Here is a 50,378-nt window from a genome sequence, read left to right on the forward strand (position 1 = left end):
AGCGCTACACCACTACCTGGGACTTGACCCGTCCACCCCCCATGGCGGGGGCTGGGCGCATCGCCCTTGGCGTTCTCGTCTTGGCGATCGTCCTAGCGATGGGTGTCTGGTGGGCGGGATCTCGCGGCTACGTTCCTCCGATGTGGGAGGGCGGCTGGGGGTGCAGCGACGTGGGCTACCCGAGCCCTCCGCCCTCGTTCGACGAACTGGTCAAAGAGCACGAAGAGAGCCCCTACTGCGCCCGGCGTGTACGCGGCGAGGAGTGGTTCTGACGGTTCCGACGGCAGACCCAACCGGGCGGGACAACCCGAGGGCGATCCAGGTCTGGCCGACGTTGGGCCTCACGGCCGTAGAACGCTCAGACCTTGTGCAGCCTGCGCGCTGCTTCCGCGATGGAACCGCTCAGCGACGGGTAGACCGTGAAGGCCTGCGCGAGCTTGTCGGCGGTCAGCGACTCGGCGACGGCGAGCGACACGACGTGGATGAGCTCGGAGGCGCGCGGGCCGACGACCACTCCCCCGACGATGATGCCGGTGCCGGGACGGATGAAGAGCTTGACGAAGCCGTCGCGCACGCCCTGCATCTTGGCGCGGGCGTTGCCTGCGAGCGGCAGCATGACGACGTCGGCCTTGATCTCGCCCGCGTCGACGGCCTGTTGCGACCAGCCGACGGTCGCGATCTCGGGGGCGGTGAAGACGTTGGAGGAGACCTTCTTCAGGTCGAGCGGGGCCACGGCGTCGCCGAGGAAGTGCCACATGGCGATCCGGCCCTGCATCGCGGCCACCGAGGCGAGCATCAGGACACCGGTGCAGTCGCCAGCGGCGTACACCCCGCGAGCAGACGTGCGCGAGACGCGGTCGACCTTGATGAAGCCGCCCTCGTCGGTCGCGACGCCGGCCTCCTCGAGGCCGAGGTCGGCGGTGTTGGGGACCGAGCCGAGCGCGAGGATGCAGTGCGACCCGGTGACCTCGCGGCCGTCGGTGAGGCGCACGGTCACGACGTCGCCCTCGCGCGTCACCGACTCCATGCGCGAGCGGCCCAGCACCTCCATGCCGCGGCGGATCGACACCTCTTCGAGCACGGCGCTGGCGTCGGCGTCCTCACCGGGCAGCACCCTGTCGCGCGAGCTGACCAGGGTGACCGGGATGCCGAGTGCGAGATAGGCGCTGGCGAACTCGAGGCCGGTGACGCCCGAGCCGACGACGATGAGCCGCTCCGGCACCTCGGTCAGGTCGTAGACCTGCTCCCAGGTGAGGATGCGCTCGCCGTCGGGCTGGGCGCTCGGGAGCGTGCGCGGGGCTGCTCCGGTGGAGACGAGGATCGAGTCGGCCTGGAGGGTCTCGTCGCCGACCGTGACGGTGAGGTCGGGGCCCAGCCGACCGCGGCCCTTGACGACCCGCACCCCGTCGCGCTCGAGCCGCGCGGCGATGTCGGCCGACTGGTCGCTCGCGAGCTGCTTGACCCGGGTGTTGACCTTGGCGAGGTCGACGCGGATCGTGGCGGCGGTGTCGCCCTCGTGGTCGGTGAAGTCGATGCCGAGCTCGGCCGAGTTGGTCACCTCGGCCATCAGCTCGGCCGTCGCGATCAGGGTCTTGCTGGGCACGCAGTCGGTGAGCACGGCCGAGCCACCCACGCCGTCGGAGTCGACGACGGTGACGTCGGCCCCCAGCTGCGCAGCGACGTGTGCCGCTTCGTAGCCGCCGGGACCGCCGCCGATGATGACGACGCGGTTGGAGGAGGTGGGCATCAGAAGTTGATCATGTGGCCGGTGATGCCGTGGACGGCTTCCTTGACGGCCTCGGAGAGCGTCGGGTGGGCGAACACGTTGCGCGAGACCTCGTCGGCGGTGAGGTCCCACTGCTGCGCCAGGGTCAGCACCGGCAGCAGCTCGGTGACGCCGGGGCCGATCATGTGGGCACCGATGATCTCGTTGTGCTCCGCGTCGGCGACGACCTTGACGAAGCCGACGGCCTCGCCGAGTCCCATCGCCTTGCCGTTGGCGGTGAAGGGGAAGGTCGCCGTCTTGACGTCGTAGCCCTTCTCCTTCGCCTGCGCCTCGGTGTAGCCGAACGAGCCGATCTGCGGCATGCAGTAGGTCGCCCGCGGGATCATGTCGTAGTTGATCGGCATCGTCTCGGCGCCGCTGATCGTCTCGGCGGCGACGATGCCCATGGCCTCGGCGACGTGGGCGAGCATCATCTTGCCGGTGCAGTCACCGATGGCGTAGACGTTCTGGACGTTGGTGCGCATGAAGTCGTCGACCTCGATCGCACCCCGCTCCGAGACGGCAACGCCGATGGCCTCCAGGCCGAAGCCCTGGACGCGCGGGGCGAAGCCGAAGGCGGCCAGGAACTTGCCTGCCTCGAGCACCTGCTCGTCGCCACCCGCGGCGGGGGCGACCGTGACGCGCACGCCGGAGCCGGTGTCCTCGACGTTCTTCACCGCGGTGCTGGTCAGCACCTTCACGCCGAGCTTCTTGTAGTGCTTGGCGAGCTCCTTGGACACGTCGGCGTCCTCGGTCGGCACCATCCGGTCGAGGAACTCGACGATGGTGACGTCGACGCCGAAGTTGGCCATGACGTAGGCGAACTCGACGCCGATCGCGCCGGAGCCGCCGATGATGATCGACTCGGGCAGCTGGTCGGAGAGGATCTGCTCCTCGTAGGTCACGACGTTGTCCGACAGCGTCACGCCGGGGACGAGGCGGACGGTCGCGCCGGCGGCGATGATCAGGTTGTCGAAGGTGTACGGCGTGGTGCTGCCGTCCTTCGTCTTCACGTCGACCGACGTGGGGCTGGTGATGGTGCCCCAGCCGTCGACCTCGGTGATCTTGTTCTTCTTCATCAGGAAGTGGACGCCCTTGACGATGCCGGCGCTCACGTCGCGCGAGCGCTTGTGCGTGGGGCCGAAGGCCATCGTCGCGTCGCCCTCGATGCCGAACTTCGCCTTCTCGTGCTGGAGCGTGTGCGCCAGCTCGGCGTTCTTGAGCAGCGCCTTGGACGGGATGCAGCCGACGTTGAGGCAGACACCGCCCCAGTACTTCTCCTCCACGACGGCGACCTTCTGGCCGAGCTGTGAGGCGCGGATCGCGGCGACGTAGCCACCGGGGCCGGCGCCGAGGACAAGGGTGTCGAAATGCGTGTCGGTCACGGGTCACACCCTAGCCGTCGGCATCGACCTCGCTACCCTGTGCCCCGTGACGCTCTATGCCGCCTACGGGACCAATCTGGACCCGGGCCGCATGAGCGAGCGCTGCCCCCACTCGCCGCTGCGCAGCACGGGCTGGCTGACGGGCTGGCGGCTGACGTTCGGCGGCGAGGAGCACGGCTGGGACGGAGCCCTCGCGACCATCGTCGAGGACCCGATCGAGCAGGTCTACGTCGCGGTCTACGACGTCACCCCCGAGGACGAGACCGAGCTGGACCGCTGGGACTCCGCCGACACCGGCCTCTACCGCAAGACCCGGGTGCGGGTGTCCACGATGAGCGGCGAGCTCGTCGTGTGGGCCTACGTCCTGGACGCCTACGAGGGCGGGCTGCCCTCGGCCTCCTACCTCGGCATCCTCGCCGACGCCGCCGAGGCGGCCGACGCACCGGTCGACTACGTCGCCGCGCTCCGCCGCCGCTCCTGCCGCTCGACCGGCCTCTGACCCGGGGTCAGCGCCGGTCCAGCCAGGCGCCCAGCGCCACGTCGACGAGCCCGACGTGCGGCGCCTCGGGCACCGACGCGATCGGCACCCACTCGGCGTAGTCGGTCGAACCGCCCACCTCGAGCGTGCCGAGCGTGCCGCCGACGACCCTCGCGGTGAAGACGAGGCGGAGGTGCCGCACCCAACGGTCGGTGACGATCACGCGCTCCGCCGGAGCCTTGACGAAGGAGTCGACCGTCAGCAGCCCGGTGAGCTCGACGTCGAGACCCGTCTCCTCGCTCACCTCGCGGACGACGCCCTCGGCCGGTGTCTCCGGCAGGTCGACGCCGCCGCCGGGCAGCGACCACGCCGGCTCGCCGTGGCCCTCGCCGTTCCACCAGGAAAGCAGGATCCTGTCGTCCTCGACGATCACCGCGTACGCCGCCACGCGGGTGTCGTAGTCGTGGAACTCGAGGCCGGCAGGCATGTCATGTTCGTTCGTCAGCACGCCCATAGCCTGAACGGCGGACCCGTCGTTGACCAGCCATGCGCCGTACAGCCGTCACCGCCGTGGCCCTCGCCCTGCTCACCACCACCCTCGCCCTGACCGAGACCGACAGCCCGGCAGCAGCCGCGAGCAAGGGCCTGCGGGACGTGATGTTCGTCGGCAACAACTGGGCGGGGACGGCGACGATCGTCGACGCCCACACGCACAAGGTCCTCAGGACCGGGATCGACCTGGTCCCCGACCAGGAGCAGGAGCTCGCGGACATCCGGAGCAACCCCGCCCACCTCGCCCTCTACCTCGCCATCCAGCAGGGTCCGGGCGAGGGGCACGACCAGCTCGTCGACGACATGTTCTCCACCCGGGACGGCCGCTACCTCGCCGTCAGCCGCCCGAGCTTCGCCGACGTCGTGTGGGTCGACATCGCCAAGGCGATCGCCGGCGACCCCGACGCCATCGTGCGCGAGCAGCAGATGGACGGTCGGCGCACCGACCACATGGGCCTGTCCCCCAACGGCAAGCGACTGCTCGTCTCGGACTCCACCGAACGCCAGGTCATCGAGTACTCCATGGTCGACCAGACCTGGCGCAACGGTCGGACCATCAAGATGGGCGACCGGCTGCGCACCTTCGAGTCGGGCGAGACACCGCACGAGAACAACTACTCGGCTGACGGCAAGAAGGTCTTCCACGCCTCGATCGGCAAGGTCTACACACCCGGGGACGCGAGCACCGCCGGCCCGGTCAAGATCGGCCCCCTGCACGACGCGCTCAAGGGCGACCGCTGGTTCGAGATCGTCCGCAACGCCGACTTCAAGATCACGCGACGCTGGGACATGGGCAAGGAGCTCGCCGAGGCGGGCCACCCCGACATGAGCGCGGCGGTGCGCCCGATGGCGATCGCGCCGGGCGAGCGGTTCATCTACTTCCAGGTCTCCTACTTCCACGGGATCGTCGAGTTCGACACGGCTGCGAAGGACCTCAACGGCGCGGTGGACTACTCGACCGGCGCCCGTCCCGAGCCGCGGACCGGCGCCGTACGCCGCGTGATCCCGCTGCCCAACCGGGTGCCCGAGATGCCGCTCGAGCTCTACGTCAACGACTCCGCCCACCACGGCCTGGCGATCGACCACGCCGGCACCACGCTGTGTGCCGCGGGCACCATGGACGACTACGTCGCCCTGGTCGACCGCACCACCACCGACCACGTGATCTTCGACCGCGCGACCACCGGGCACGACTACCTCAAGCCCTACTGGACGACCGAGGGCCCCGACAACACCTGCTGGGTCTCCCTGAGCGGCAGCGACGCCGTCGCCGTCATCGACTTCGCCACCGGGAAGGAGCTCGCCTTCCTGCCCGTCGGCGACCACCCGCAGCGGGTCCGCGCCGGCGTCGTGACGGTCGACGCGCTGAGGAAGGGCTGATAGACAAGCCTGGTGCCGGACACGTCCGAGCGGGACGACGACCTTGGCGCCGGGCGGATCGCTGAGCGGCTGGCCGGCCGGCACCTCCTGCTCACCGGCGTCACCGGCTTCGTCGGCGAGGCGCTGCTCGAGCTGCTGCTGAGCGAGACGCCAGCCACCACGCTGACCCTGCTGGTCCGACCCAGGGGATCGACGTCCGGGGCCGACCGGGTCCGAGCGCTGTTGGGCAAGCCGATCTTCGCGCGGGCCGTCGACGACGCCGGCGGCATCGACGCCGTCCTGGCCGCGCGCGTGCGTGTCCTCGAGGGCGATCTCGGCGCCGTACCCGCCTTGCCCGCCGGGCTCGACGCCGTCGTGCACTGTGCGGGCGACGTGTCCTTCGACCCGCCGGTCGACGAGGGCTTCCGCACGAACGTGCTCGGCACCCGCGGGCTGCTCGAGCGGATCACCGAGGTGGGCCCGCACGTCCACTACGTCCACGTGTCCACGGCCTACGTCGCCGGGCGCCGCCGGGGCGCGATCCCCGAGGGTCCGGTCGAGCACACGGTCGACGTCGACGCGGAGACCGAGTGGGGCATGGCCCAGCGCCGGGTCGTCGAGCATGCGTCGCGCTCGGCCGACGTGCTGACGAAGCTCCGCTCGAAGGCCGAGCGCCAGCACGGACGCGCCGGCCTCCTGACCGCGGCTGCCGCAGCGGAGGCCGACCGGCGCGCCTGGGTCGACCGCGAGCTCGTCCGCGTCGGGACCGAGCGCGCGCGCTCGCTCGGCTGGACCGACTGCTACACCTTCACCAAGGCCCTCGGCGAGCGCGTCGTCGAGGAGCGTGCGCGCACCGCGCCGACCACGATCGTGCGCCCCAGCATCATCGAGTCCGCCCTCAGGAGGCCGCATCCCGGCTGGATCGAGGGCTTCAAGATGGCCGAGCCGCTGATCCTCGCCTACGGCCGCGGCGAGCTCCCGGAGTTCCCCGCCGCCGGCGACACGATCGTCGACATCGTGCCGGTCGACCACGTCGTCGCGGCGATCGCGGCGGTGCTCGCGTCTCCACCGCAGGCCGGCGCGGCGGCCTACTTCCACGTCGTCTCCGGCGCCCGCAACCCGCTCACGTTCCGGCAGCTGTACGGCGCCGTGCGGGCCTACTTCGACGAGCACCCCTTCACCCACGGCGACCGAGGAGCGGCGCGGCTGCCCGAGTGGCGCTTCCCGGGCGCACAGAGCGTCGAGCGGCTGCTGGCCACCAGCGAGCGCGCGCACAAGCTCGCCGACTACGTCGTCGGTCACGCCCCACGCGGCGACCGCACCCGCGCGATCGCCCGCAACCTCGACCGGCAGGGTCGCCGGCTGGAGTTCCTGCGCCGCTACCTCGACCTCTACCGCGAGTACGCCGAGGCCGAGCTGCGCTTCGACGACGCGCACACCCGCGGCCTGCTCGCCGCCCTCCACCCCGACGACGGTGCGGCCTTCGGCTTCGACATCGACGAGGTCGACTGGGACCACTACCTCCGCGAGGTGCACTGCCCGGCGGTCACTGCGCCGATCCGCGCGCTCGACGACGTTCGCCGCAGCCGGCCGCCCAGCGCCACACCGGTGCTGCGCCCGGTCCGGACGCGCGAGGAACCGACCGCCGCCTTCTTCGACATGGACGGCACGCTGCTGTCCTCCAACGTGATCGAGACCTACTTGTGGATGCGGCTGCACGACCTCTCCCCGGCCGAGCGCGTCGGGGAGCTCGGCCGGATCGCTGCCAGGCTGCCCGGCCTGGTGCGCGCCGAGCGCCGCGAGCGCAGCGCCTTTCTGCGCTCGATCTACCGGGAGTACACCGGTGCCCGGCTGTCCGACCTCGACACCGTCGTCGACGAGGTGCTCACCGACCTGGTCCTGTCGCGACTCGCGCCCGGCGCCGTACGACGCATCCGCGAGCACCGCGCCGCCGGCCACACCACCGTGCTGATCACCGGTGCAATCCGTCCGCTCACCCGGCCGATCGCGCCCCTCTTCGACCACATCGAGGCGGCCGACCTGGCCGCCGACGCCCGCGGCATCTGCACCGGCTTCCTGGCCAGCTCACCGCTGGTGGGCGAGTCGCGCGCCGCGTGGATGCGCCACTGGGCGGCCGAGGAGGGCTTCGACCTGGCGAGGAGCTACGGCTATGCCGACAGCCACTCCGACCTCCCGCTGCTCAGCGCGGTCGGGCAGCCGGTGGCGGTGAGCCCCGACGTGTTCCTGGCCCGGCACGCCCGGCGCCAGCACTGGACGATCGTCGACTGGGCCAGCCCCGACACGGCGCCGCGAGGCATCCCGCGATGATGCTCGCGCTGCAGATGTATCGCTCGCTCCCCCGGCACCTCGCCGGGCGGGCGGTCGGCGACCGGCTGCCGGGGATCCTGTCCGGCTATGCCGCCCCGCTGCGCCTGGTCACCATCGAGGAGCCCACGGTCGAGCGACCCGGGTGGGCGCGGCTGCGCACGCGGCTCTCCGGTGTCTGCGGATCCGACCTGGGCGCGCTCTCCGGGCGCACGAGCCGCTACTTCTCCGGGCTGGTGTCGATGCCGTTCGTCCCGGGCCACGAGGTCGTGGCCGACCTCCTCGACGACTGCGAGGACCTGGCCGCCGGGACGCGGGTGGTGATCGACCCGGTGCTGGCGTGCGCCGCCCGCGGCGTCGAGCCGTGCGAGGCCTGCGTCGACGGGCTGACCAACCGGTGCAGCCGGGTCACCGTCGGGCACCTCTCCCCCGGCCTCCAGACCGGGTTCTGCGCCGATACCGGCGGCGGCTGGGGCGAGACGCTGACCGCCCACCGCAGCCAGCTCCACCCCGTGCCCGAGGGGCTGTCCGACGAGCAGGCGATCCTGGTCGAACCCATCGCCTGCGCCGTCCACACCGCCCTGCGCGCGCGGGTCGAGGACAACGCTCGCGTCCTGGTGAGCGGCGCCGGGTCGGTCGGCCTGCTCACGACGATGGCGCTGCGCAGCCTGACCCCCGCCGGCGAGATCACGGTCGTCGCGAAGTACGCCCACCAGCGCGAGCTCGCGCTCCAGCTCGGCGCGACCGAGGTGGTCTCGCCGGACGAGGTGCTGCGCCGACTGCGCCGCTCGACCGGGGCATTCGCGGTGCTGCCGGAGCACTCGGCGCCGTACCTCCTCGGCGGGGTCGACATCGCCGTCGACGCGGTCGGCAGCAAGGGCTCGCTCGAGACGGCGCTCAACACGACCCGGGCCGGTGGTCGGGTCGTGCTCTCCGGCATGCCTGCCGCCGCCGACCTGTCGGCCGCGTGGTTCCGCGAGCTCGAGGTGATCGGGTCCTACTCCTCGGCGCGCCGGGAACCCGGCGATCGCAGCGCCTTCGACATCGCGACCGAGCTCGTCACCGGCGACGTCGTCGCCCAGCTCGCCAAGGGCGTCGCCAGCTACCCGCTGCACCGCTGGCGCGAGGCGCTCGACCACGCCCACGGCGCCGGGCGGCTCGGCAGCATCAAGGTCGCCTTCGATCCGTCGAGGAAGGGTTGACATGAGCCGTCCCGGTTTCGTGCTCGAGGTGGATGACCGCACACCACCGCTCGTGGTCCATGAGGGCCTGGGCTTCCGGCTGGAGGACTTCCCGCCCGGCACCCGCGTCATCTACCCGCCCGAGTCGCTGCCCGCGATCGACGACGTCGACGCCGCGATCCGCGAGGCCCTGCTCAACCCGGTCGACGCCGATCCGCTGCCCACCAAGCTGTTCGCCGGGATGCGCCTGACCATCGCCTTCGACGACATCTCGCTGCCGCTGCCTCCGATGCGCGCCCCCGACATCCGCCAGCGGATCATCGAGGCGGTGCTGACGATGGCCGCCGACGCGGGGGTCGACGACGTCAAGATCATCGCCGCCAACGCCCTGCACCGGCGGATGACCCCCGCCGAGCTCAAGCAGATCGTCGGCGAGCGGGTCTTCCGGTCGTTCCACCCGCAGGGCGACCTCTACAACCACGACGCCGAGGACCGCGACGACCTGCTCCACATCGGGATGACCGACAAGGGCGAGGACGTCGAGATCAACCGCCGCGCCGCCGAGTCCGACCTGCTGGTCTATGTCAACGTCAACCTCGTCGCGATGGACGGCGGGCACAAGTCGGTGCCGATCGGGCTGGCGTCCTACAAGAGCCTCCGCCAGCACCACAACCCCGCGACGATGGTCGCGTCGCACTCCTTCATGGACCACACCAAGAGCCATCTACACCACTCCGCCTGGCGGATGGGCCGGCTGCTCAAGGACCACCTCGACATCTTCCAGATCGAGACCACGCTCAACAACGACGTCTTCGGGGCGCCCTACGACTTCCTGCTCAAGCGCGAGTGGGAGTGGTCGGTGCGCGACCAGGCCTCGATGCTGGCCGTGCGTCGCGGGCTCGGCGCGGCTCCGCGCAGGCTGCGGCACAAGCTCTTCCACGACCTGCGCTCGCCGTACGGCCTGACCGGGATCAATGCGGGCGACACCGAGGCCGTGCACGAGCGCACGATCGCGATGGTGCACCGCCAGCAGCTCACCGAGGTGCAGGGCCAGACCGACGTGCTGGTGATGGGCGTGCCCTACCTCGGGCCCTACAACGTCAACTCGTCGATGAACCCGATCCTCGCCACCTGCATGGGGCTGGGCTACTACTTCAACTCCTACCGCGGCCAGCCGGTCGTACGCCGCGGTGGGGCCGTGATCCTCTACCACCCGCTCGACGAGGGCTTCAACCAGCTGCACCACCCGAGCTACGTCGACTTCTACGAGGAGATCCTCGCCGAGTCGACCGATCCGGCGGTGATCGCGGAGAAGTACGAGCAGCAGTTCGCGACCGATCCCTGGTACGTCCACCTCTACCGCACCTCGCACGCCTACCACGGGGTCCACCCGTTCTACATGTGGTACTGGGCGGCGCACGCAATGGACCACGTCGAGGAGGTCATCTGGGTCGGCGCCGACCGGCGGGTCGCGCAGCGCCTGGGCTTCCGCGCGGCGTCGACACTGTCCGACGCGCTGGAGATGGCGTCCGGCGCGGTCGGCACCAGCCCGACGATCTCCTACCTGCACAACCCGCCCCACCTGATCGCGGACGTCCGATGAGGAAGTGGGCACAGGAGGGCCTCGAGGACGTACGCCGAGTGGCGGACGGCTGGCGATGGGGCCGTCGCTCCCAGGTGCCGCGCTCGGCGGAGCCCTTCGTCCCGGCCCGGCAGAGCACCGTCTTCCACACCGACTGGGCGCGCACCCGCGCCGCCCAGGTCGCCCGCGAGGTCGCGCAGAAGGGTGCCCTGGAGCCGTTGTTCCGCTCGCAGGTCCGCACCAGCGTCGAGGGCCTCGACGTGCTGGCCGGGCTCGAGGGCCCGGTGATCTTCGCGGCCAACCACGCCAGTCACCTCGACACCCCGCTGATCCTGCTGTCCCTGCCGACGAGGTGGCGGCGCCGTACTGCCGTGGCGGCGGCAGCCGACTACTTCTTCGACACCTGGTGGCGAGCGGTCGGGTCCTCGATCGTGTTCAACACGTTCCCGATCGAGCGCCGGGGCGGGACGATGGCGACCACGCCCGGCGAGGTGCTGGCCGACGGCTGGAGCCTGGTGATCTTCCCCGAGGGCACCCGGTCGCCCGACGGCTTCGTCGGCCGCTTCCAGTTCGGCGCGGCCTACCTCGCCACCCAGCACCAGGTGCCGGTCATCCCCATCGCCCACCGCGGCACGTTCGCCGCCATGCCACGCGGTCAGGGCTGGCCGAGCCCCGGTCGCCGTCGCCTCACCGTCCGCTTCGGCGAGCCGCTGCGACCCGGCAGCGACGAGTCGCCGCGCGAGTTCGCTCCCCGGATCCGCGACGCGGTGGCAGCCCTGCTCGACGAGGACCGGAGCACCTGGTGGGAGGCCCGGCGCCGCGCCGCGGACGGTGCCACGCACGACCCGGCAGGCCCGGACACGGCGCAGTGGCGCCGGGTGTGGGAGCAGACGGCCACGGTCCCCGCGCCCGAGGCAGGTCCTCGGCGCGCATGGCCGGATTAGGATCGCCCGCGTGACCGATCACAAGACTCTCGCCCAGCAGGCCGCGATCGAGCTGGCCCAGCTCACCGGCATCGAGCGCCACGACGTCGCCCTCGTCCTGGGCTCCGGGTGGCTGCCCGCCGCGGACGCCCTCGGAACCGCCACCGCGGAGATCAACACCACCGACCTGCCGGGCTTCCACGTCGCCGGCGTCGTCGGCCACTCCGGCAAGATCCGCAGCATCGCGGTCGGGGACAAGCACGTGCTGGTCTTCCTCAGCCGCACCCACTTCTACGAGGGCAAGGGCGTCGCCGCCGTCGTCCACCCGGTCCGCACCGCAGCCGCCGCGGGCTGCTCGACGATCGTGCTCACCAACGGTTGCGGTGGCCTCAAGGAGACCTTCCAGCCCGGCCAGCCGGTGCTGATCTCCGACCACATCAACCTGACGGCGACCAGCCCGATCGAGGGCGCCAACTTCGTCGACCTCACCGACCTTTACTCCGCTCGGCTGCGGGCGCTCTGCACGGAGATCGACCCGACGCTCGACGAGGGCGTCTACGTCCAGTTCCCCGGCCCGCACTACGAGACCCCGGCCGAGATCGCCATGGTGCGCGCCATCGGCGGCCACCTCGTCGGCATGAGCACCACCCTCGAGGCGATCGCCGCCCGCGAGGCCGGCATGGAGGTGCTCGGCATCAGCCTGGTCACCAACCTCGCCGCCGGCATCAGCGGCGAGCCGCTCAACCACGACGAGGTCCTCGAGGCCGGCAAGGCCGCGGCCGGCCGGATGGGCGACCTGCTCGGCCAGATCGTCCCCCGGCTCTGATGCGGGTCCTGGTCACGGGGGCAGCCGGGTCCATCGGCCGCGTCGTCGTCCCCGGACTGCTCGAGCGCGGCCACGAGGTGGTCGGGCTCGACCTCGTGCCGGCACCCGACGGCAGCACCTGCCCCTGGCACACGGTCGACTGCACCGACGCCGACGCGGTCGACGCGGTCTTCGAGCAGGAGCGCCTCGACGGCGTCGTGCACCTGGCCGGGCACCCCGACGAGGCCGACCTCCCGACGTCGCTGGCCTCCCACGTCATCACCACCGCCGCGCTGCTGGACGCCTGCGTCGCCCACCGCGTCAGCCGCTTCGTCCACGCCAGCTCCAACCACGCCGTCGGCCGCACCCCGCGCCGCGACCTGCCCGGCGGCGTCATCTCCGACGACGCCCTCCCCCGCCCCGACACGTTCTACGGCGTCGGCAAGGTCGCTGCGGAGGCCCTGCTCCGGTTGTACGCCGATCGCCACTCGATCGACGCCATCGCCTGCCGCATCGGTTCCTTCCTCGACGAGCCCGCCACCGCACGAGCGCTGGCCACCTGGCTCTCGCACGACGACGCGGTCAGGATGTTCGACGCGGCACTCACCGCTCCCTCGCCCGGCTTCGCCGTGCTCTACGGCATCAGCAACAACACCCGCGCCTGGTGGGACCTCGAGCCCGGTCGCAGGCTGGGCTACGAGCCGCTCGACGACGCCGAGGCACACGCCGGCCGGATCGCCGTACGCGATGTCGACGACGCCGAGGCGGCGCACGTGGGCGGACCGTTCGCGGGCGAGGAGTTCTACCGCCCTGCGCTCGGCAACCAGGCTTGACTTCGAGTGCACTCCGAGGCGGACACTGACGCCATGAGCCTGACCATCGCCGAGGCTGCCGAGCAGACCGGACTCACGGCCCACACCCTGCGCTACTACGAGCGCGACGGACTGATGCGCACGCCGGTGCGCCGATCCGCGTCGGGACACCGGGCCTACGACGAGGCCGACCTGAGCTGGATCACGCTGATCGCCAAGCTCCGCGCGACGGGGATGCCGATTCGCGTCGTGAAGCAGTACGCCGCCCTCGTCCGCACTGGCACCGGGAACGAGGCCGAGCGGCTCGATCTGCTCAGGGCTCACCGGGAGCACGTGCTCCGACAGCTCGCCGAGATGCGTTCCCACCTGGGCGCCATCGACCACAAGATCGACCTCTACGAGGGGTTGACTTCGAGCGCGCTCCAAGGCGTTGACTCGAGCCATGACGACACCACAGCGACAGCTTCGTGACCTGACCGTCTCCGCGCTCGGCCTCGGCTGCATGGGGATGAGCGAGTTCTACGGCTCGACCGACGAGCAGCAGGGCATCGACACCATCCACCGCGCACTGGACATCGGCGTCACCTTCCTCGACACCGCCGACATGTACGGCCCCTTCACCAACGAGCAGCTCGTCGGCAAGGCGATCGCCGGCCGGCGCGACCAGGTGCAGCTCGCGACCAAGTTCGGCAACGAGCGCAATCCGGACGGCAGCCGGGTCGGCATCAACGGCTCCCCGGAGTACGTCCGGTCCGCCTGTGACGCCTCGCTCCAGCGTCTCGGCGTCGACCACATCGACCTCTACTACCAGCACCGGGTGGACCAGTCCGTCCCGATCGAGGAGACCGTCGGTGCCATGGGCGAGCTGGTGGCGGCCGGCAAGGTCCGCCATCTCGGACTGTCCGAAGCCGCACCCGACACGATCCGCCGCGCCAACGCCACACACCAGATCACGGCACTCCAGACGGAGTACTCCCTGTTCACCCGCGACCTCGAGGACGAGATCCTTCCGGTCATCCGCGAGCTCGGCATCGGCCTCGTGCCCTACTCGCCGCTGGGTCGCGGCATCCTCACCGGTGCCATCACGCAGGGGACGCTCGAGCAGGACGACTCCCGCACCAGCGCCTACTTCCCTCGCCTCAACGGCGAGGCCCTCGACGCCAACCTGGTCCTCGTCGATCGCGTCCGCGCCATCGCGTCGGAGAAGGGCTGCACGCCCGGCCAGCTCGCTCTCGCCTGGGTGCTCGCGCAGGGTGACGACGTGGTGCCGATCCCCGGGACGAGGCGGGTGAAGTACCTCGAGGAAAACGTCGGCGCCCTCGACGTAGGGCTCACCGCGGGCGACCTCACCGCCCTCGATGCGGCCGTCCCCCGCGAAGCGGTCGTCGGTGCCAGGTACGGCGACATGTCGAGCATCGACGCCTGAGTGTCCTCAGGTCGAGGCAATCCCCATCCGGCCCTCGCGGAAGGCGTCGACGAACAGCGAGTGGTCCTCGCGCACCCGCAGGGCGTAGTCGATGCCCCATTGGCACAACCACTGCGTGAAGTCCTGGCGCCGCCCCACCAGCGAGTCCACGATCGCCGCCTCGACCTGGATGTCGACGAGGTCCTGGTCGCTGTCCTCGTCGGACGCGCAGTGGATCTTGGCCGTCGCCCTGCCCAGCAGGTCGACGATCTTGCGCATGTCGGAGGGCTCGTTGATGTTCGACCAGTCGAGGTCCACCTCGTACGGCGACACCTCGGTGACCACATAGCCGACCCCGCGGATGGTGGTGTGGCCGAGGAGCGGGTCGGTGTGCACCTGGAGCGCCCGCTGGCTGACCGCCGTGCGGTGGCCCTCGTGCTCGAAGTAGGCGTCGACCTCGCTGGTGTCCACGAACCGCGACAGCGCCGGGATGTTGGCCTGCTTCACCGAGAGCACCACGTCGTTGTCCAGCGCCTGGCTGTAGCCCTCCACCAGGATGTTGTAGGCGGGCAGCCCTGCGCTGCCGATGCCGAAGCCGGACTTGCCGACGACGTCGCGCAGGTCGTAGAAGAGCGCACGGTCGAACCGCTTGGACTGCGGGATCGTCTCGAGGTAGTCACGGAAGGCGGCCACGACCAGGGTGCGCTCGTCCCGGCCGAGACGCCGGGCCGAGGTGTCCTCGCTGAAGCGTCGGAGCCCACGCGTCAGCACCGTCATCTCGTCGAGCAGGTCGGCTCGCCGCAGCGTGCGTGCGCTCTCCAGCGCCGTCAGGACCGGACCGGTCGCGTTGTCGAGGGTCAGCGCGAAGTCGTCGTCGTCCTCGGTCGCGGCGTAGTGGTTGACCTGGGAGAGGTAGGAGCGGACGAAACGGCCGATCAGCTTGCGGACCGCCTCCTCGGGCAGCGCCTTCTGCCAGCCGACGAGGGCGAGGCTGGCAGCGAACCGCTGCAGGTCCCAGGTGAAGCGCCCGAGGTAGGCCTCGTCGAAGTCGTTGATGTCGAAGACCAGCCGGCCGTCGGAGTTGAGGTAGGTGCCGAAGTTCTCCACGTGCAGGTCGCCGTGGATCCAGATCCGTTCCGCCCCGTGACGCGCCCAGTCGTCCTGCTCGGCGGTCACGTCGTTGTAGAACAGGCAGGCCGATCCCCGGTAGAACGCGTGCGGATCGAGCGCCATCTTGCGGTACTTCGCCCGGAAGGCCACCGGGTCGGCCCGCATCAGCGGCGCGAACGCCTCGCGGACCACCTCGATGATCGTGTCGGTGCGCGCGCTCGCTGAGGCCATCTCGGCAATCTAGCCCGCGAGCCGACGGCGCAGGCCACGCAGGCACCCGGCCATCATCCGGTCGTGGTTCCACCGCAGCACCGGCCCGAGCGGGCGCGCCACCAGGGCCGGCAGCCTCCCCGTCACGTCGACGTCCTGATCGTGGTCGAGCCGGGTCCCACCGACGACGGGCGACAACCGCCAGCGCACCGTCCCGGACAGGTCGCCGCTGATCGTCGTCTCCAGCAGAGTGGGCTCGCGGTGCACGGCCCCCAGCACCAGGTCGAGCGTGTAGGGCAACGTCGAGCGGCACAGCACCCGGGCGGTGTCGTCGTCGATCTTGGCCACGGCCAGGACCTGCGGCCACCAGTCCGGATAGTGCTCCAGGTCGACCAGCACGGCGTGCACCTCGGCCGGCGGCGCGGCCACCGTCCACGTCGATTCGAAGTGGAAGGCGCTCACACCGAGAGGCTAGTCCGCAGGCGATAGCGTCAGCCCATGACCGACACCACCCCGACTGACGGCCTCGCGGCCGACCTCCTGTCCCGCGCCCGTGCCTGGGCCGCCGAGGACCCGGACCCGCAGACGCGGTCCGAGCTGGAGCAGGCGATCGCGGCCGTCGAGGCGGGCGGTCTCGACACCGACCTGGCCGACCTCTTCGCAGGCACCCTGGAGTTTGGTACGGCGGGACTGCGTGGCGCACTGGGTGCGGGCCCCACGAGGATGAACCGGGTCGTGGTGACCCGCGCCGCAGCCGGGCTGGCGGCCTACCTCGTCGACACCGGCCACCGCGGCGGCAGCGTCGTCATCGGCCTCGATGCCCGCCACAACAGCGACGTCTTCGCCCGCGACACGGCCGAGGTGATGACCGGCGCCGGGCTCAAGGCGCTGGTGATGCCGCGCCCGCTGCCCACTCCCCTGCTGGCGTTCGCCATCCGCGAGCTCGGGTGCGCGGCCGGCGTGATGGTCACGGCCAGCCACAACCCGCCGCAGGACAACGGCTACAAGGTCTACCTCGGTGACGGCAGCCAGATCGTGCCGCCGTCCGACCTCGAGATCGCGGCCCGGATCGCGGCCGTGGGCCCGATGGCCGACGTCCCCCGGGGCACCGCCGGCACGGTGGTCGGCGAGGAGATCGTCGACCGCTACCTCGACCGGGTGGCCGATCTCGCCGACGACGGTCCGCGCGACCTCACCATCGTCTACACCCCGCTGCACGGCGTGGGCGCGACGACCGTGGTGCAGGTGCTGGAGACGGCCGGCTTCTCCGCCCCCCACGTGGTGGAGCTGCAGGAGGAGCCCGACCCCGAGTTCCCGACCGTTGCGTTCCCCAACCCCGAGGAGCCCGGGGCGATGGACCTCGCGATGGCGCTCGCGGTCGAGAAGAACGCCGACATCGTCGTGGCCAACGACCCCGACGCCGACCGGTGCGCCGTCGCCGTCCCCGGCCCGCACGGCTGGCAGATGCTGCGCGGCGACGAGGTGGGCGCCCTCCTCGGGCACCACCTCCTCGGGCTCGGCCGCGAGGGCACCTACGCCAACTCCATCGTCTCCTCCAGCCTGCTGGGCAAGATGGCCGCGGCAGCGGGTCAGCCCCACGAGGAGACCCTCACGGGCTTCAAGTGGATCAGCCGGGCGCCCGGGCTGGCCTTCGGCTACGAGGAGGCGCTGGGCTACTGCGTCGACCCGGACCACGTGAAGGACAAGGACGGCGTCTCCGCCCTGCTGCTCGTGTGCGAGATCGCCGCCACGGCGAAGGCCGAGGGCCGCGGCCTCAACGACATCCTCGACGACATCGCGACGGAGCACGGCCTGCACGCCACCGACCAGCTGTCGGTCCGCTTCGAGGACCTCGCCCAGATCCCCGCCACCATGCAGCGGCTGCGCGACACCCCGCCGACGACCCTCGGCGACCTGGCGGTCGAGCGGATCGACGACCTCGCGCTGGGCAGCGACGCACTGCCCCCCACCGACGGGCTGCGCTTCGTGCTGGCCGAGGGTGCGCGGGTGATCGTGCGCCCGAGCGGCACCGAGCCCAAGGTGAAGTGCTACCTCGAGGTCGTCATCCCGGTCGACCCCGACGACGGCGTCGATGCCGCGCGGATCGCCGCAGCCGGTCGCCTCGACGCGATCAAGGGCGACCTCAGGGCTGCCGCGGGACTGTGACCCGCGGCCTGCTCAGGCCAGGACGGCGACGAGCAGGCCCAGCACCGACACGGCGATGAGTCCGACCGGCAGCCACGCCGGTCGGCGCCGTACGCCGGAGGCCAGCGCGAGCTGCTCGTCGGAGAGCAGCGCGACCCCGGCCGCCTCGCGTGCGCGCTCCATCCGGCTGCGGATCTCCTGCTCGACGTAGTCGGCGTAGGCGATGTCGGCCACCGGGTCGGAGACGTCGGGGACGGCCGCGCTGCTGGTGGGCCTGGCCGTGACGACCTTGCGGAAAGGCTTGCCGACGGCTGTCGAGACGTAGCGCTTGTCGCCCACCCGGACGGCCATCACCTGTCGTACGGCGAGGTCCTCGATCGCCGCCAGCGGGAGCCGCTGGTGCTCGACCATGGTGCGCAGGACGAGCTCGTCGGCGGTGACCGAGACCCGTGGCCACAGCATGGAGGCCCACGCGAGCACGCTGAACAGGACGACCCCCGCGACGAGCGGTGCCGGCACCGACCCGGGGTCCGCCACGGCGAGCGCGACGACCCCCAGACCTGCGACCACGGCGATGCTGCCCATGATCCGACCGCCCGTCGGACGGAACTGGATCTCGTCCTCGAACTCCTGCGGCATCGGTCTCCTTCAGGTTTGCCTGCGTTGCCCGTCCCAACCCTATGCTGGCTCGGTGACGACAACTTCTGCCTCAACGGCGAGCGCGGGAGTCTTCGACGACATCACAGCGTCGGAGTCATCCCTTCGCCGGTTCCTGCACGGCCTGCCCGGTGTCGACCAGGTCGGCGCCGAGGCGCGGGCCGCGGGCCTGGGCACGCGGTCGATCAAGACCACGGCCAAGAGCTTCGCCATCGACCTCGCGATCCGGATGGTCGACCTGACCACCCTCGAGGGCGCCGACACCCACGGCAAGGTGCGGGCGCTGGCGTCGAAGGCCATGCGCCCCGACCCGGCCGACCCGACGTGCCCGATGACCGCCGCCGTGTGCGTCTATCCCGACATGGTCGCCACCGCCAAGCAGACGCTCGGCACCTCCGGCGTGCACGTCGCTGCCGTCGCGACCGCCTTCCCGAGCGGGCGCGCCGCGCTCGACATCAAGCTCGCCGACACCCGCGACGCCGTCGAGGCGGGCGCCGACGAGATCGACATGGTCATCGACCGTGGCGCGTTCCTGTCCGGGCGCTACCTCGACGTCCACGACGAGATCGTGGCCGTCAAGCAGGCCTGCGGGCCGGCCCACCTCAAGGTCATCTTCGAGACCGGCGAGCTGCAGACCTACGACAACGTCCGCCGCGCGAGCTGGCTGGCCATGATGGCCGGCGCCCACTTCATCAAGACCTCCACCGGCAAAGTGCAGCCCGCGGCCACGCTGCCGGTCACGCTGGTCATGCTCGAGGCCGTTCGCGACTTCCGGGAGCAGACCGGCCAGATGGTCGGCGTGAAGCCCGCCGGCGGCATCCGGACGACGAAGGACGCGATCAAGTACCTCGTCATGGTCAACGAGATCGCCGGCCCCGACTGGCTCGACCCGGACTGGTTCCGCTTCGGTGCCTCCACGCTGCTCAACGACCTCCTGATGCAGCGCACCAAGATGGTCACCGGCCGCTACTCCGGCCCCGACTACTTCACCCTGGACTGAGGGAAACAGACATGGTCAAGGTCCCCGAGAAGGCCACCGCCTTCTTCGAATACGCCCCCGCACCCGAGTCGCGCTCGATCGTCGACATCAAGGCCTCCTACGGGCTGTTCATCGACGGCGAGTTCGTCGACGGCCACGGCAAGAGCTTCAAGACGATCAACCCCGCCACCGAGGAGGTGCTGGCCGAGGTCGCCGAGGCCGACGAGTCGGACGTCGACCTCGCCGTGAAGGCGGCCCGCCGCGCCTACACCCGCGTGTGGGGTCGGATGCCCGGCAGCGAGCGCGCGAAGTACCTCTTCCGCATCGCCCGGATCATCCAGGAGCGCGGGCGCGAGCTCGCCGTCCTCGAGTCGATCGACAACGGCAAGCCGATCAAGGAGTCGCGCGACGTCGACATCCCCGTCGTCGCCGCCCACTTCTTCTACTACGCCGGCTGGGCCGACAAGCTCGAGCACGCCGGTCTCGGGACCGACCCGCGGCCGCTCGGCGTGGCCGGCCAGATCATCCCGTGGAACTTCCCGCTGCTCATGCTGGCGTGGAAGATCGCGCCTGCCCTGGCCGCCGGCAACACCGTCGTGCTCAAGCCGGCGGAGACCACGCCGCTCACGGCCCTGCTCTTCGCCGAGATCTGCCAGCAGGCCGACCTCCCGCCGGGCGTCGTCAACATCGTCACCGGGGCCGGTTCCACCGGCCAGGCCATCGTCGCCCACCCGGACGTCGACAAGGTCGCCTTCACCGGCTCCACCGACGTCGGCAAGGCGATCGCACGCGCCACGGCCGGCACGAGGAAGAAGGTCACCCTCGAGCTCGGCGGCAAGGCCGCCAACATCGTCTTCGACGACGCTCCCATCGACCAGGCCGTCGAGGGGATCGTCAACGGCATCTTCTTCAACCAGGGCCACGTCTGCTGTGCCGGCTCGCGCCTGCTCGTGCAGGAGTCGATCGCCGACGAGGTGATGGAGCGGCTCAAGCGCCGGATGTCCACCCTGCGCGTCGGCGACCCGCTCGACAAGAACACCGACATCGGGGCGATCAACTCCGCCGAGCAGCTCGCGAAGATCCGCGAGCTGTCCGACATCGGCGAGTCGGAGGGCGGCGAGCGCTGGTCGCCCGCGTGCGACCTGCCCAAGAACGGCTTCTGGTTCCCGCCCACGGTGTTCACCGGCGTCACCCAGGCCCACCGGATCGCCCGGGAGGAGATCTTCGGGCCGGTGCTGTCCACGCTGACCTTCCGCACTCCCGCGGAGGCCGTCGAGAAGGCCAACAACACCCCGTTCGGGCTCTCGGCCGGCGTCTGGACCGACAAGGGCTCGCGCATCCTCTGGATGGCCAACCAGCTCCGCGCCGGGGTGGTGTGGGCCAACACGTTCAACAAGTTCGACCCGACGTCGCCCTTCGGCGGCTACAAGGAGTCGGGCTACGGCCGCGAGGGCGGCCTCCCGGGCCTCGCCGCCTATCTGAAGGGAATCCACTGATGGCGCGCATCGACGTGAAGAAGACCTACAAGCTCTACATCGGTGGTGAGTTCCCCCGCTCGGAGTCCGGGCGGACCTACGTCGTCAACGACGCCCAGGGCAACCTGCTGGCCAACGCCGCCCAGGCCAGCCGCAAGGACGCCCGCGATGCCGTGGTGGCCGCGCGCAAGGCCTTCGGCGGCTGGTCGTCGAGGACGGCCTACAACCGCGGCCAGGTGGTCTACCGCATCGCCGAGGTGCTCGAGGGCCGTCGCGACCAGTTCGTGGCCGAGCTGCGTGCCAGCGAAGGGGTCACCGCCGCCAAGGCCAACACCTTCGTCGACGCCGCCATCGACCGGCTCGTCTGGTACGCCGGCTGGGCCGACAAGATCACCCAGGTCGTCAGCTCCGCCAACCCGGTCGCCGGGCCCTTCTTCAACATCTCCGCGCCCGAGCCGACCGGCGTCGTCGCCGTCGTCGCCCCGAGCGGTCCACTGCTCGGGCTCGTGAGCGTCGTCGCTCCGGCGATCGTCACCGGCAACACCTGCGTCGTGATCGCCAGCGAGGCACACCCGCTCACCGCGATCACGCTCGGCGAGGTGATGGCCACCTCCGACCTGCCCGGCGGCGTCGTCAACTTGCTCACCGGCTCGGCCGCGGAGATCGCCCCCTGGCTGGCGTCCCACATGGACGTCAACGGCATCGACCTGACCGGTGTCACCGACCCCGACCTCGCGACCTCGCTGGAGGTGGCGGCCGCCGACAACCTCAAGCGGGTCCGGCGAGCGCCCGAGGCACCGGTCGACTGGTTGGCGACGCCCGGCATCGACCGGCTGACCGACTGGTTGGAGACGAAGACGGTCTGGCACCCGATCGGGGTCTGAGACCCCGACCGGGAACCGGCTGGCTCAGCGGGACAGCAGACCGCCCGCCAGCACCGTCAAGATGTCGCGCGGGTCCCGTGCCTCATAGGCCTGACCGCCGGTGACCTTCGCCATCGCAGCGAGGGCTGCCATGTCGGCGTCGGTGCCGATGCCGACCGGGATGATGCGCACGGGTCGGTCCGGGTTGTGCAGCTCCTCGACCTGCTCGAGCAGCTCCTCGAGGCTGATCGAGCCCGGGTCGTCGTTGGCGCCGTCGGTGAACAGCACCAGGCTGTTGTAGTAGGCCGGGTTGTACTCGCGGTTGGCGACCTTGTAGGCCTCCAGCATCGTGTCGTAGGTGCCCGCGCCGCCGCCCGTCAGGGACGGCAGGATCGCGACCTTCGCCTTCAGCAGCTCGAGCTGCGTGTCACCGTCGCCGGTCGGCGCGTCGAGACGACGCAGCGGAGCCAGCTCACGCCAGTCCTGACCGGCACCGCCCTGGTTGATGGAGTAGGACCAGATGCCGATCCGGGCGTGGTCGGGGAAGACGTCGAGAGCGGTGGCTGCCGCATCGGCGGCCAGCTCGCTCCGCGACAGGGAACCCTCCACGGTGTCCATCGAGGACGACGCGTCGAAGACGGCCAGGACGCTGGACGGCACCGTGAGGATGCTCCAGCTCTTCATGGTCGAGTCCACCTGGTTGCGCTGCGCGGCGGGCAGCTGCTTCGTCGCCTCGACACTCTCGTCGTCGGGAAGCGGTGCGCCGTCGGGTGCGCGCAGCTTGTCGTCCGCGATGGCCGCGAGGCCCTCCTCGGTGGTGAACCACGCGGCGAGCCGTTCGCCGGTGCGCCCGGCGACGTCGAGTGAGCCGGAGCTGACGGCGATGCCTCCCTCGGCGGCGTCCGGCTGCACGAGCGGGAAGTTGAGCACGGCTGCACCGGTGGCCGGGGTCGACCACGTGAGGGAGTCGTTGCCGCGTCGGGCGATCAGGAAGTCCCGCTCGGTGGCCGGGATGAGCCGGCGGCTGCCGGCCGGGATCGTGTCGAGCGTGACGGGGCGCTCCTGTCCGGCGGCCAGCTTGGCACCGAACTTCTGCGCGACCGGCACCAGGGCGTTCTGCGCCGCAGCGACGTCGCCGCCGCGCTCGACGGCTTCGGCGAGAGGTGCCAGCAGGGTCTGGGCGAAGGCTCCGCTGGACAGCGGGTCCGTCTTCACGAGTCGCGGGGAGGAGAGCGCTTCGAGCCACGTCGCCGGCCGGGGACCGGGGGCGCCGCCGGCCAGGCCCACGGGGCTGGTGGCGAGGGAGGGCACGAGCACCTTGCCGGTCAGGTCGGCGCCGGCCAGCACGGTCTGCCATCCCGGGGAGTCGGGGACCCACAGGTCGGGGATCACGTCCTCCTCGCCCTCGTCGACCTCTTCCTGGGCCGCCGCCACCTCGGCCACGGTCGCGGAGCTGACCTCCAGCTCGACGCACTGGCCGTTGTCCTCCATGTCGGCGACTGCCTCGTCGACGAGGTCGGCCATCGCCGGCGCGACCATCACCGTGACGGTCGTGGTCGCGGAGCTGCAGCTCGCGGCGGCGTCGGAGTCGTCGTCGCCGAACAGCGACACGCCGAACCAGCCGACCGCGGCCACGAGGGCCAGCACCACACCGATGCTGGCCCAGCTGCGGCGGTCCGACTCCGGGTGCGTGGGCGTCTCGTCGGGCTCGGGCGGGGTGATGGCGTGGGCGCCGAACATGAACGTGCCTCTCGAAGCGAAACAGGGGATTTGCTTGGCAGACGATATGCGCTGTCACGCGTGGGGACGGCCCGAATCCACAAACTGCTCCCGCACACCGCACGTGGCCCCGGGCGACGTTTGCGTGGCTCGGCGCGGCACAATGTTCCTCGTGCCTGCCCGTGTGATCGTCCTGGCCGGTCCCAGCGGAGCCGGCAAGTCGCGACTGGCCCAGCGCCTGGGCCTGCCAGTCCTGCGGCTCGACGACTTCTACAAGGACGGCGACGACCCCACGCTGCCGACGATCGCGACAGGCGCCAATGCCGGGCTGGTGGACTGGGACCATCCTGACTCGTGGCTGCACGACGACGCGCTGACAGCCCTCACCGCCCTGTGCCACCACGGCACGACCGAGGTGCCGGTCTACGAGATCGCCCGCAACGGTCGCTGCGGCAGCCGACCGCTCGACCTGGGCGGCTCGTCCCTCTTCGTGGCCGAGGGCATCTTCGCGCCGGAGATCGTCCCCGAGTGTCGCCGCGCCGGCCTGCTCGAGGCGGCGTTCTGCATCACCCAGCGACCCGTCGTCACCTTCTGGCGGCGACTGACCCGCGACCTGCGCGAGCGGCGCAAGCCCCCGGTGATGCTGCTGCGGCGCGGGCTGGACCTGATGCGCGGCCAACGCCGCGTCGTGGCCCACGCGGTCAGGCTCGGCTGCGAGGTCGCCACCCCGGACGAGGCCTACGCCCGCCTGAGCGCCGAACGCAGTCCCAGATGAGCCTCTCCGAGACCGGCCGCCTGGTCCTGGGGCGACAGCTCCAGCAACCCGACCAGCGCAGCTGCGGCGCAGCCGTGGCCGTGATGGCCGAGGCCCTGCGCAACGACGGCTATGCGCGGCGCCTGCTGGCAGGAGGCGACGAGGAGTTCGACCGCGAGGTCTTCGCCATGCACCGCCGCCTCACCGGGCCGGTCGACGCGACCGGCTCCCTCCAGGCCCCGTGGCTGAGGATCGTCGGCACTCCCCCGTGGGCGCTGGCTCGCCAGCTCGCTCGCAGGTCCGACGGGCGACGCGTCGTGCCAGCACGGTTCCGACCGGGCAGCGCCTGGGCCGCGATGACCGCCAGCCTCGCCCGTGGGGAGCTGGTCCCGGCCTACGTCGGAAACCGCCGGCTCCCTCGCCATGTCGTGCTCGCCGTCGAGCAGCTCGAGGACGCCGTACGCATGTATGAGCCCGGCTCCGGACGGCTCGTGCGCGCCACCCGCGAGGAGTGGACCGAGGGACGCCTGCTCCTCGGGGGCTGGCGCGAGCCCTGGTTCGTGGTCAGCGCTCGGCGATGAGGGCTGCGTAGCCCGGCTTGATGACCTCGTCGATGATCGCGAGCCGCTCGTCGAACGGCAGGAACGCCGACTTCATCGCGTTGATGGTGAACCACCGCAGGTCCTCGAGGGCGTAGCCGAAGGCCTCGACGAGGCCGGACATCTCGTCGGTCATCGAGGTCTGGCTCATCAACCGGTTGTCGGTGTTGACGGTGACGCGGAAGCGCAGCCGCGTCAGCAGCCCGATCGGGTGCTCCGCGATCGAGGCCGCGGCCCCGGTCTGGATGTTGGACCGCGGGCACATCTCGAGCGGGATCCGGCTGTCGCGGACGTACGCCGCCAGCCGCCCCAGCTCGACCGAACCGTCGTCGTGGACGGTGATGTCGTCGACGATGCGCACGCCGTGCCCGAGCCGCGCGGCGCCGCACCACTGGATCGCCTGCCAGATCGAGGGCAGGCCGAAGGCCTCCCCCGCGTGGATCGTGAAGTGCGCGTTCTCCCGCTGGAGGTACTCGAACGCGTCGAGGTGACGGGTGGGCGGGAACCCGGCCTCGGCACCCGCGATGTCGAAGCCGGCGACCCCGCGGTCGCGCCAGGCGATGGCGAGCTCGGCGATCTCCATGGAGCGGGCCTGGTGACGCATCGCGGTCAGCAGCTGCCGTACGACGACGCGCCCGCCGGCCGCAGCAGTGCCCTGGTCGAAGCCCTCCTGCACGGCAGCGACGACCTCGTCGAGAGTCAGGCCCTGCTCGACGTGCTGCTCCGGCGCATAGCGGACCTCGGCGTAGACCACACCGTCGGCGACCATGTCCTCCACGCACTCGCGCGCGACCCGGGTGATGGCCGGCCCGGTCTGCATGACCGCGACCGTGTGGTCGAAGGTCTCGAGATAGCGCTCGAGCGAGCCGGAGTCGGCGGACTCGACGAACCAGCGCGCCAGGCCCTCCGCGTCGGCGGCCGGCAGCTCGTGGCCACGCTCCGCGGCGAGGTCGATGATCGTCTGCGGTCGCAGGCCGCCGTCGAGGTGGTCGTGCAGCAGGACCTTGGGTGCACGACGGACGTCGTCGCGGGTGGGAGTGCTCACCCCCCTATCCTTCCAGCCATGCGCACATTCACCACCCTGGAAGAGGTCGCCGCGTCGGCCAACACCGAGATCGGCACCACCGACTGGCTGGTCGTCGACCAGGAGCGGATCAACCTCTTCGCCGACGCCACCGGCGACCACCAGTGGATCCACGTCGACGAGGAGCGGGCGAAGACGGGACCGTTCGGTGCGACCATCGCCCACGGCTTCTTGACGGTGAGCCTGCTGCCGCACTTCAACACCGAGTCCTTCGCGCTCGAGACCCCGGGTGCGCGCCTCAACTACGGGCTGAACAAGGTGCGCTTCCCGCACCCCGTCCCGGTCGGCTCGCGGCTCCGCTCGCACGTCTCCTTCGGCGACGTCACCGACCTCGCGACCGGCAAGCAGCTGGCGATCCGGCACACCGTCGAGATCGAGGGCGTCGACAAGCCCGCCTGCGTCGCCGAGCTCGTCGTCCTGCTCCTCGCCTAGCGTGCGCCGGCCGCGCGTCCGGCGAGATCGCGGGCGGCCTCCGGCCACGTCGGGAAGTCGAAGGCGAACCCCGCCTCCACCAGCCGGGCCGGGACGACACGACGACTCTTGAGCAGCAGCTCCGTGTCGCTGCGCAGCACGAAGGCACCGACCTCGGCCATCGACCTGGTCGCCGGCAACCCGAACCGGCGACCGACCGCTCGCCGCAGCACGCGCATCAGCTCGCGCTGCGGCAGCGGATGGGGCGAAGCGAGGTTGACCGCCCCGCTGAGGTCGTCGCGCTCCAGCAGCAGCTCGACGGCGCGGACGAAGTCGCTGTCGTGGATCCAGGAGACGAACTGCTGTCCCCCGTCGACCGGTCCGCCCAGGCCCACTCGCGCCAGCACCCGGAGCACGTCGAACACCCCACCCCGGTCGGGACTCATCACCATCGCCGACCGGAGCGCGACCTTCCTGGTGGCCGGGGTGTCCGCCTCCTGCTGGGCGGCCTCCCAACGCCGCGCGATCTCGGTGCTGAACGCCCAGTAGGCCGGGACGTCGGGCTCCTCGCCGCCGATGACGCCGTCGTGCTCGTCGTTGGCTGCGTCGAAGCGGTGGCTGTAGATCGTGGCCGTGCTCGCCTGCAGCCACACCGTCGGTGGCCGCTCGGCGCGCTCGACCGCACGACCCACGGCAAGGGTCGAGTGGACGCGCGAGTCCATCATCTCGGCGAGGTGCTCCTTGGTGTAGCGGCAGCTGACCGTGCGGCCCGCGAGGTTGATCACCGCGTCGGCGCCGTCCACCTCGTGGGCCCACTCCCCGACGGTGCGGCCGTCCCAGAGCACGTGCCGGATCACGGGCTCGAGTGGTGTGACGTGTCGGCTCAGCACGACCACCTCGTGTCCGGAGGCGGCGAGTGCCCGCCGCAGGATTCCTCCGACCTGTCCCGTTCCCCCGGGGATGACGATCTTCATGCCCGAAGCCTATTCAAATTTTTGAACATGTTCAACTCTACGGCGGCCAGCGCGCCGAGGGCGACGAGGGCCTGGGCCACGGCCGTGGCGCCCAACGCCATGACCATCGCGCGCGACCGGAGCCGCGCGAGCACGGTCCCGATCACGAGGACGGCCAGCACGGCGGCGTACACATGATCGGGGCGCCCGCCGTCGCCGATGATCCCGAGGGCACTGATCGAGGCGATCAGGAACAGCACCGTCGCGGCGGGAAGATCGTGCGCAGGTCGATCAACCGATCCGGTCGATGACCAGGGGCTGGGGCGTGAAGGCACCGTCCCCGATGTCGTAGCCGCCCTCGAGCGAGGCGAGCGCCCGGTCGAAGCGTTCGGGCTCGTCGGTGAGCAGCGTGAACAGCGCCTGCCCCTGCGTCACGGTGTCGCCGGGGCGGGCGTGCCACACGACGCCGGCGCCGTCCTGCACCGGGTCCTCCTTGCGGGCGCGGCCGGCGCCCAGCCGCCAGGCTGCGAGGCCGACGGCCATCGCGTCGAGGCGGGTGAGGGTGCCGCTTGCGGGCGCGTTGACGACGTGCGACTCCTTCGCGACGGGCAGTGTCGCGTCGGGGTCGCCGCCCTGGGCGCGGATCATCCTCTTCCAGGCGTCCATCGCCGAACCGTCGGCCAGCTTGTCGGCCGGGTCGACGCCGGTCACACCGGCACCGGCGAGCATCTCGCGGGCCAGCGCCAGCGTCAGCTCGACCACGTCGGCCGGGCCGCCGCCGGCCAGCACCTCGACCGACTCGGCGACCTCGATCGCGTTGCCGGCGGTCAGACCGAGCGGCGTGCTCATGTCGGTCAGCAGGGCGACGGTGTGCACGCCGGCGTCCTTGCCGAGCCCGACCATCGTCTCGGCCAGCTCGCGCGCCAGCGCCTCGTCCTTCATGAAGGCGCCGGTGCCGACCTTGACGTCGAGCACCAGCGCCCCTGTGCCCTCGGCGATCTTCTTGGACATGATCGAGCTGGCGATCAGCGGGATGGCCTCGACCGTGCCGGTCACGTCGCGCAGCGCATAGAGCTTCTTGTCGGCGGGAGCGAGCCCGTCACCGGCCGCGCAGATGACGGCGCCGACCGACTCGAGCTGGGCGAACATCTCCTCGTTGGACAGCGCCGCGCGCCAGCCCGGGATCGACTCCAGCTTGTCGAGGGTGCCGCCGGTGTGGCCGAGGCCGCGCCCCGACAGCTGGGGTACGGCGACTCCGCACGCCGCCACGAGCGGCGCCAGCGGCAGGGTGATCTTGTCGCCGACCCCGCCGGTGGAGTGCTTGTCGGCGGTCGGCCGGGACAGGGTGGAGAAGTCCATCCGCTCGCCCGAGGCGATCATCGCGGCCGTCCAGCGCGCGATCTCGCGCGGCACCATGCCGTTGAGCAGGATCGCCATGGCCAGCGCGGACATCTGCTCGTCGGCGACGTCGCCACGGGTGTAGGCGTCGATCACCCAGTCGATCTGGCTGTCGCTCAGCTCGCGGCGATCGCGCTTGGCGCTGATCACCTCAACGGCGTCGTGGGTCACGTGCGGTCCTCCAGGTCGAGGTCGAGGTCGTCGGGTCCGAAGGCCTGGGGCAGCACCTCGGCCATCGTGCGGACGCCCAGGGGCGTCTCGATGAGCAGGTCCGCCCCGCCGTGCTCCCACAGCAGCTGGCGGCACCGGCCGCACGGCATGATCACCTCGGCAGCGCCGTTGACGCACACGAAGTGGGTCAGGCGGCCGCCGCCGGTGACGTGCAGCTCGGAGACCAGCCCGCACTCCGCGCAGAGCGTGGCGCCGTACGCCGCGTTCTCCACGTTGCAGCCGACGACGAGCCGGCCGTCGTCGACCAGGGCGGCCGCGCCGACGGGGAAGTGGGAGTAGGGCGCATAGGCGCGCCGCATCGCGGTCGTCGCCTCGGCACGGAGCTCGTTCCAGTCCATCGGCCTCACTATGACGCATCTTGCGGCGAGGAGGTCTCGAACCGGCTTCGGATTCACTCATTGCCTTCCCACGCCGGACGACTTGCAGGCATCATTCACACCGACAAGCGGTCCCACTCCGGGGGCCGACTGATTTTGGAGGCATCTGTGAGGAAGACGAAGAAGGTCGTCGTCGGCGGCATCGTGGCGCTGCTGGCGTCCGCAACCCTGGCCGCTTGTGGCGACGCTCCCGAGGAGGACAACGGCACCGGCGGCGAGGCCACCGCGAGCGACTTCCTGCCCTGCATCGTCTCCGACGCGGGTGGCTTCGACGACAAGTCGTTCAACCAGCTGGGCTTCGAGGGCGCCACGCAGGCCGCCGAGGAGCTGGGCACCGACCTGAAGCCAGTCGAGTCCAACAGCGAGAACGACTACGGCCCCAACCTGGAGAGCCTCGTCGCCGAGGGCTGCGACACGATCGTCACGGTCGGCTTCGCCCTGTCGGCCGCCACGGTCGAGTCGGCCACGGCCAACCCGGAGATCGAGTACGTCCTCATCGACGACGCCGCGGACAACGACTTCGACGGCACCAAGGACGCCGAGAACGTCAAGCCGCTCCTCTACAACACGGCCGAGGCCGCGTTCCTGGCCGGCTACGCCGCTGCCGACTACACCAAGACCGGCGTGATCGGGACCTACGGCGGCATGGAGTTCCCGACCGTCACGATCTTCATGGACGGCTTCAGGCAGGGCGCTGACTACTACGCCCAGGAGAACGACAAGAAGGTCAAGGTCGTCGGTTGGGACGGCAAGACCGGCTCCTTCACCGGTGGCTTCGAGGCCAACGAGGCGGCGACCAGCACGGCTCGCCGCATCATCGAGCAGGACGCCGACGTGATCCTGCCGGTCGGTGGCCCGATCTACCAGGGTGCGCTCACCGCGATCGCCGACTCCGGCAAGGACGTCGCGATGATCGGCGTCGACGCCGACGTCTACGAGACCGACCCGAACACCCAGGACGTCATCCTCACCTCGATCCTGAAGAACATGAAGGTCTCGACCTACGAAGCCGTCCTGGAGGCGGGCGAGGGCGACCTCGACTTCGAGTCCTACGTCGGCACGCTCGAGAACGACGGTGTCGGCCTCGCGCCGTTCCACAACTTCGAGAGCAAGGTGTCCGAGTCCCTGGCCGCCGACCTCGAAGAGGTCAAGGCCGGCATCATCGACGGCTCCATCGAGGTCACCTCCTACCTGGCTCCCTGAGTCACGTAGACGATCCCGTCCCCGGGGGGAGGCCGACGCTCGCGTCGGTCTCCCCCTCGGCACGTCGTGAATAGGATGCGTTGCCATGAAGCTTGTTCTTCGAGACATCACCAAGCGATTCGGGTCGCTGGTCGCCAACGACCGGATCTCGCTCGAGGTGTTGCCCGGCGAGGTGCACTGCCTGCTGGGTGAGAACGGCGCCGGGAAGTCCACCCTGATGAACGTGCTGTACGGCCTCTACCGGGCCGACGAGGGCGAGATCGTGCTCGACGACGTCGTGCAGCACTTCTCCGGTCCCGGCGACGCCATGGCGGCCGGCATCGGCATGGTCCACCAGCACTTCATGCTGATCCCGGTGTTCACCGTCACGGAGAACGTCATGCTCGGCAACGAGGCCACCGGCTTCGCCGGCACCCTCGACCTCGACGCCGCCCGCGAGCGGGTCCGCGAGATCTCCAGCCGCTTCGGGTTCCACGTCGACCCCGACGCGATCGTGGAGGACCTGCCGGTCGGCGTACAACAGCGCGTCGAGATCATCAAGGCCCTGTCGCGAGACGCGGAGGTGCTGGTCTTCGACGAGCCGACCGCGGTGCTCACGCCGCAGGAGACCGACGAGCTGATGGACATCATGCGCCAGCTCAAGGAGGCCGGGAAGGCCATCGTCTTCATCACCCACAAGCTGCGTGAGGTGCGTGCGGTTGCCGACCGCATCACCGTCATCCGCCGCGGCGCGGTCGTCGGCGAGGCAGAACCCACCGCCACCAACGCCGAGCTCGCGGCCCTCATGGTCGGGCGGCCTGTCGAGCTGACGGTCCACAAGGACGCACCCCAGCTCGGCGACGACGCGCTGGTGGTCCGTGACCTCCGCGTGGTCGACGCCCTCGGACAGGTCCACCTCGACGGCATCAGCTTCACGATCAAGGCGGGCGAGGTGCTCGCCGTCGCCGGCGTCCAGGGCAACGGCCAGACCCAGCTGACCGAGGCCCTGCTCGGCCTCCAGGACCACGTCGAGGGCTCGATCACGCTGGACGGCAAGGAGCTGGTCGGCCGCTCGGTGCGCAAGGTGCTCGACGCCGGCGTCGGGTTCATCCCGGAGGACCGCCAGACCGACGGGCTGGTCGGTAGCTTCTCCATCGCCGAGAACCTCATGCTCAACCGCAGCTTCCGCTCGCCGTTCGTCCGGCGCGGTGCGCTGCGACGAGACGCCCTCGAGACGTTCGCCGAGCAGAAGCTCCAGGACTACGACGTCCGTGCCCCCGACATCCACACCCACGCCGGCAAGCTCTCCGGTGGCAACCAGCAGAAGGTCGTCGTCGCCCGCGAGCTCTCGCGCGACCTGCGCCTGCTGGTGGCCGCCCAGCCGACGCGCGGGGTCGACGTCGGCTCCATCGAGTTCATCCACAAGCAGGTCATCGCCACCCGCGACAGCGGGATCCCGGTGCTGGTCGTGTCGACCGAGCTCGACGAGGTCGTGGCCCTGGCCGACCGGATCATGGTGCTCTACCGCGGGCAGGTGGTGGGCATCGTGCCCGGCGACACCCCACGCGAGACACTCGGACTGATGATGACCGGCGAGCGCCCGAAGGACGTGGTCGCGTGAGCGGCACCGAAGTGAAGCCGAGGGCCACCCCGCCCGAGGGCCCCAGCCGTTCACAGTCAGTGCTCCGCGAGATCGCCTCCGGCAACGCGCTGGCCGGCGTGCTCGCGGTGTTCCTGGCCGTCGTCGTCGGCTCGCTGATGATCGCCATCACCGACGAGGAGGTGCGGGCGTCGGCGTCCTACGTCTTCGCCCGCCCGGGCGACTTCTTCCAGGCGAGCTGGGACGCGATCTGGGGGGCCTACACCGCGCTGTTCCGTGGTGCGGTCTACAACGACCGGGTCGACGACTTCGCCACGCAGATCCGCCCGCTCACCGAGACCCTGAAGTTCGCCGGGCCGCTGATCGCGGCCGGGCTCGGGGTCGGCCTGGCGTTCCGCGCGTCCCTGTTCAACATCGGCGGTCGCGGCCAGATGTTGCTGGCCGGTGCTGCCGCCGGTTGGGTGTCCTTCACGTTCGACCTGCCGATGGTCGTGCACCTGCCGCTCGCCATCTTCGCGGGCATGCTGGCCGGCGCCCTGTGGGCCGGACTGGCGGGCCTGCTGAAGGCCCGAACCGGCGCGCACGAGGTGATCGTGACGATCATGCTCAACTACGTCGGCTACTACCTCGTCTTCTTCGCGCTCTCGCGCCAGGGGCTCCTGCAGGCCCCGGGCTCGGCCAACCCCAAGTCCGCACCGGCCCACGACTCGGCGATCCTGCCGAAGATCCTCGGCGACCGGTTCAACCTGCACCTCGGCTTCGCCCTCGCCCTGGTCGCCGTCGCCCTCGTGTGGTGGCTGCTCAACCGGTCGACGCTCGGCTACCGCATCCGTGCGGTCGGGGAGAACCCCGACGCCGCCCGCGCCGCCGGCATCAACGTGGGCCGCACCTACACCGTGGTGATGCTGATCGCGGGAGCCCTCGTCGGCCTCGCCGGCGCCAACCAGGTGCTCGGCACCGTCACCAGCGGCGTCACCACCGACCTCGACGCCGGCATCGGCTTCGACGCCATCACCGTCGCGTTGCTCGGCCGGTCCAAGCCCCTGGGCATCCTGGGCGCCGGGCTGCTCTTCGGCGCCTTCAAGGCCGGCGGCTTCGCGATGCAGGCCTCCGAGGGCATCCCGGTGGACATCGTGCTCGTCGTCCAGTCCCTGATCGTCCTGTTCATCGCGGCGCCGCCCCTGGTGCGCGCGATCTTCCGGCTCCCCGCCAAGGAGGCGAAGTGAGCACCACGACCGCTCTCTCCCCCACGCCCCACACCGGCGGCCCCGTCGTGGGCACCGTGAAGGTGGCCAGCCGCAAGACGCTCGTGATCTTCGCCGTACTCACCGCGGGCCTGGCGCTCATCCTGGCCACCTCGGCCGAGGCCGGTGACACGACCTTCCGCCTCGCGGCCGACAGCGACTTCTTCCAGCTCCCGCAGCTGACGGTCCCCTCGCTCCCGACGGCCTGGGTGCTCGCCGCGGTCTGTGCCGTGCTCACGGCCGAGTCGCTGCGCCGCTACCTCACCAAGCGCTCCACCCCCGGGTGGGTCGTGGTGGTCTTCGCCGTGGCGTGGATGGCCGGCTTCCTGACCTGGGCCGCCGCCGGCGGCTCGGTGCCGGTCGTGGGGCTGTTGGCCGGCTCGCTCGCGCTGGCCGTGCCGCTCGTGTTCGGCGCCCTCGGCGGCGTGCTCGGCGAGCGTGCCGGGGTCGTCAACATCGCCATCGACGGCCAGCTCCTGCTCGGGGCGTTCGCAGCGGCGATCGTGGCCTCGTCGACGGGCTCGCCCTGGGCTGGGCTCGTCGCGGCGATGCTCGCAGGCGCCCTGGTGGCGCTGGTGCTGGGCGTCTTCGCCATCACCTACCTCGTCGACCAGGTGATCGTCGGCGTCGTCCTCAACGTCCTGGTGATCGGCCTGACCAGCTTCTTGTTCAGCCAGGTGCTGGCGCCCAACGCCGCCACCCTCAACTCCCCGCCGCGCTTCCCGCGGGTGCCGATCCCGGTGCTCGGCGAGATCCCCCTGGTCGGACCGATCTTCTTCCGCCAGACCGTCGTCGTCTACCTCCTCTACATCGCGGTGGCGCTGGTGACCTTCGCCCTCTACCGCACGCGCTGGGGACTGCGGGTGCGCGCCGTCGGCGAGCACCCCAAGGCAGCCGACACGGTCGGCATCAAGGTCAACCGCACCCGCTACCGCACCATCCTGCTCGCCGGCGCGATCGCCGGCATGGGCGGCGCGTTCTACACCTTGGTCTCGGTCCCGCAGTTCAACCGCGAGATGACCGGCGGCGCCGGCTACATCGCGCTCGCCGCGGTGATCTTCGGCAAGTGGGACCCGGTCCGCGCGACCTTGGCGGCGCTGCTGTTCGGCTTCGCGTCCAACCTGCAGGGCGTGCTGGCGGTGCTCGGTTCCCCGGTCCCCAGCCAGTTCATGCTGATGCTGCCCTACGTCATCACGATCTTCGCCGTCGCCGGCCTGGTCGGTCGCTCACGACCGCCGGCGGCCGACGGGGTGCCCTACCAGAAGGAGTAGCGGGCTCAGGCCGTCAGCGCGGCGGTCGCGACCTCGGCGAGCACCCGCGCGCCGATGCCGGTCGCGCGCTCGTCGATGCGCAGGTTGCCCTGGTGGAGGTCGTACGTCGGGCCGCCGGGCGTGCGGGTTCCGAGCCGGGCCATCGAGCCGGGGATCCGGTCGAGGTACCACCCGAAGTCCTCGCCGCCCAGGCTCTGCGTGGTGGAGACATGTCCGTGGTCGCCGAGCACTCGCTCGACCGCGCCGGCCAGGACCGCCGTCGCGTCGGCGTCGTTGACCACCGGCGGCACCCCGCGCTGGTAGGTGACCTCCGCGGACACGCCGTACGGCGCCACGATCTGTCCGACGAGGGTGCGCACGATGTGCTCGGCGTCGGCCCAGGCGACCGCGTCGAGCATCCGCACGGTGCCGGCGAGGGTGCCCCGGCCGGGGATCACGTTGGCAGCAGCGCCGGCCTGGACCATGCCCCACACGAGACTGACGCCGGCGCGCGGGTCGAGACGGCGGCTCAGGATCGCGGGCAGCTCGGTGATCAGCTTGCCGAGGGCGAAGGTGAGGTCCTCGGTGAGGTGGGGGCGGCTGGTGTGCCCGCCCTTGCCGCCGAGGCGCACGAACAGCGAGTCCGCGGCGCCGGTCAACGGCCCCTCGCGCAGGCCCAGCCGGCCGACGTCGAGGCTGGGGTCGCAGTGCAGCCCGAAGACCTGGTGCACGTCGTCGAGGGCGCCGGCCTGGATGAGGTGCAGCGCTCCCCCGGGCATGATCTCCTCGGCCGGCTGGAAGAGCAGCCGCACGCGACCGTGCAGCAGCCCGCTGGCCTGCACCTGGTCGAGCGCCAGCGCGGCACCCACCAGGCCGGCGGTGTGCACGTCGTGGCCGCACGCGTGCGCGACGCCGGGGACCGTGCTGACCCAGGGGTCCTTGACGAGGTCCTCGACCGGCAGCGCGTCGAGGTCGGCACGCAGCGCGACCAGCCGCTCGCCGGTCCCGAGCTCGCCGATCAGGCCGCCGCCCGGGATCGGGTGGAGCTGCCAGTCGGTGTCGGCGAGCGCCTCGATGACCTTCTGCGTCGTGCGTGACTCAGTCCACGCCAGCTCGGGGTGGGCGTGCAGGTCGCGGCGGAAGTCGATGAGCTGGTCGGCGTACTTCTCGACGACAGCAGCGATCAGCGTGGTCGGCGAGTCGCCTGCGGTGGTGTCGGACATGATCAGTCCAGCGTAGTTGAGTCGTAGGCAGCGAGGATCTTGTCGGCGGCCATCGGCGCGGTCAGCTCGCCTGCCAGCACCTCGGCGCGTACGGCGTCGCGGACCGCCGCGACGCCCGGCGAGCGCCGCAGTCGCTGCTCGAGCTCGTCACGCACCAGCGCCCAGGTGAAGTCGAGCTGCTGGCCGGCGCGCTTGCGGGCCAGGCCCTCGGCTCCGAGGTGCTCGCGGTGGGCCTCGATGCGGGCCCAGACCTCGTCGACGCCGACGTCGTTGAGCGCCGAGCAGGTCACGACCGGGGGCGCCCACTCGCCGTGCCCGCGCACGAGGCGCAGCGCGCCGGCCAGCTCGCGGGCGGCGCCGCGGGCCTCCTGCTCGCGATCGCCGTCAGCCTTGTTGACGGTGATCACGTCGGCGATCTCGAGGATGCCCTTCTTGATGCCCTGCAGCTGGTCCCCGGTGCGGGCCAGCGTGAGGAAGAGGAAGGTGTCGACCATGCCGGCAACGGTGACCTCGGACTGGCCGACGCCGACGGTCTCGACGAGCACGACGTCATAGCCGGCCGCCTCGAGGACGTGCATCGCCTGCGTGGTCGCGCGGGCGACGCCGCCGAGCGTGCCCGCGGACGGGGACGGCCGGATGAAGGCGGCGGGATCGACCGACAGGCGGGCCATCCGCGTCTTGTCACCGAGCACCGAGCCTCCGGTGCGCACCGACGACGGGTCGACCGCGAGCACCCCGACGCGATGGCCGGCAGCGGTCAGCTGCGAGCCGAGGGCCTCGATGAAGGTGGACTTCCCGACGCCCGGGACGCCGGAGATGCCGACCCGGATCGCGGTCCCGGTGTCTGGGAGCGAGGACAACAGCTCCCGCGCCAGGACCCGGTGCGCGGGCTTGGACGACTCGACGAGCGTGATCGCCCGCGAGACTGCGGCCCGGCGCCCGGCGCGGATGCCCTCGAGGAGGCTGGGGACGTCAGGCGTCACGAAGTCGCGCCAGCAGGTCGAGCGCCGAGTCGGCGATCACCGTGCCCGGCAGGAACACCGCAGCGGCACCCATGTCCTTCAGCGTCTGCACGTCGTCCGGCGGGATGACGCCGCCGATGACCACCATGATGTCCTCGCGGCCCTGGTCGGCCAGTGCCTGCTTGAGGGCAGGCAGCAGCGTGAGGTGGCCGGCCGCCAGCGAGGAGACCCCGACGATGTGCACGTCGGCGTCGATCGCCTGCTGGGCGACCTCCTCGGGCGTGGAGAACAGCGGGCCCACGTCGACGTCGAAGCCGAGGTCGGCGAAGGCGGTGACGACGACCTTCTGACCGCGGTCGTGGCCGTCCTGGCCCATCTTGGCAACGAGGATGCGTGGGCGGCGCCCCTCCTCGGCCTCGAACTCGTCGGTGGCAGCCAGCACCTGGGCGACCTTGCCGCCGGCGGCGCCGTCGGTCGACAGGTTGGCTTCGTCGCGGTACACGCCGCTGATCGTACGGATCACGGCCTGGTGGCGGCCGTAGACCTTCTCGAGCGCGTCGGAGATCTCACCGACGGTCGCCTTCGCGCGGGCCGCGTCGACCGCGAGCGCGAGCAGGTTGCCCTCGAGCGAGCCGCCTCCGACCGCGCCGGCCTCGGCCGACCTGGTGAGGGCGTCCAGCGTGCGGCGTACGTCGTCGTCGTTGCGCTCGGCGCGCAGCCGCTCCAGCTTCGCGATCTGCTGGCGGTAGACGTCGTCGTTGTCGACGCGCAGCACGTCGAGCTTGTCCTCGACGGGCAGGCGGTAGGTGTTGACGCCGATGACCTTCTGCGAGCCGGCGTCGATGCGGGCCTGGGTGCGGGCCGCCGCCTCCTCGATGCGCATCTTGGGGATGCCCTGCTCGATGGCCTTGGCCATGCCGCCGGCGCGCTCGGCCTCGAGGATGTGCGCCCACGCACGCTCGGCGAGGTCGTGGGTGAGCCGCTCGACGTAGTAGGAGCCGGCCCACGGGTCGATGATCTCCGTGGTCCGCGACTCCTGCTGCAGAAGCAGCTGGGTGTTGCGCGCGATCCGGGCCGAGAAGTCGGTCGGCAGCGCGATCGCCTCGTCGAGGGCGTTGGTGTGCAGCGACTGGGTGTGGCCCTGGGTCGCGGCCATCGCCTCGATGCAGGTGCGCCCGACGTTGTTGAAGACGTCCTGCGCGGTCAGCGACCAGCCGGAGGTCTGCGAGTGGGTGCGCAGCGACAGCGACTTGGGGTTCTTCGGGTCGAAGTCGCTGACCAGTCGCGCCCACAGCGCGCGAGCCGCACGCATCTTCGCGATCTCCATGTAGAAGTTCATGCCGATCGCCCAGAAGAAGCTCAGGCGCGGCGCGAACTGGTCGATCGTCATGCCGGTGCCCAGGCCGGCGCGGATGTACTCCACACCGTCGGCCAGCGTGTAGGCGAGCTCCAGGTCGGCCGTGGCTCCGGCCTCCTGGATGTGGTAGCCGGAGATCGAGATCGAGTTGAAGCGCGGCATCTTCTGCGAGGTGAAGGCGAAGATGTCGCTGATGATCCGCATGCTCGGCGCGGGCGGGTAGATGTAGGTGTTGCGGACCATGAACTCCTTGAGGATGTCGTTCTGGATCGTCCCCGCGAGCTGCTCCGGCTTCACCCCCTGCTCCTCGGCGGCCGCGATGTAGAGCGCGAGCACCGGCAGCACGGCGCCGTTCATGGTCATCGACACCGACATCTCGTCGAGCGGGATGCCGTCGAAGAGGGTGCGGGTGTCGTAGATCGAGTCGATCGCGACACCGGCCATGCCGACGTCGCCACGCACCCGCGGGTGGTCGGAGTCGTAGCCGCGGTGGGTCGCGAGGTCGAAGGCGACGCTCAGGCCCTTCTGGCCGGCCGCGAGGTTGCGCCGGTAGAACGCGTTGGACTCCTCGGCGGTCGAGAACCCGGCGTACTGCCGGATCGTCCACGGCTGCGTGGTGTACATCGTCGGGTAGGGCCCGCGCAGGAACGGCGCGAGACCGGGCCACGTGTCGAGGGCGTCGAGGCCCTCGAGGTGCTCGGGGCCGTAGGTCGGGAGGATGTCGATGCCCTCGGGCGATGCCCACGGCTCGCCCCCGTCCCGCTGGTTGAGCAGGTCGCTCTGCGACCGTGTCGAAACCAAGGGAACCTCGGCGAAGTTATTCGGAATGCTCATGCCAGCGCCTCTCGCGTCCGAGCGAGGAACGCCAACGCGTCCACGCCCATCGCACAACTGTCGTCCACACCATCGATCTGCTTGCCCGCGATGATCACGTGCTGGGCGCCCGCGTCGCGCAGCGCCGTGACGAGGGCGGTGCCCCAGTCGGCGTACGCCGCATCCGGACCGGCCAGACAGACAACACCGGAGGCGACGCCGCTCGACTTGTACGCCGCCAGCGCCGACTCGACCCCGTCGGTCGGCCCGGCCGCCTCGACGGCGACCCCACCGGCGGCGAACAGGTTGGTGGCGAACGTCGCGCGAGCGGTGTGCGCGGCGACGGTGCCCATGGTCGCGAGGAACACCGGCGCGGCGGCGGGCTCGTCGCGCAGCGCCTCGAAGGCGTGGCCGTAGCGGCGCACGCCCTCCCCGACGGGGGATGCCGGGCGTTCCGGCAGCGTCTCGCCGAGGTTGGGGAACTCGCTCACGCCGGTCAGCGGACGCTTGCGCTGTGCGACCTGCTCGTCGCGCACGGCAGCCACCTCGGCGATGCGGGCGACGAGCCCGTCGTCGGCGGCCAGTCCCCCGGCGGCCTCGATCTTCTGGAGCTCGGCCCAGCCGGCGGCGGCCAGGTCGTCGGTCAACTTCTCGACGGCGTAGGAGCCACCGGCGGGGTCGGCGACCCGGGCGACGTGCGACTCGGAGATCAGCAGCGAGGAGGTGTTGCGGGCGATCCGGCGACCGAGCGCGTCGGGGAGGCCGAGCGGCTCGTCGAAGGGGATCACCGTGACGGCCTCGGCGCCACCGGCTCCGGCGGCGAACGCAGCGACCGTGCCGCGGAGCATGTTGACCCAGGGGTCGTACTTGCTCATCTGCGGGCGGGAGGTGACGGCGTGCTGGCGCATCGTGGGATCGGCGACGTCGCTGAGCTCGAGGACCCGCGCCCAGAGCCGGCGCGCGGCGCGCAGCTTGGCGATCGAGGGGAACTGCTCGTCGGTGACGGCGAGGCGGAACTCGATGACGGCCGCGGCCTCGTCGGCGCTGAAGCCGGCATCGGTCAGGGCACGCAGCGCGGTGACGGCGGCCGCGATGGCGACGCCGAGCTCCTGGGCGTCACTGGCGCCCTGCTCGTGCACGGCCAGGCCGGAGGCGACGACGCCGAGCACGCCGTGCTCGCGAGCGAGGGTCGCGATCTCGACCAGGTCGTCAGCGAGCGGGTCGGCGCCGAGGTTGGTGCCGGGGTGCAGGTCGACACCGGTGTCGTCGGCGAGCGCGACCAGCGCCTGCGCGGCGGCGAGCGAGGAGCCGGACAGGATCACCGGGGCGAGGTCGAGCAGCACCCCCTGCAGGGCGCGGGGCAGGTCGTCGACGCCGAGACCGGCACCGAGCTCGACCCACAGCGACGTGGCGCCGTTGTCGAGGTCGACCAGCATGGCCTCGTTGGCCAGCGCCGCGTCGGGGCCGCTGATGTGGGCTCGGATGTCCCAGTCGCTCGCGCGGGTGGGGCGACCGGAGGTCGTGAGGCCCTCGAGATCGGCAGCCGAGCCGATGGGCGCGACCTCGATGCCGTCGAGCGTGGTCCGCGTGAGCTTCGCCCACACCGCCGAGTCCGGGTCGTCGTCGGACAGCTTGCGACTCTTGCGCAGGACGGCGGCCGTGGCCGCCTCCCAGGCTGCCGCGTCGTGGTCGTCGGCGGGCGTGGCCAGTCGGAGCGAACCCTGAGCGGGCTCCAGCTCCTCGGGCTCGTTGAGGCCACCCTCGGCATTGGCGGGGACGTCGGTCATGGTGGGCAGGATAGGCCCGACGCACCCGACCGCGCTGCGGGTGGACCTATGGCATACCTCTCACAGGGAGCTCAGCAGGGGCGGACCGCGGTGATGTCCGTCCGGTTGTGGTCGTGGTCCATCGCGAACGTGCCGGGTTTCCCGACGTGCACGTTGGCGTGGAACTGGTTGAACGCGTGCTGCAGCGACGGCCTGTCGCAGACGTTCGGCCCCACCTCCACGAGCGTGCCGCCGACGTTGACGTAGTGGTGGTGCGCGGGGACGTTGCCGGCGGGCTGGGCGGCGGACAGGGCTGCGACTCCCACGAGGGAGGCTGCGGCGAGCCCCGCGAAGGCGAGGCGGATCAGGTTGCGCATGGGGGTTCCTCCGTCAGGGCGGGTTGAGACCCGAGAACCACCACTCAGCATCCCCGCCGCGATCACTCGCGTCATCACCCAGACTGGCGATCACGGGCGCGATGTTCATCCAGTCTCCACCCGGTTGGTGCGGCGGGTTCGCCTGACGGCGGGACCCTGCCGCCATGGAGACGCGCCGGATCGCCCTGGTCACCGAGAAGTTCTATCCCGCCGTCGACGGCACGACGACCACGCTCAAGCAGGTCGCCGACCACCTCATCGACGCGGGACACGAGGTGCTGATCGTCGCGCCCGGGCCGGGCCTGGGCACCTACCGTCGCAGCCAGGTCGCCCGGATCCGGCCGCTCGACAAGCCGGGTCGCCAGGTGCGCGAGGCGCTCGAGCGGTTCCAGCCCGACCTGGTGCACGTCACCTCGCCGGCCACGATCGGCCGCAAGGCCCTGAAGCACGCGCGTCGCCTCGCCGTACCCACCCTCGTCGTGCAGCACTCGGTGCCGTTGCTGGCTCCCCGGGCGGACCGCGTCGTCGCGACCTCCGCGTTCCTCGCCGATCGGCTGCGCGAGCTCGACGTGGACGCCCCGGTCTGGGAGCCGGGCGTCGACACCCGCGCCTTCAACCCCGACCTGCGCGACCAGTGGCTGCACGACAAGTGGTCGCGTGCCCGCTCCCGCGAGGGCCGCCAGGTCGTGGTCGGCTACGCAGGCAGTCTCCACAAGCGTCACGGCGTACGCCGCCTCGCGGAGCTCGCAGGTCTCGCGGGCGTCCGCCTCGTCGTGATCGGCGACGGCCCGCAACGGGTCTGGCTCGAGCGCCACCTGCCCCACGCGAAGTTCACCGGTGCGCTGACGACCGGCGACCTCGCCGCGGCCCTCGCCTCGCTCGACCTGCTCGTCCACACCGGTGAGGAGGAGTCGTGCTGCCACGCCCTGCGCGAGGCCGCCGCGACCGGGCTCCCCGTCGTCGCCCCGCGGGCGGGCGGAGCACCGGGCGTCGTGCGCACGCTGGAGACGGGCCTGCTCTACGACCCGGCCTCCCCGACGGGGCTGCGTCGCGCCGTCGAGGCCGTGGCGGGTGATCGGCACCGCGCGCTCATGGGGGCGCGCGGTCGCGAGCTGAGCACGCGGTCGTGGGCCGACGCCTGCGCCGAGCTCGTCGCCGAGCACCACGCGCCGCTGCTCGGCACGCGCGAGCTCGTCGCTCAGGCGTCGGTGCGCCCCTCGTAGTCCTTGCTCCGCAGCCCGATCTTGTTGCCGAGCCACACGAGCGGGTCGTACTTGCGGTCGGCGACGCGCTCCTTCATGGGGATGATCGCGTTGTCGGTGATCTTGATGCCCTCCGGGCAGACCTCGGTGCAGCACTTGGTGATGTTGCACATCGACAACCCCGCGGCGCCCTGGGCGAGCTCACGCCGGTCGTGGGTGTCGAGCGGGTGCATGTCGAGCTCGGCATAGCGCAGGAAGAACCGCGGCCCGGCGAAGGCCGGCTTGTTGTCCTCGTGGTCGCGCACGACGTGGCAGGTGTTCTGGCACAGGAAGCACTCGATGCACTTGCGGAACTCCTGCCCGCGCTCGACGTCGATCTGCGCCATCCGGCGCTTGCCGTCGGCGTCGCGCGGCGGCGGTGCGAACGCCGGCAGCTCCTTGGCCTTCTCGTAGTTGTAGGACACGTCGGTGACCAGGTCGCGAATCACCGGGAAGCTGCGCATCGGGGTGACCGTGATGACCTCGTCCTCCTCGAAGTCCGAGAGCCGGCACATGCACATCAGCCGCGGCTTGCCGTTGACCTCCGCGCTGCAGGAGCCGCACTTCCCGGCCTTGCAGTTCCAGCGCACCGCGAGGTCGCCGGCCTGCGTGCCCTGGACGCGGTGGATCGCGTCGAGCACGACCTCGCCCTCGGAGACCTCGACGGGATAGTCCTTGATCTCGCCGCCGTCCTTGTCCCCACGCCAGATCCGCAGCTTGAGCAGGTAGTTGGTCATGCGAAGTACCCCTTCAGCTCGTCGGGCATCTCGGGCAACGGCTTCTCGTGCAGGTCGACCCCGTCGCCGGTGCTGTTGAGGTTGACCACGAGGTTCTTGGTCCCCCACTCGGGATTCGGGCCGGGGAAGTCGTCGCGGGTGTGACCGCCGCGGGACTCCTCGCGCGCGAGCGCCGCCTTCGCGATGCACTCGCTGACGATCAGCATGTTGCGCAGGTCGAGCGCGAGGTGCCAGCCCGGGTTGTACTGCCGGTGCCCCTCGACGACCATCGTCCGCGCCCGCTCCTTGAAGGCCTCGATCTCGCTCAGCGACTCCTCGAGCTCGGTGGCGGTGCGGATGATGCCGACCAGGTCGTTCATCGACTGCTGCAGGTCCGACTGGATCGTGTACGGGTTCTCCCCGCCCTCGACCTCGAACGGCGCCAGCGCGCTGGCCTGCGCCGCCTTGACGTCTGCCTCGTCGACCCGGGGCCGCTGCTCGCCCAGCGAGTCGGCGTAGGCCGTCGCGGCCTCGCCCGCCCGCTTGCCGAAGACCAGCAGGTCGCCGAGCGAGTTGCCGCCGAGCCGGTTGGAGCCGTGCATGCCGCCCGAGCACTCGCCCACGGCGTACAGGCCCGTCACCGCGCTCTCCTGGGTGTCGGCGTCGACCTCGACGCCGCCCATGACGTAGTGGCAGGTGGGCCCGATCTCCATCGGCTCCGCGGTGATGTCGACGTCGGCCAGCTCCTTGAACTGGTGGTACATCGACGGCAGCCGCTTGCGGATGAACTCGGGTGTACGGCGCGAGGCGATGTCGAGGTAGATGCCGCCGTGGGGCGTGCCGCGCCCGGCCTTGATCTCGGAGTTGATGGCCCGCGCCACCTCGTCGCGCGGCAGCAGCTCAGGGGGCCGGCGGTTGTTCTTCTTGTCGTCGTACCAGCGGTCGGCCTCCTCGACCGTGTCGGCCGTCTCCGCTTTGAAGAACTCCGGGATGTAGTCGAACATGAAGCGCTCGCCCTCGGAGTTCTTCAGGATGCCGCCGTCGCCGCGCACCGACTCCGTGACCAGCAGCCCCTTCACCGAGGGCGGCCAGACCATGCCCGTCGGGTGGAACTGGACGAACTCCATGTTGATCAGGCTCGCGCCGGCCCGCATCGCCAGCGCGTGGCCGTCGCCGGTGTACTCCCAGGAGTTGGAGGTGACCTTGAACGACTTGCCGATCCCGCCGGTGGCGAGGATGACGCTGGGGGCGTCGAAGACGATGAAGCGGCCGGACTCGCGCCAGTAGGCGAAGGCGCCTGCGACCTTGTCGCCGTCCTTGAACAGGTCGGTGACCGTGCACTCCATGAACACGTCGATGCCGAGCGCCACCGCCCGCTGCTGCAGCGTGCGGATCATCTCCAGGCCGGTCCGGTCGCCGACGTGGGCGAGACGGGCGTACTTGTGCCCGCCGAAGTCGCGCTGGGAGATCAGCCCGTCGTCGGTGCGGTCGAACAGCGCGCCCCAGTCCTCGAGCTCCTGGACCCGCTCGGGCGCCTCCTGGGCGTGCAACTGCGCCATCCGCCAGTTGTTGAGCATCTTCCCGCCGCGCATGGTGTCGCGGAAGTGGACCTCCCAGTTGTCCTCCGGCCAGCGGTTGCCCATCGCCGCGGCGATGCCGCCCTCGGCCATCACCGTGTGGGCCTTGCCGAGGAGCGACTTGCACACGATCGCGGTGCGCGCGCCCGAGTCGTGGGCGGCGATGGCCGCACGCAGCCCCGCCCCGCCGGCTCCGATCACGACGACGTCGTAGGTGTGCCGCTCCATGCCGCCCTCGGCGGACCCGGACATCTCGTTGCCGGTCATGGGGTGTCGGGTCGTCTCAGCCATGTCAGAAGAACCTCGGGTCGTCGAAGGTGCCCATCGCCAGCAACCAGATGTAGAGGTCGACCAGGGCGACGGAGAACAGGGAGTACCACGCGTACTTCGCGTGGTGGACGTTCAGCTTCGAGACCCAGGTCCACAGCTTGTAGCGCACCGGGTGCTTGGAGAAGTGCCGGAGCCGTCCACCCACGGTGTGCCGGCACGAGTGGCACGAGAGCGTGTAGAGCCAGATGAGGACGACGTTGATCAACATCAGGAGCGTGCCCAGCCCCATGTGGCCCCACTCGTGCTCGGCATTGCGGAACGCCAGCACGACGTCGAAGCTCAAGATCAGGGCGACCAGCACAGCGGCGTACCAGAACCAGCGGTGCAGGTTCTGCAGGATCAGCGGGAAGCGCGACTCACCGGAGTAGGCCTGGTGCGGCTCCGCGACGGCGCACGCGGGCGGCGAGAGCCAGAAGGCGCGGTAGTAGGCCTTGCGGTAGTAGTAGCAGGTCATCCGGAAGCCCAGCGGGAAGATCAAGATGATCAGCGCCGCGGAGAACGGGAAGCCCTTGAACGGCTGCCCGAAGTCCGAGGCGCCCTCGACGCAGTCGCCCAGGCAGGGCGAGTAGAACGGCGAGAGGTAGGGCGAGGAGTAGTAGTCGCGACCCATGAAGGCGCGGATCGTCGCGTAGACGACGAAGGCCGAGAACACCACGAACGTCAGCAGCGGCGCGACCCACCACCGATCCGTTCGCAGGGTGCGCGCCTCAATGCTGGCCCGCGTGGGTCCTGTCACTCCGGTACCGGTGGATGCCACAGCTGCTACTCCTCCGTGGTGGACAACGGCTCCGACTATGACGGCTGTCACACGTCAGGGGAAGGGGGCGCGCCACACGGACCGGCCGGTAACCGGACATATGTCACACGGCCCGCGCCTTTTGCACGGTCCCGAGCGCGGTACGGTGCTGCTCGTGTCAACCACGTCTCTGGTCAAAGGGGCGCGTGCATCGCGCTCGACCATCGCGCTCAAGCTCCTGATGGCGATTTCCGGCCTCATCTTCATCGGCTTCGTGCTGATGCACATGTACGGAAATCTCAAGGCCTTCGCCGGCCATGATGCCTTCAACGAGTACGCCCACCACCTGCGCACCTTCGGTGAGCCAATGCTGCCCCACGAGGGGTTGCTCTGGATCATCCGAGTGACGCTGCTCGGTGCACTCATCGTGCACGTGTATGCAGCCGTCGCGCTGTGGCGTCGTGCCCAGCGCGCGCGCACCACGCCGTACGCCGTGAAGAAGCACACCGGGGCGACGTTCGCGAGCCGGCTGATGCGCTGGGGCGGCGTCACGCTGCTGCTGTTCATCATCTGGCACCTCCTCAACTTCACCATCGGGAAGGTCAACGTCTCCGGCGGCCCGACCAACGACCCCTACAACCTCCTGGTCGACACGTTCGACACGTGGTGGCTGACGGTGATCTACCTCGTCGCGATGGCCGCGCTCGGCGCGCACCTGCACCACGGTGTCTGGAGTGCCGCGCAGACGCTCGGCCTGACGGGCAACGCCAAGGCCCGCGCCACCTGGAAGAAGATCGCGTTCGTGACTGCGCTGATCATCTCGGTCGGCTTCTCGCTGGTGCCGATCTTCGTCCTCGCCGGCGTCATCTCGAAGTAAGGGATCTCAATGAACTACGAAATGCCGGACACCACCACGACGGCCGATCCCTCCCAGGACACCCCGGCCGAGATGACCGACGACGCCGCGGGCTACTACAGCCCCGGTGAGCCGATCGTCGACGCCAAGGCACCGACGGGCCCGATCGCGGACCGCTGGCAGGACCGCAAGTTCGAGGCCCGCCTGGTCAACCCGTCCAACCGCCGCAAGCTCAACATCATCATCGTCGGCACCGGCCTGGCCGGTGCCTCCGCGGCGGCCACGCTCGGCGAGGCCGGCTACAACGTGAAGTCCTTCTGCTACCAGGACTCGCCGCGTCGCGCCCACTCGATCGCCGCCCAGGGCGGCATCAACGCGGCGAAGAACTACAAGGAGGACGGCGACTCCATCCACCGCCTCTTCTACGACACCGTCAAGGGTGGCGACTACCGCTCGCGCGAGTCGAACGTCTACCGCCTGGCCGAGGTCAGCACCAACATCATCGACCAGTGCGTCGCCCAGGGCGTCCCGTTCGCCCGGGAGTACGGCGGACTGCTGGACAACCGCTCGTTCGGCGGCGTCCAGGTGTCGCGGACGTTCTACGCCCGTGGCCAGACCGGCCAGCAGCTGCTGATCGGCGCCTACCAGGCGCTCGAGCGCCAGGTCGCCGCCGGCACCGTCGAGACCTTCACCCGGCACGAGATGCTCGAGCTGATCGTCGTCGACGACAAGGCCCGCGGCATCATCGCGCGCGACATGGTCACCGGCGCGATCGAGACCCACCTGGCCGACGTCGTCGTGCTCGCCAGCGGTGGCTACGGCAACGTCTTCTACCTCTCGACCAACGCGATGGGCTGCAACGTCACCGCCGCGTGGCGTGCGCACCGCAAGGGCGCCTACTTCGCCAACCCCTGCTACACGCAGATCCACCCGACCTGCATCCCGGTCTCGGGCTCGCACCAGTCCAAGCTGACGCTGATGAGCGAGTCGCTTCGCAACGACGGCCGGATCTGGGTGCCGAAGAACGCGGCCGACTGCGAGAAGGACCCGCGCGACATCCCCGAGGAGGACCGCGACTACTACCTCGAGCGGATCTACCCCTCCTTCGGCAACCTGGTCCCCCGCGACATCGCGTCGCGTGCGGCCAAGTACGTCTGCGACGAGGGCCGCGGTGTCGGCCCGAAGGTCGACGGCGTCGCCCGCGGTGTCTACCTCGACTTCGCAGCCGCCATCGAGCGCCTCGGCAAGGACGGCATCGAGGAGAAGTACGACAACCTCCTCGACATGTACGAGCGGATCACGGGTGAGAACCCCTACGAGGTGCCGATGCGCATCTACCCCGCCGTGCACTACGTCATGGGTGGCGTGTGGGTCGACTACGACCTGATGTCGACCATCCCGGGCCTGTTCGTGACCGGTGAGGCCAACTTCTCCGACCACGGCGCCAACCGCCTCGGTGCCTCGGCGCTGATGCAGGGCCTGGCCGACGGCTACTTCGTGCTGCCGCACACCATCCGCGACTACCTCGCGGACGGCCCGTTCGAGAAGGTCGACGAGTCGCACCCGGCCGTCGTCGAGGCCCGCACGTCGGTCGAGGAGCGGATCAACCACTTCCTCAACGTCAACGGCACCCGCAGCGTCGACTCCTACCACCGCGAGCTCGGCAACATCATGTGGGAGTACTGCGGCATGGAGCGGACCGAGGACGGCCTGAAGAAGGCCATCGACCTCATCCGCACGCTCAAGGACGACTTCTGGCGCAACGTCAAGGTGCTCGGCACCAACGAGTCGCTCAACCAGTCGCTCGAGAAGGCCGGCCGGGTCGCCGACTTCATCGAGCTCGGCGAGCTGATGTGCATCGACGCCCTTAACCGCCGCGAGTCCTGCGGTGGCCACTTCCGTGGCGAGTCGCAGACCGAGGACGGCGAGGCCCTGCGCCACGACGACCTCTTCGCGTACGTCGCAGCGTGGGAGTTCGCCGGTGACGGTGAGCCGCCAGTCCTGCACAAGGAAGAACTCACCTACACAGCCATCGAGATGAAGCAGCGGAGCTACAAGTGAGCAGCAACAGCAACATGAGCCTGACGCTCAAGATCTGGCGTCAGCCCGATGCCGTCTCGGCCGGCGCGATGCACACCTACCAGGTCACCGACGTGTCCCCGGACATGTCGTTCCTGGAGATGCTCGACGTGCTCAACGAGGACCTCAACGCCAAGGGCGAGGACCCGATCGCGTTCGACTCCGACTGTCGCGAGGGCATCTGCGGCATGTGTGGCCTGATGATCAACGGTGACGCGCACGGTCCCGAGGTCACCACCACCTGCCAGCTGCACATGCGCTCGTTCACCGACGGCGAGACCATCACCATCGAGCCGTGGCGTGCCACCGCCTTCCCGGTGATCAAGGACCTCGTCGTCGACCGCAGCTCGTTCGACCGGATCATCCAGCAGGGTGGCTACATCTCGGTCAACACGGGTTCGGCTCCCGAGGCCCACTCCGTGCCGGTCCCCCGCGACGACGCCATGCGCGCCTTCAGCGTGGCCACCTGCATCGGTTGCGGCGCCTGCGTCGCGGCCTGCCCCAACGGTTCCGCCTCGCTGTTCATGGGTGCCAAGATCACCCACCTCGGCGAGCTCCCGCAGGGCCAGCCCGAGCGCGACTCGCGCGTCGTCAACATGGTCGCCCAGCACGACCACGAGGGCTTCGGTGGCTGCACCAACATCGGCGAGTGCACCGCCGCCTGCCCCAAGGAGATCCCGCTCGACGTGATCTCGCAGCTCAACAAGGACCTCCGCACCGCGCTCAAGCACGGTTTCTGAGCTCCAACGTCGAGACAGCGGTATCCCACAGCCACCTGGTGGCTGGTGGATACCGCTGTTTCGTTGTCCTGCCCGCTCAGTCGCGCGAGCGCAGCACCTTCGCACCCCAGGCGGCGAACACGCCCCCGAGGACCAGGTTGACCACGATCAGCACGGTGTGGGCGATCCAGTAGCCGGCCGGGCGGTCCTCGCCGGCGGCGTGGGCGGCGTACAGGTTCTTGGTGAACATGCCCCAGGTGAGGAAGTTCCACGCGGCGAGGCCGAGGAGGAACAGGCCGTGCTTGCGCTGCATCTGCATGTCAGTGCTTCTTTCGTCGGAGTACGGCGACCAGCGCGAGCATCACGCCCGCGCCTGCGGCAAAGGAGCCCTTGGCCAGCCCTGCGGCAGGAGCAGGCTGTGCGGCCACGCGCGCGGCCGCAGGGAGGTCGATGGGCGGGCCCTGGACGACACCGTCGGCGGCCTGCACCGAGGCCCGCGCAGCGCGGGCGTCCGCTGACGTGTGCGCCCACGCGGCGGCGTACATCACGACCCGCGAGAAGTAGTTGATCCACACGACGAGGACGAGCGCGATCCCGAACGCCTGCACGGCCGGCTGCTCCTTGGTCGCCTGGAGCAGGAACGTCGAGAGCTGCTTGAGCAGCTCGAAGGCGATCGCCCCGAGCAGCGCACCCGACCACAGGGACCCGTTGGGGACGTTGGGCCGCGCGAGCACCTTGAAGAAGGCGAAGAACAGCAGGGTGCTCGCGGCCAGCCCGAGCGCGAGGGCCAGCAGCCACAGCAGCGGCTCGGGA

48 protein-coding genes are annotated in these 50,378 nt (G+C 70.6%); 26 read left to right on the forward strand and 22 right to left on the reverse strand.

Features of this window, described 5'->3' with window-relative positions; all coding sequences use genetic code 11:
• The coding region (locus CF8_RS23220; protein ID WP_232211518.1) for a hypothetical protein at positions 1-272 on the forward strand (272 nt) is incomplete at its 5' end.
• A gap of 86 nt (positions 273-358) precedes the next feature.
• Here the strand turns inward: CF8_RS23220 and CF8_RS14575 are convergent.
• Together CF8_RS14575 and lpdA are read right to left on the reverse strand one after the other, a co-directional pair.
• On the reverse strand, positions 359-1,747 hold the full coding sequence (locus tag CF8_RS14575) for an NAD(P)H-quinone dehydrogenase (RefSeq protein WP_010833871.1): 1,389 nt from the start codon (positions 1,745-1,747) through the stop codon (positions 359-361).
• A complete protein-coding gene (gene lpdA, locus CF8_RS14580; protein WP_010833872.1) occupies positions 1,747-3,150 on the reverse strand; it encodes a dihydrolipoyl dehydrogenase in 1,404 nt (467 codons plus the stop codon). Before lpdA ends, CF8_RS14575 begins: the two co-directional genes overlap by 1 nt.
• Positions 3,151-3,196: 46 nt before the next feature.
• Here lpdA and CF8_RS14585 point away from each other — a divergent pair, with 46 nt between their 5' ends.
• Positions 3,197-3,649, forward strand: coding sequence for a gamma-glutamylcyclotransferase (locus CF8_RS14585; RefSeq protein WP_036491114.1), 453 nt, complete (start codon positions 3,197-3,199; stop codon positions 3,647-3,649).
• Positions 3,650-3,656: 7 nt separating this feature from the next.
• Here the strand turns inward: CF8_RS14585 and CF8_RS14590 are convergent, their stop codons facing one another.
• Positions 3,657-4,136 (reverse strand): NUDIX domain-containing protein, encoded by a 480-nt coding sequence (locus CF8_RS14590; RefSeq protein ID WP_232211519.1) that lies wholly within the window; start codon positions 4,134-4,136, stop codon positions 3,657-3,659.
• A 38-nt stretch (positions 4,137-4,174) separates the two neighbouring features.
• Here CF8_RS14590 and CF8_RS14595 point away from each other — a divergent pair, with 38 nt between their 5' ends.
• From CF8_RS14595 to CF8_RS14635, 9 genes are read left to right on the forward strand one after another with little or no spacing between them, the layout of a single operon-like run.
• A complete protein-coding gene (locus CF8_RS14595) occupies positions 4,175-5,560 on the forward strand; it encodes a YncE family protein (RefSeq protein WP_010833875.1) in 1,386 nt (461 codons plus the stop codon).
• A 12-nt stretch (positions 5,561-5,572) separates the two neighbouring features.
• Positions 5,573-7,867: an HAD-IB family hydrolase gene (locus CF8_RS14600; RefSeq protein ID WP_010833876.1), complete on the forward strand. Its 2,295-nt coding sequence runs from the start codon at positions 5,573-5,575 to the stop codon at positions 7,865-7,867.
• Positions 7,864-9,066: a zinc-dependent alcohol dehydrogenase gene (locus CF8_RS14605; RefSeq protein ID WP_010833877.1), complete on the forward strand. Its 1,203-nt coding sequence runs from the start codon at positions 7,864-7,866 to the stop codon at positions 9,064-9,066. Before CF8_RS14600 ends, CF8_RS14605 begins: the two co-directional genes overlap by 4 nt.
• 1 nt (position 9,067) lies before the next feature.
• Positions 9,068-10,648, forward strand: coding sequence for a lactate racemase domain-containing protein (locus CF8_RS14610; RefSeq protein ID WP_036491116.1), 1,581 nt, complete (start codon positions 9,068-9,070; stop codon positions 10,646-10,648).
• Positions 10,645-11,571 carry a lysophospholipid acyltransferase family protein gene (locus CF8_RS14615; protein ID WP_010833879.1) on the forward strand — a complete coding sequence of 309 codons (927 nt, stop codon included), beginning with the start codon at positions 10,645-10,647 and terminating at the stop codon, positions 11,569-11,571. The genes CF8_RS14610 and CF8_RS14615 overlap by 4 nt, the downstream gene beginning before the upstream one ends.
• A 10-nt stretch (positions 11,572-11,581) precedes the next feature.
• Positions 11,582-12,376, forward strand: coding sequence for a purine-nucleoside phosphorylase (locus tag CF8_RS14620; RefSeq protein ID WP_010833880.1), 795 nt, complete (start codon positions 11,582-11,584; stop codon positions 12,374-12,376).
• On the forward strand, positions 12,376-13,188 hold the full coding sequence (locus CF8_RS14625) for an NAD-dependent epimerase/dehydratase family protein (protein WP_010833881.1): 813 nt from the start codon (positions 12,376-12,378) through the stop codon (positions 13,186-13,188). Before CF8_RS14620 ends, CF8_RS14625 begins: the two co-directional genes overlap by 1 nt.
• Positions 13,189-13,221: 33 nt before the next feature.
• Complete coding sequence (locus CF8_RS14630) at positions 13,222-13,638, forward strand: MerR family transcriptional regulator (RefSeq protein ID WP_051204522.1); 417 nt, start codon at positions 13,222-13,224, stop codon at positions 13,636-13,638.
• Complete coding sequence (locus CF8_RS14635) at positions 13,610-14,593, forward strand: aldo/keto reductase (protein ID WP_010833883.1); 984 nt, start codon at positions 13,610-13,612, stop codon at positions 14,591-14,593. The genes CF8_RS14630 and CF8_RS14635 overlap by 29 nt, the downstream gene beginning before the upstream one ends.
• A gap of 6 nt (positions 14,594-14,599) precedes the next feature.
• On the opposite strand, the gene CF8_RS14640 is transcribed toward CF8_RS14635, so the two are convergent.
• The gene (locus tag CF8_RS14640; RefSeq protein WP_010833884.1) at positions 14,600-15,913 is read right to left on the reverse strand and encodes a DUF2252 domain-containing protein; all 1,314 of its coding nucleotides are present in this window, start codon (positions 15,911-15,913) and stop codon (positions 14,600-14,602) included.
• A gap of 9 nt (positions 15,914-15,922) precedes the next feature.
• Positions 15,923-16,354 (reverse strand): SRPBCC family protein, encoded by a 432-nt coding sequence (locus tag CF8_RS14645; protein ID WP_010833885.1) that lies wholly within the window; start codon positions 16,352-16,354, stop codon positions 15,923-15,925.
• Positions 16,355-16,390: 36 nt separating this feature from the next.
• On the opposite strand from CF8_RS14645, the gene CF8_RS14650 reads away from it, so the two are divergent.
• The gene (locus CF8_RS14650) at positions 16,391-18,058 is read left to right on the forward strand and encodes a phospho-sugar mutase (RefSeq protein ID WP_010833886.1); all 1,668 of its coding nucleotides are present in this window, start codon (positions 16,391-16,393) and stop codon (positions 18,056-18,058) included.
• Between the two features lie 12 nt (positions 18,059-18,070).
• Here CF8_RS14650 and CF8_RS14655 read toward each other — a convergent pair whose 3' ends face one another.
• The gene (locus tag CF8_RS14655) at positions 18,071-18,676 is read right to left on the reverse strand and encodes a hypothetical protein (RefSeq protein WP_010833887.1); all 606 of its coding nucleotides are present in this window, start codon (positions 18,674-18,676) and stop codon (positions 18,071-18,073) included.
• A 52-nt stretch (positions 18,677-18,728) separates the two neighbouring features.
• Between CF8_RS14655 and deoC the strand changes: the two genes are divergently transcribed.
• Genes deoC through CF8_RS14670 form a run of 3 tightly spaced genes read left to right on the forward strand, consistent with a single transcriptional unit; the run spans position 18,729 to position 22,032 of the window.
• Complete coding sequence (deoC, locus tag CF8_RS14660; protein ID WP_010833888.1) at positions 18,729-19,694, forward strand: deoxyribose-phosphate aldolase; 966 nt, start codon at positions 18,729-18,731, stop codon at positions 19,692-19,694.
• A gap of 11 nt (positions 19,695-19,705) precedes the next feature.
• A complete protein-coding gene (locus tag CF8_RS14665) occupies positions 19,706-21,169 on the forward strand; it encodes an aldehyde dehydrogenase family protein (protein ID WP_010833889.1) in 1,464 nt (487 codons plus the stop codon).
• The gene (locus tag CF8_RS14670; protein ID WP_010833890.1) at positions 21,169-22,032 is read left to right on the forward strand and encodes an aldehyde dehydrogenase family protein; all 864 of its coding nucleotides are present in this window, start codon (positions 21,169-21,171) and stop codon (positions 22,030-22,032) included. Before CF8_RS14665 ends, CF8_RS14670 begins: the two co-directional genes overlap by 1 nt.
• A gap of 24 nt (positions 22,033-22,056) precedes the next feature.
• On the opposite strand, the gene CF8_RS14675 is transcribed toward CF8_RS14670, so the two are convergent.
• Positions 22,057-23,751, reverse strand: coding sequence for a substrate-binding domain-containing protein (locus CF8_RS14675; RefSeq protein WP_010833891.1), 1,695 nt, complete (start codon positions 23,749-23,751; stop codon positions 22,057-22,059).
• Between the two features lie 151 nt (positions 23,752-23,902).
• Here CF8_RS14675 and CF8_RS14680 point away from each other — a divergent pair, with 151 nt between their 5' ends.
• A complete protein-coding gene (locus CF8_RS14680; protein ID WP_084623117.1) occupies positions 23,903-24,505 on the forward strand; it encodes an ATP-binding protein in 603 nt (200 codons plus the stop codon).
• On the forward strand, positions 24,502-25,065 hold the full coding sequence (locus CF8_RS14685; RefSeq protein ID WP_010833893.1) for a hypothetical protein: 564 nt from the start codon (positions 24,502-24,504) through the stop codon (positions 25,063-25,065). The genes CF8_RS14680 and CF8_RS14685 overlap by 4 nt, the downstream gene beginning before the upstream one ends.
• Here the strand turns inward: CF8_RS14685 and CF8_RS14690 are convergent.
• Positions 25,049-26,128 (reverse strand): adenosine deaminase, encoded by a 1,080-nt coding sequence (locus CF8_RS14690; RefSeq protein ID WP_010833894.1) that lies wholly within the window; start codon positions 26,126-26,128, stop codon positions 25,049-25,051. The two genes, CF8_RS14685 and CF8_RS14690, sit on opposite strands and share 17 nt — an antisense overlap.
• Before the next feature lie 18 nt (positions 26,129-26,146).
• Between CF8_RS14690 and CF8_RS14695 the strand changes: the two genes are divergently transcribed.
• Positions 26,147-26,599, forward strand: coding sequence for a MaoC family dehydratase (locus tag CF8_RS14695; protein WP_010833895.1), 453 nt, complete (start codon positions 26,147-26,149; stop codon positions 26,597-26,599).
• On the opposite strand, the gene CF8_RS14700 is transcribed toward CF8_RS14695, so the two are convergent.
• Genes CF8_RS14700 through CF8_RS14715 form a run of 4 tightly spaced genes read right to left on the reverse strand, consistent with a single transcriptional unit; the run spans position 26,596 to position 29,498 of the window.
• Entirely contained in the window at positions 26,596-27,552 is a 957-nt protein-coding gene (locus tag CF8_RS14700) for a TIGR01777 family oxidoreductase (RefSeq protein WP_010833896.1), read from the reverse strand. The two genes, CF8_RS14695 and CF8_RS14700, sit on opposite strands and share 4 nt — an antisense overlap.
• Positions 27,549-27,791, reverse strand: coding sequence for a hypothetical protein (locus CF8_RS14705; RefSeq protein ID WP_010833897.1), 243 nt, complete (start codon positions 27,789-27,791; stop codon positions 27,549-27,551). The genes CF8_RS14700 and CF8_RS14705 overlap by 4 nt, the downstream gene beginning before the upstream one ends.
• Before the next feature lie 31 nt (positions 27,792-27,822).
• Positions 27,823-29,100, reverse strand: a complete 1,278-nt coding sequence (locus tag CF8_RS14710) for a thymidine phosphorylase (protein ID WP_010833898.1) — start codon at positions 29,098-29,100, stop codon at positions 27,823-27,825.
• Positions 29,097-29,498 (reverse strand): cytidine deaminase, encoded by a 402-nt coding sequence (locus tag CF8_RS14715; protein WP_010833899.1) that lies wholly within the window; start codon positions 29,496-29,498, stop codon positions 29,097-29,099. Before CF8_RS14715 ends, CF8_RS14710 begins: the two co-directional genes overlap by 4 nt.
• Before the next feature lie 147 nt (positions 29,499-29,645).
• Between CF8_RS14715 and CF8_RS14720 the strand changes: the two genes are divergently transcribed.
• From CF8_RS14720 to CF8_RS14735, 4 genes are all read left to right on the forward strand, one after another.
• The gene (locus CF8_RS14720; RefSeq protein WP_010833900.1) at positions 29,646-30,740 is read left to right on the forward strand and encodes a BMP family lipoprotein; all 1,095 of its coding nucleotides are present in this window, start codon (positions 29,646-29,648) and stop codon (positions 30,738-30,740) included.
• Between the two features lie 85 nt (positions 30,741-30,825).
• Positions 30,826-32,340 (forward strand): ABC transporter ATP-binding protein, encoded by a 1,515-nt coding sequence (locus tag CF8_RS14725; protein ID WP_010833901.1) that lies wholly within the window; start codon positions 30,826-30,828, stop codon positions 32,338-32,340.
• Positions 32,337-33,545: an ABC transporter permease gene (locus CF8_RS14730; protein ID WP_232211520.1), complete on the forward strand. Its 1,209-nt coding sequence runs from the start codon at positions 32,337-32,339 to the stop codon at positions 33,543-33,545. The genes CF8_RS14725 and CF8_RS14730 overlap by 4 nt, the downstream gene beginning before the upstream one ends.
• The gene (locus tag CF8_RS14735; protein ID WP_010833903.1) at positions 33,542-34,834 is read left to right on the forward strand and encodes an ABC transporter permease; all 1,293 of its coding nucleotides are present in this window, start codon (positions 33,542-33,544) and stop codon (positions 34,832-34,834) included. The genes CF8_RS14730 and CF8_RS14735 overlap by 4 nt, the downstream gene beginning before the upstream one ends.
• A 5-nt stretch (positions 34,835-34,839) precedes the next feature.
• On the opposite strand, the gene CF8_RS14740 is transcribed toward CF8_RS14735, so the two are convergent.
• The 5 genes from CF8_RS14740 to CF8_RS14760 form a co-directional block, all read right to left on the reverse strand.
• The gene (locus CF8_RS14740) at positions 34,840-36,036 is read right to left on the reverse strand and encodes an amidohydrolase (RefSeq protein ID WP_010833904.1); all 1,197 of its coding nucleotides are present in this window, start codon (positions 36,034-36,036) and stop codon (positions 34,840-34,842) included.
• A gap of 2 nt (positions 36,037-36,038) precedes the next feature.
• Positions 36,039-37,019, reverse strand: coding sequence for a methylmalonyl Co-A mutase-associated GTPase MeaB (gene meaB, locus CF8_RS14745; RefSeq protein WP_010833905.1), 981 nt, complete (start codon positions 37,017-37,019; stop codon positions 36,039-36,041).
• Positions 37,009-39,189 (reverse strand): methylmalonyl-CoA mutase, encoded by a 2,181-nt coding sequence (gene scpA / locus CF8_RS14750; protein ID WP_036491123.1) that lies wholly within the window; start codon positions 39,187-39,189, stop codon positions 37,009-37,011. Before scpA ends, meaB begins: the two co-directional genes overlap by 11 nt.
• Positions 39,186-40,955 carry a methylmalonyl-CoA mutase family protein gene (locus CF8_RS14755; protein ID WP_010833907.1) on the reverse strand — a complete coding sequence of 590 codons (1,770 nt, stop codon included), beginning with the start codon at positions 40,953-40,955 and terminating at the stop codon, positions 39,186-39,188. Before CF8_RS14755 ends, scpA begins: the two co-directional genes overlap by 4 nt.
• Positions 40,956-41,026: 71 nt before the next feature.
• On the reverse strand, positions 41,027-41,311 hold the full coding sequence (locus tag CF8_RS14760) for a hypothetical protein (RefSeq protein WP_010833908.1): 285 nt from the start codon (positions 41,309-41,311) through the stop codon (positions 41,027-41,029).
• A 164-nt stretch (positions 41,312-41,475) separates the two neighbouring features.
• Between CF8_RS14760 and CF8_RS14765 the strand changes: the two genes are divergently transcribed.
• Entirely contained in the window at positions 41,476-42,534 is a 1,059-nt protein-coding gene (locus tag CF8_RS14765; protein ID WP_010833909.1) for a glycosyltransferase, read from the forward strand.
• Here the strand turns inward: CF8_RS14765 and CF8_RS14770 are convergent.
• Genes CF8_RS14770 through CF8_RS14780 form a run of 3 tightly spaced genes read right to left on the reverse strand, consistent with a single transcriptional unit; the run spans position 42,510 to position 45,932 of the window.
• A complete protein-coding gene (locus CF8_RS14770; RefSeq protein ID WP_010833910.1) occupies positions 42,510-43,289 on the reverse strand; it encodes a succinate dehydrogenase/fumarate reductase iron-sulfur subunit in 780 nt (259 codons plus the stop codon). The two genes, CF8_RS14765 and CF8_RS14770, sit on opposite strands and share 25 nt — an antisense overlap.
• The gene (locus CF8_RS14775; RefSeq protein WP_232211521.1) at positions 43,286-45,136 is read right to left on the reverse strand and encodes a fumarate reductase/succinate dehydrogenase flavoprotein subunit; all 1,851 of its coding nucleotides are present in this window, start codon (positions 45,134-45,136) and stop codon (positions 43,286-43,288) included. Before CF8_RS14775 ends, CF8_RS14770 begins: the two co-directional genes overlap by 4 nt.
• A 1-nt stretch (position 45,137) precedes the next feature.
• The gene (locus CF8_RS14780; RefSeq protein ID WP_036491126.1) at positions 45,138-45,932 is read right to left on the reverse strand and encodes a hypothetical protein; all 795 of its coding nucleotides are present in this window, start codon (positions 45,930-45,932) and stop codon (positions 45,138-45,140) included.
• A gap of 154 nt (positions 45,933-46,086) precedes the next feature.
• Between CF8_RS14780 and CF8_RS14785 the strand changes: the two genes are divergently transcribed.
• The 3 genes from CF8_RS14785 to CF8_RS14795 all read left to right on the forward strand — a co-directional run bounded on the left by CF8_RS14785 (position 46,087) and on the right by CF8_RS14795 (position 49,586).
• A complete protein-coding gene (locus CF8_RS14785) occupies positions 46,087-46,788 on the forward strand; it encodes a succinate dehydrogenase cytochrome b subunit (RefSeq protein ID WP_036493269.1) in 702 nt (233 codons plus the stop codon).
• 72 nt (positions 46,789-46,860) lie between these two features.
• Entirely contained in the window at positions 46,861-48,828 is a 1,968-nt protein-coding gene (locus CF8_RS14790; protein ID WP_198017042.1) for a fumarate reductase/succinate dehydrogenase flavoprotein subunit, read from the forward strand.
• 14 nt (positions 48,829-48,842) lie between these two features.
• Positions 48,843-49,586, forward strand: coding sequence for a succinate dehydrogenase/fumarate reductase iron-sulfur subunit (locus CF8_RS14795; RefSeq protein WP_036493272.1), 744 nt, complete (start codon positions 48,843-48,845; stop codon positions 49,584-49,586).
• 76 nt (positions 49,587-49,662) lie between these two features.
• On the opposite strand, the gene CF8_RS14800 is transcribed toward CF8_RS14795, so the two are convergent.
• On the reverse strand, positions 49,663-49,884 hold the full coding sequence (locus CF8_RS14800; protein ID WP_036491132.1) for an SCO4848 family membrane protein: 222 nt from the start codon (positions 49,882-49,884) through the stop codon (positions 49,663-49,665).
• A gap of 1 nt (position 49,885) precedes the next feature.
• Positions 49,886-50,378, reverse strand: a 493-nt coding sequence (locus CF8_RS23225) for a YhjD/YihY/BrkB family envelope integrity protein (protein WP_036491134.1), incomplete at its 5' end; no start/stop codon positions are given.

Source organism: Nocardioides sp. CF8 (assembly GCF_000389985.1).
In the GTDB taxonomy this organism is placed as follows: domain Bacteria; phylum Actinomycetota; class Actinomycetes; order Propionibacteriales; family Nocardioidaceae; genus Nocardioides; species Nocardioides allogilvus.

Excerpts from the sequence above, each read along its gene's own strand:
- CF8_RS14740 (WP_010833904.1), bottom strand. The coding sequence starts at position 36,036 with ATGTCCGACACCACCGCAGGCGACTCGCCGACCACGCTGATCGCTGCT.
- CF8_RS14765 (WP_010833909.1), top strand. The coding sequence starts at position 41,476 with ATGGAGACGCGCCGGATCGCCCTGGTCACCGAGAAGTTCTATCCCGCC.
- CF8_RS14655 (WP_010833887.1), bottom strand. The coding sequence starts at position 18,676 with ATGCCGCAGGAGTTCGAGGACGAGATCCAGTTCCGTCCGACGGGCGGT.
- CF8_RS14760 (WP_010833908.1), bottom strand. The coding sequence starts at position 41,311 with ATGCGCAACCTGATCCGCCTCGCCTTCGCGGGGCTCGCCGCAGCCTCC.
- CF8_RS14640 (WP_010833884.1), bottom strand. The coding sequence starts at position 15,913 with ATGGCCTCAGCGAGCGCGCGCACCGACACGATCATCGAGGTGGTCCGC.
- CF8_RS14675 (WP_010833891.1), bottom strand. The coding sequence starts at position 23,751 with ATGTTCGGCGCCCACGCCATCACCCCGCCCGAGCCCGACGAGACGCCC.
- CF8_RS14775 (WP_232211521.1), bottom strand. The coding sequence starts at position 45,136 with ATGGCTGAGACGACCCGACACCCCATGACCGGCAACGAGATGTCCGGG.
- CF8_RS14770 (WP_010833910.1), bottom strand. The coding sequence starts at position 43,289 with ATGACCAACTACCTGCTCAAGCTGCGGATCTGGCGTGGGGACAAGGAC.
- scpA (WP_036491123.1), bottom strand. The coding sequence starts at position 39,189 with ATGAGCATTCCGAATAACTTCGCCGAGGTTCCCTTGGTTTCGACACGG.
- CF8_RS14700 (WP_010833896.1), bottom strand. The coding sequence starts at position 27,552 with ATGAAGATCGTCATCCCCGGGGGAACGGGACAGGTCGGAGGAATCCTG.
- CF8_RS14650 (WP_010833886.1), top strand. The coding sequence starts at position 16,391 with ATGACCGACACCACCCCGACTGACGGCCTCGCGGCCGACCTCCTGTCC.
- CF8_RS14605 (WP_010833877.1), top strand. The coding sequence starts at position 7,864 with ATGATGCTCGCGCTGCAGATGTATCGCTCGCTCCCCCGGCACCTCGCC.
- CF8_RS14800 (WP_036491132.1), bottom strand. The coding sequence starts at position 49,884 with ATGCAGATGCAGCGCAAGCACGGCCTGTTCCTCCTCGGCCTCGCCGCG.
- CF8_RS14755 (WP_010833907.1), bottom strand. The coding sequence starts at position 40,955 with ATGACCGACGTCCCCGCCAATGCCGAGGGTGGCCTCAACGAGCCCGAG.
- CF8_RS14670 (WP_010833890.1), top strand. The coding sequence starts at position 21,169 with ATGGCGCGCATCGACGTGAAGAAGACCTACAAGCTCTACATCGGTGGT.
- CF8_RS14695 (WP_010833895.1), top strand. The coding sequence starts at position 26,147 with ATGCGCACATTCACCACCCTGGAAGAGGTCGCCGCGTCGGCCAACACC.
- CF8_RS14635 (WP_010833883.1), top strand. The coding sequence starts at position 13,610 with ATGACGACACCACAGCGACAGCTTCGTGACCTGACCGTCTCCGCGCTC.
- CF8_RS14625 (WP_010833881.1), top strand. The coding sequence starts at position 12,376 with ATGCGGGTCCTGGTCACGGGGGCAGCCGGGTCCATCGGCCGCGTCGTC.
- CF8_RS14665 (WP_010833889.1), top strand. The coding sequence starts at position 19,706 with ATGGTCAAGGTCCCCGAGAAGGCCACCGCCTTCTTCGAATACGCCCCC.
- CF8_RS14595 (WP_010833875.1), top strand. The coding sequence starts at position 4,175 with ATGCGCCGTACAGCCGTCACCGCCGTGGCCCTCGCCCTGCTCACCACC.
- CF8_RS14630 (WP_051204522.1), top strand. The coding sequence starts at position 13,222 with ATGAGCCTGACCATCGCCGAGGCTGCCGAGCAGACCGGACTCACGGCC.
- CF8_RS14610 (WP_036491116.1), top strand. The coding sequence starts at position 9,068 with ATGAGCCGTCCCGGTTTCGTGCTCGAGGTGGATGACCGCACACCACCG.
- CF8_RS14615 (WP_010833879.1), top strand. The coding sequence starts at position 10,645 with ATGAGGAAGTGGGCACAGGAGGGCCTCGAGGACGTACGCCGAGTGGCG.
- CF8_RS14715 (WP_010833899.1), bottom strand. The coding sequence starts at position 29,498 with ATGGACTGGAACGAGCTCCGTGCCGAGGCGACGACCGCGATGCGGCGC.
- CF8_RS14790 (WP_198017042.1), top strand. The coding sequence starts at position 46,861 with ATGACCGACGACGCCGCGGGCTACTACAGCCCCGGTGAGCCGATCGTC.
- CF8_RS14575 (WP_010833871.1), bottom strand. The coding sequence starts at position 1,747 with ATGCCCACCTCCTCCAACCGCGTCGTCATCATCGGCGGCGGTCCCGGC.
- CF8_RS14795 (WP_036493272.1), top strand. The coding sequence starts at position 48,843 with ATGAGCCTGACGCTCAAGATCTGGCGTCAGCCCGATGCCGTCTCGGCC.
- CF8_RS14685 (WP_010833893.1), top strand. The coding sequence starts at position 24,502 with ATGAGCCTCTCCGAGACCGGCCGCCTGGTCCTGGGGCGACAGCTCCAG.
- CF8_RS14725 (WP_010833901.1), top strand. The coding sequence starts at position 30,826 with ATGAAGCTTGTTCTTCGAGACATCACCAAGCGATTCGGGTCGCTGGTC.